Raw genomic sequence first — 57,671 nt, 5'->3', positions numbered from 1 at the left:
GCCGGGTGCGCAACGTGATGGCCGAGCTCAACGGTGAGAAGATCGACATCGTCGACTGGTCGGACGACCCGGCTGACATGGTCGGGAACGCGCTGTCACCGGCCCGGGTCTCCAAGGTCGAGGTCGTCGACCTCGCGGCCCGCTCCGCGCGGGTGACCGTCCCGGACTACCAGCTGTCGCTGGCCATCGGCAAGGAGGGCCAGAACGCCCGTCTCGCCGCCCGGCTGACCGGCTGGCGCATCGACATCCGCCCGGACACCGAGCAGCCGGACGAGAAGCGGGACTGACGCGGGCACCCGCACGGCCGGGGGACGGATCCCGGCCGTGTGACGCTTCGATCACGACAGTTTTACGCACGGCAACTGTTCGATTCTTGCCCCAAAGGGGTGAGGTCCGTGCGGGGAGGTAGACTTAAGAGTGTCTGGCCGGACGCGAGACCGCGCATGCCCCGAACGCACCTGTGTGGGGTGCCGGGATCGAGCGGCCAAGACCGATCTGCTGCGCATCGTGGCGATCGAGGACGCATGCGTCCCCGATCTTCGCGGTACGCTGCCCGGCCGGGGTGCATACGTGCATCCCACCGTGGCCTGTCTCGACCTGGCGGTCCGCCGCCGGGCGATCCCACGGGCGCTGCGTGCCCAGGGAGTGCTCGACATGTCGGCCTTGCGCCGAGCGGTCGAGGAGACGGTTGCCGAGCAGGCAACACCGTAAGACATGTGTCGCACGGAACCCCGTGCGGCCCCTGGTACCCCGCGAGTTGGAAGTAGGTCGAGATTGCGATGAGCACTCGATGAGCACGCGATGAGTACGCCCATGAAGTAGCGACGGTCCGGACGCAACCCGGACCTAAAAGGAGCGATGTGGCTAAGGTCCGGGTATACGAACTCGCCAAGGAGTTCGGAGTTGAGAGCAAGGCCGTCATGGCCAAGCTCCAGGAACTCGGTGAATTCGTCCGTTCGGCGTCCTCGACGATCGAGGCGCCCGTTGTACGCAAGCTGACCGATGCTTTCCAGCAGGGCAGCAACGGCGGCGGCAAGTCCGCCCCGCGCAAGTCTTCGCCGGCTCGTCCGGCAGCCCCCTCTCCGGCGCAGGCGGCCCGTCCGGCCGCCCCGCGCCCGCCGGCCCCGAAGCCGGCCGCGGCCGAGAAGCCCGCGGCGCCTGCCGCCCCGGCCGCTCCGGTCACCCCGGCGGCAGCGGGCCCGCGCCCGGGTCCCAAGCCCGCGCCGAAGCCCGCTCCGGCGGCTCCGGCTCCGGCCGCGCCCGAGTTCACCGCGCCGCCCTCGGCGCCGGCGGCCCCGTCGGCTCCGTCGGCTCCCTCCGCCCCCGCCGCGGGTGCCCGTCCGGGCGCTCCGCGTCCCGGCGGCCAGGCCCCGCGTCCCGGTGCCCGTCCCGCCGGTGGTCCCGGCCAGGGCGGCCAGGGCCGTGGTGACCGTCCCGAGCGCGGCGACCGCGGTGACCGTCAGGGCGCCGCGCGTCCCGGCGGTCAGGCCCCGCGTCCGGGCGCCCGTCCGGCCGGTCCCCGTCCGGGCAACAACCCCTTCACCTCTGGTGGCTCCACCGGTATGGCGCGCCCGCAGGCGCCCCGTCCGGGCGGCGCTCCGCGTCCCGGCGGCCCCGGTGCCCCGGGCGCCCCGCGCCCGCAGGGTGCCGGCCAGGGTGGTCCCCGTCCGCAGGGTGGTCCCGGTGGCGCTCCGCGTCCGCAAGGCCAGGGCGGTGCCCGTCCGGCTCCGGGCGGCATGCCCCGCCCGCAGGGCGGCGCTCCGCGTCCCGGCGGCGCCCCCGGCGGCAACCGTCCGAACCCCGGCATGATGCCGCAGCGTCCCGCTGCGGGCCCGCGTCCCGGTGGTGGCCCCGGCGGTGGCCGCGGTCCCGGTGGCGGCGGTCGTCCCGGCGGTGCCGGTGGCGGCGGTCGTCCGGGTGGCGGCGGCGGTTTCGCCGGTCGTCCCGCTGGTCCCGGTGGCGGTTTCGCCGGTCGTCCGGGTGGTCCCGGTGGCGGTGGCGGCGGTTTCGCCGGCCGTCCGGGTGGTCCCGGTGGCGGCGGTGGCCGTCCCGGCTTCGGCGGTCGTCCGGGTGGTCCCGGTGCCCGTGGAGGCACGCAGGGTGCGTTCGGCCGTCCCGGCGGGCCCGCCCGTCGTGGCCGCAAGTCGAAGCGGCAGAGGCGCCAGGAGTACGAGGCCATGCAGGCCCCGTCGGTCGGCGGCGTCATGCTGCCTCGCGGCAACGGACAGTCCGTCCGCCTGTCGCGCGGTGCGTCCCTCACCGACTTCGCCGAGAAGATCGGCGCGAACCCGGCGTCGCTCGTCGGCGTGATGATGAACCTCGGCGAGATGGTCACTGCCACGCAGTCCGTCTCCGACGAGACGCTGAAGCTCCTCGCGGACGAGATGAACTTCGTCCTCGAGATCGTCAGCCCCGAGGAGGAGGACCGCGAGCTGCTCGAGTCCTTCGACATCGAGTTCGGCGAGGACGAGGGTGGCGAGGAGTTCCTCGTCGCGCGTCCGCCGGTCGTGACCGTCATGGGTCACGTCGACCACGGTAAGACCCGCCTCCTCGACACCATCCGCAAGACGAACGTCGTCGCGGGCGAGGCCGGCGGTATCACGCAGCACATCGGTGCGTACCAGGTCACGACTCAGGTCAACGACGAAGAGCGCAAGATCACCTTCATCGACACCCCGGGTCACGAGGCGTTCACCGCCATGCGTGCCCGTGGTGCCAAGTCGACCGACATCGCGATCCTCGTGGTGGCGGCCAACGACGGTGTGATGCCCCAGACGATCGAGGCGCTGAACCACGCCAAGGCGGCCGACGTGCCGATCGTGGTCGCGGTCAACAAGATCGACGTCGAGGGCGCGGACCCGACCAAGGTGCGCGGCCAGCTCACCGAGTTCGGGCTGGTGGCCGAGGAGTACGGCGGCGACACGATGTTCGTCGACATCTCCGCCAAGCAGGGCCTCAACATCGAGAGCCTGCTGGAGGCCGTGGTCCTCACCGCGGACGCCTCGCTCGACCTGCGGGCCAACCCGGAGCAGGACGCGCAGGGTATTGCGATCGAGTCCCACCTCGACCGCGGCCGCGGTGCCGTCGCGACCGTCCTGGTCCAGCGAGGCACCCTGCGGGTCGGCGACACCATGGTGGTCGGCGACGCGTACGGCCGTGTCCGCGCGATGCTCGACGACAAGGGCGAGAACGTGGAAGAGGCGGGTCCCTCGACCCCGGTCCTCGTCCTCGGTCTCACCAACGTCCCGGGCGCCGGCGACAACTTCCTCGTCGTCGACGAGGACCGCACGGCCCGCCAGATCGCCGAGAAGCGCGCGGCGCGTGAGCGCAACGCCAACTTCGCCCGGCGCGGAGTCCGGTTCTCCCTGGAGAACCTGGACGAGGCCCTCAAGGCCGGTCTGGTGCAGGAACTCAACCTCATCATCAAGGGCGACGCGTCCGGTTCGGTGGAGGCTCTCGAGTCCTCGCTGCTCCAGCTCGACGTCGGCGAAGAGGTCGACATCCGCATCCTGCACCGCGGTGTGGGTGCGGTCACCGAGTCGGACATTAACCTGGCGACCGGCTCCGACGCGATCGTCATCGGCTTCAACGTCCGCGCTGCGGGCCGCGCGGCGCAGATGGCCGAGCGCGAGGGCGTCGACGTCCGGTACTACTCGGTGATCTACCAGGCCATCGAGGAGATCGAGGCGGCCCTGAAGGGCATGCTGAAGCCGGAGTACGAGGAGGTCGAGCTCGGCACGGCGGAGATCCGCGAGGTCTTCAAGTCGTCCAAGCTGGGCAACATCGCCGGTGTCCTGGTCCGCTCGGGCGAGGTCAAGCGCAACACCAAGGCGCGCCTCATCCGCGACGGCAAGGTCATCGCGGAGAGCCTCAACATCTCCGGGCTGCGTCGCTTCAAGGACGACGTCACCGAGATCCGCGAAGGCTTCGAGGGTGGTATCAACCTCGGAAACTTCAACGACATCAAGGTCGACGACGTCATCGCGACGTACGAGATGCGCGAGAAGCCGCGCTCGTAAAGCGGTTGTGTGAGCTGGCCGGCGGTGACAAGTCACCGCCGGCCAGCTTGCCGTTTGCGGGGCAGCGCCCCGGAAACCCTGTCGAGGACCCCGGCCCTTCGTTGTACGGTTCTGGTGTCCCGCCAAACATTTGGCTGGGCCATCTACCCCGTACCGGCGGGACATCCGGACACACATGTACGTGGGGACACTGTCCTTCGATCTGCTTCTCGGCGACGTCCACTCGCTGAAGGAGAAGCGCTCCCTCGTCCGGCCGATCGTCGCCGAGCTTCAGCGGAAGTACCCGGTGAGCGTGGCGGAGACGGGCAACCAGGACCTCCACCGCAGGGCCGAGATCGGTCTGGCGGTGGTCTCCGGGGACACCGAGCACCTCACCGACGTCCTGGACCGGTGCGAACGGCTCGTCGCGGCGCGACCGGAGGTGGATCTGCTGTCGGTTCGGCGCAGACTCCACAAAGACGAAGACTGACGGAACAAGCAAGGCGAAGAAGGAGACGGACCAGTGGCCGACAACGCGCGGGCTAAGAGGCTGGCGGACCTCATCCGAGAGGTGGTGGCCCAGAAGCTGCAGCGCGGGATCAAGGACCCGCGGCTCGGTTCGCATGTGACCATCACGGACACCCGGGTCACCGGGGACCTCCGGGAGGCGACCGTCTTCTACACGGTGTACGGGGACGACGAGGAGCGGGCGGCCGCGGCCGCGGGCCTGGAGAGCGCCAAGGGCGTGCTCCGTTCCGCGGTGGGTGCGGCGGCCGGTGTGAAGTTCACGCCCTCCCTCACCTTCGTGGCGGACGCCCTGCCCGACACCGCCAAGACCATCGAGGACCTCCTTGACAAGGCGCGGGCCTCCGACGCGAAGGTCCGCGAGGTCTCGGCGGGCGCCGCCTTCGCGGGCGACGCCGACCCGTACAAGAAGCCGGGCGAGGACGACGACGAGGACGACGCCGCCGAATGACGGAGAAGCACAGGACGCCCGACGGGCTTGTCGTCGTCGACAAGCCGTCGGGCTTCACTTCGCACGACGTGGTCGCCAAGATGCGCGGGATCGCCAGAACCCGCCGCGTCGGCCACGCCGGCACTCTCGACCCCATGGCGACGGGCGTGCTCGTCCTCGGCGTCGAGAAGGCGACCAAGCTGCTCGGACACCTCGCGCTCACCGAGAAGGAGTACCTCGGCACGATCCGGCTCGGCCAGAACACGCTGACGGACGACGCCGAGGGCGACATCATCTCCTCGGCCGACGCCTCCGGCATCGGGCGCGACGCCATCGACGCCGGGATCGCCAAGCTGAGCGGCGACATCATGCAGGTGCCGTCCAAGGTCAGCGCCATCAAGATCGACGGGGTGCGCTCGTACAAGCGGGCGCGTGAGGGCGAGGACTTCGAGATCCCGGCCCGGCCGGTGACCATCTCGTCGTTCGCGGTGTACGACGTCCGGGACGCGGTCGCGCAGGACGGCACGCCCGTGCTCGACCTGATCGTGTCCGTGGTGTGCTCCTCGGGCACCTACATCCGGGCGCTCGCCCGCGACCTCGGCGCGGACCTCGGGGTGGGGGGCCACCTGACCGCTCTGCGCCGTACCCGCGTCGGCCCGTACAAGCTGGACACGGCGAGGACTCTGGACCAGCTCCAGCAGGAGCTGACCGTGATGCCCATCGCCGACGCCGCCGCCGCCGCGTTCCCCCGCTGGGACGTGGACGACCGGCGGGCCCGGCTGCTCCTCAACGGCGTGCGCCTCGACATGCCCGAGGAGTACACGGGAGCGGGCGCCGTGGCCGTCTACGACCCGACGGGGCGCTTCCTCGCGTTGGTGGAGGCACAGAAGGGCAAGGCGAAGAGCCTGGCGGTGTTCGGCTGAGCACCGCGCCGGGCGGTCCCGTCCGGCCGGCTCGTCCGGTGTCCGTGGAGCGACGGTCACGCTGTCGTTCCTGATCGCCGCTCCACGGTCCCCCCTCGGTTCCCCCCTCCAAGGGTGTATCCATCCGCGCCCGTCCGTTCACCCCTTCGGACGGGCGCTCGGAGTGAACCGAGGGTGTGCGAGGGGGCGCGTTCATCACGCGATCCGTCCCGCTGATCAACCCCTGTCTACCGTCGGAACCAGGCGCACGGCAGGGAGGTTCGACCATGGCGGGACGTGGCCCTCGGACCGGGGGCCGGCGGACACCGGACGTCGCCCCGGTGGCGGCCCCGGACGCGGCCCTGGTGCAGGTCAGCGATCTGGCGGGCCGCCCGCGCGGCACGGGCTTCGCCGCCGACCACCATGGCACCGTCGTCACCAGCCACGAGGCGGTGGACGGCCTGGCCCGGCTGGTCCTGCGCAGCCCCGACGGCCGCGTCCGCGTGGTGGGCGCCGACTCCGTGACCGCACTGCCCGAGGCGGACCTGGCTCTCGTGCGCACCGACGACCTCGGCCTCTGCCCGTTGCCCGTCACCGTGCGGAACGGGGTCCAGACCGGCGCGTACGTCAGGATCGCCGCGGGCGGCTGGCGGGAGGCGCGCGTGCTGGGCGTGACGGCCGCGACGTATCCGGCGACGGACCGTCCCCACCGGCTCGACTCCGCCCTGGAGCTGGCGATCGGCACGGCGGGCACCGACGCGCTCCGGCCGGGCGGCGGAGCGGCCGGGGGCCCCGTGCTCGACGCGGCGACCGGCGCGGTCGTCGCGGTACTCGGCACCGCCCTGCACACCGGGCACCGGACGGCGGGCCTGGCGGTGCCCCTGCGCCGGACCGTCCTGCCGCCCGTGCTCGCGGACCTGCTGGCGCGCAACGCGTCGACGGTGCCCGCGTACGGGGCCGATCTGAATTTGGCGGGGGTGCTGGAGCTCACGGCCACGTCGCTGGGGTCGGACGGGCCGGGGACCGTGTTCGGTGCGGGTGCGGGTGCGGGTGCGGGTGCGGGTGCGGGTGCGGGTGCCGGTGTCGCCTTCTCCAGGGGCGGGGCCGCCGGGCGTTCCGGCGCGGGCGGGCGGGCCCGTACGGGCTCCTCGGCCGCCTGTCCGCCCGCGGACCCGGGGGTGGCGGCGGGCCCGGGGGAGGGCCGGCGGACGGGCTTCGGCACGGGGAGTTTCGCCGGGGCGCCGGAGACCGCCGAACGGCCCGACGTCATCAGGGAGTTCGCGGCGTTCACGACCGGCAGGCCGGTGGTGCTCGCACTGGTCGGCCGGCCGGGCAGCGGCCGTACGACGGAACTGGCGGCGCTGGCCGCACGAAGGGCCCAGGGCCCGGAACCGGCGCCCACGCTGTGGCTGCGCGGCGCGGACCTGCGCGCCGCGGACACCTCGGTGGCCGACGCGGCGGCGCGGGCGCTCGAGCGGGCGGGGCGGATCGTGGCGGCCTCGCGGTCCGGGGAGCCGGGGTCTCCCGGGGCCGGTGCCGGTACGGACGGCGACGCCGCAGGTGGGCTGCCGCCCGCCGGCCGCGCGGGCGAGCTGGGCGACATCGGCCCCGGGCGCCTGGCCCGGCTCGCGCGGACCGCCGGCCGTCCGCTGCTGCTGCTTCTCGACAGCCCCGAGGAGATGCCGCCCGGGCCGGCCCACCGGCTCGCCGAGTGGGCGGCGGGGACGGTTGCGTGGCTGCGGGACAGCGGTGCGCGGCTGGTCGTCGCGTGCCGGGAGGAGTACTGGGAACAGGCGGGGGAGCAGTTCCCGCGGGAGCTGCTGCACGGGGCGGGCGGGGGTGCCGGCGGCTGTGAACCGCCGCGGGGGCGGGACGGGCGGGTGCTGGTCGGCGGGGGCACGGATCGGGCGTCGGGCCCCGCGAGCGCGGGCCCCGCGGGTGACGGGACGGGTCCGGTCGGAGGTGGTGGTGCGGGGGTGCGCCCGGGTGAGGGGCGTGAGTGTGATGGGCGGGAAGTGCGTGGGCCGAGGTGCGGGGCGCCACGGATCGAGGGCCCGGGGTGTGGGGAGCGCGAGGACCTGGGCCCGGGGTGTGATGGGCGGGAAGTGCGTGGGCCGGGGGGCGGGGGGTGTGAGGGCGGGGGGTCCGTGCCGGCCGACGGTGATCGTCTGCCGCCCTGCGTGTGGCTCGGCGACCTGGGCGAGGAGGCGGCCCGGCGGGCCCGCGCACGCCACGGGATCCCCGACGGCGTCCTCCGGGACGCCGACGCCCGCCACCCCCTGACCCTGCGGCTGCTCGCGGAGGTGCGTGCGGCCCTGCCCGCCGGGGCCGACTGGACGCCGGGGGGTCCCGTCGGCCGGGACGAGGTCTTCGCGGCCCACCTGGACCTGATGTGCCTGCGCGTCGCGGTCCGGCTCGCGGCGGCGAACGGGCTGCGGGGCACCGCCGTGCGCCGGCTCGCGGCGCGGGTCTCCGGGCAGCTGCACGAGGCCGCACGGCGCTGTCTCGGCCCCGGGCAGGGGGAGTTGGACCGCGCGGCCTTCGAGTCCGTCTTCCCGTGGGGCACGGCTCCCGCGAGCCGGCTCGGCGCCGCCACGGGATGGGCCTCGGCCGTCCTCGCCGAGGGCCTCGTCGTGCCCGCGGGCACCGGTTACCGCTTCGCCCACGAGGAACTCGCCGACTGGATCCAGGGCATGCATCTCGACCTGGACGCGGCCCTGCACGCGCTCGTCCACCGGGCCCGGGAGATCCCGTCCGGGGCGGGCGACGACCGGCTTCCGTCCCGTCCCGCGGAGCCCGCCCCGCCCGGCCTTTCCCGGGCAGGAGGGGAGGCCGCCGCGGACGCGTACCGCCGTACGCCTCCCGTGCCGCGGCACCGTATCGGCCCGGTCGTCGAGGCGTTCCTCCTGCCGGCCGGGCAGCACGGCGGCGCCCAACCCGCCGCCGCTCGCCTCGAGGACCTGGTCGACGCCGTGGACGCCCTGCTGCCCACGGCGCCCGAGCCGTCCGGCGACGCCGTCTGGTGGGCCGCCCGTCTGCTGCGCGAGGTCCTGGTGCGCGTACCCGACGCGACCCCGTACACCGGGGTACTGCGGCAGCTCGCCGAGCGGATCGTCATGTGGCGGGCGCAGGGGCGGCGGGTGCCGGGGGAGTTCGGGCCGTGGTTCTGGGAGGCGGTGCGGCTGCCGGCGTCGGAACGGTTCGAGCTGTTGCGGCGACTGGTGGTCGCGGACGACGCACCGCACCCGGCGGCCCCGGGCCGGCGGACCTCCGCCCGGCAGCCCTGGCGGAATCAGGGTGAGGCCGCGGACCGTTCCACCGACGCCCGCGCTGTCGGTCCCCACGCGCGCCGGCGGGATCATGGCGAGGTCGGGGGCGCTCGCAGGGACGCTCCCGGCGCGTCCGGGGTCGCGGGCGCTCACACGGACGCTTCCGGTGCGTGCCCGAGCGACCACGGCGAGGCCGCGGACGATTCCGCGGCCGGCCCCGGCGCGCGGGCGGAACCTCCCGTGCCCAAAGACTCCCGCCCGTCGACGCCCCGCTATCTGGACGCCGTCGCCCGGCTCCTCGCCGCCGACCCCGCCGCCGTACCACCGCACCTGACCCGCTGGTTCGACGACGAGCGTCCGCTGCCCGCGACGCCGGACGCCACCGTGGCGAGAGCCGCCCAGGCCCTGCTGTACGCCCACCGCAGGCGGGCACCCGACGACCTCACGGAGGCCCTCGCCGGGTGCGCCCATCCGCGCGGGGACGAACTGCTCGCCGCCCTCGCGGAGGAGGAACCGTCGGCCATGTGCCGGGCGGTCGACCGCTGGGCCCACGACGAGCGGCCCGCCCGGCGCGCGGCCGCGATGACGTACGGGCTGCGCACCGCGCCGCACGTGCGCACCGAGGCCGACCGTGACCTGCTGCGCCACGCGGCGTTCGCACTGCTGGTCCGCCCCGCCGACGGCGCCGCCCACGGTGCGGCGCTCGCCCTCCTCGTCCACGACCCGGCGACCCGGGACCGGTATCTGCCCGCGACGCTGGAGCGTTTCGCCGCCGGTGGCCCGCAGCTTCCCGCGAGCGCCCTCGTCCCCGCTCTCACCACGGATCCGACGCCGGTGCTCGACGCCTTCCGGACGCGGCTGCGGCAACCCGCCTCCGACACGGGCGACGTGCTGCGCACCCTCGCCGACGCCACCACGCCCGCGCTCGCCCACCGCGTCGCCGCTCTCGTACGGGAGGCCGTCGAGCTGTGTCCCGGTACCGCCCGGCACGTGGCCGCCTGCGTCGAACGCCGGCTCGAACACGGCGGCGACGCACGTGCGGTGCTCCTGCCCCTCGTCACGGGTCTGCTGGACGGCGGACCGCCCGCGGTGCGGGCCCGGCTCGCGTCCGTCCTGGCAGCCCCGGGCAGCCCGCGCTCGCGGGCACTGAGGCACGAGTTGCTGGAACTGCTGCTCGCCGGTGAGCGGGACCTCGGCGTCCTCGACGCCCTGCTGCGTGCCGCTGCGGCCGGTGCGGCACGCGGCGACGGACGACACGCCCGTGAGCTGGTGCGCCGTACGGGTCTCCTGCTGGTCCGCACCCCGGACGGCGCGACCCTTCTCGACTGCGGGCTGGTCGACCTGGCCAGGGAAGTGCCGGGCTTCGCGGCCCTGGCCGCGGGCTGGCTCACCGACGCTCCGCAGGACTGGTCCGCGGTGGTGGGACCCAGCGCCCGGCGCCTGATCGAGAAACTGGCGGGGGTACGGGTCCCCGTCTGAGCCCGGCGGGGAGGGTGCGCCCCGTCACAGCGTCCATGCCGATGCGAGCCGAATCACCTCGGCATGGCACCCTTAGTCCTGCGTATGAGGCAACCACGGACACAGGTTCGACAAGGAGCGGTCACAGTGCAGCGCTGGCGTGGCTTGGAGGACATCCCCGAGGACTGGGGGCGCAGCGTCGTCACCATCGGTTCCTACGACGGGGTGCACCGCGGGCACCAGCTGATCATCCGGCATGCCGTGGACCGCGCCCGCGAGCTGGGCGTTCCCTCCGTCGTCGTCACCTTCGACCCGCACCCCAGCGAGGTGGTGCGCCCCGGCAGCCATCCGCCGCTGCTCGCGCCGCACCACCGGCGGGCCGAGCTGATGGCCGAGCTGGGTGTGGACGCCCTGCTCATCCTTCCCTTCACCACCGAGTTCTCGAAGCTGTCGCCCGCCGACTTCGTCGCCAAGGTCCTCGTCGACAAGCTGCGTGCGAAGGCCGTCGTGGAGGGGCCCAACTTCCGCTTCGGTCACCGGGCCGCGGGCAACGTCGACTTCCTGCGCGAGCAGGGGCGGACGTACGACTTCGAGGTCGAGGTCGTGGACCTGTACGTGACCGGTGAGGCCGGTGCCGGGGAGCCCTTCTCCTCGACCCTCACCCGCCGACTGGTCGCCGAGGGCGACATCCAGGGCGCACGCGAGATCCTCGGCCGTCCGCACCGCGTCGAGGGCGTCGTCGTGCGCGGTGCCCAGCGGGGCCGTGAGCTGGGCTTCCCCACCGCCAACGTGGAGACGCTGCCGCACACCGCGATCCCCGCCGACGGCGTCTACGCCGGCTGGCTGCACGCCCAGGGCGAGGCGATGCCGGCCGCCATCTCCGTCGGCACGAACCCGCAGTTCGACGGCACCGAGCGGACCGTCGAGGCGTACGCCATCGACCGGGTCGGCCTGGACCTGTACGGCCTGCACGTCGCCGTCGACTTCCTCGCCTTCGTCCGCGGCCAGGCCAGGTTCGACTCCATCGACGAGCTGCTGGTGGCCATCGCGGACGACGTGAAGCGGTCGCGGGAGCTGATCGAGGCGTACGAGGGCGAGTAGTCGGGCGTTCGTCCACGGAGAGGGGGCCGGTGCACTGCACCGGCCCCCTCTCCGTCGGCAGCGGGCGTTCTACGCGGTCACGCGGGTCCTGGCCCAGTGGCAGGCGACCTGCGCCTCGCCGCCCCCGCCGAGCACGTCCAGGTCCTGGCCGCGGCACGCGTCCGCGACCCCGGCCCGCTCGGCCTCCCCGCTCGCCAGGATCTGGCAGCGGACGTGGAAGCGGCAGCCGGACGGGATGCGGGAGGGGTCCGGTGGCTCGCCGGTCAGGACGACCGGCTCGCCCGGCGCTTCCGGCAGAACTGACAACAGGGCCTGGGTGTAAGGGTGCTGAGGTGCCGTCAGTACGTGCTCGACCTCGCCCGTCTCCACGATGCGGCCGAGATACATGACGGCGACCCGGTCGGCGATGTTCCAGGCCAGGCCCAGGTCATGGGTCACCACCAGGGCGGCGAGGCCCAGTTCGGTGCGCAGCCGCAGGAGCAGGGACAGGATCTCGCCGCGTACCGAGGCGTCCAGGGAGGCCACCGGCTCGTCGGCGACGAGGAGTTCGGGTTCCAGGACCAGTGCGCCCGCGATCACCACGCGCTGGCGCTGGCCGCCGGAGAGCTCGTGCGGGTAGCGGAGGAAGAAGCGTTCGGGGGGCCGGAGCCCGGCCCGGGAGAGCGCCTCCGCCACGGCCGCGCGTTCGTCGCCGCCGTAGCGGTGGACGCGCAGTCCCTCCGCCACCGCGTCGTACACGGTGTGCCGCGGGTTGAGCGAACCGCTCGGATCCTGGAGGACCAGCTGGACGCGCTTGCGGTACGCCTTCAGGGCGCGCGAGGTGTAGTCGAGCGGCTTCCCGTCGAAGGTGACCCGGCCGCCGGTCGGCGGGACGAGGCCGAGCAGGGACCGGGCCAGCGTCGTCTTGCCGCAGCCCGACTCCCCGACCAGGGCCACGACCTCGCCGGGCCGGATGTCCAGGTCGACGCCGTCGACGGCGCGGGCCCGCTCGGCCCCGTGCCGCCCGGGGAAGGAGACGCGCAGTCCCTCGGCACTCAACAGCGGCTGCGTGGGCGGGCGTTCGCGACCGGCGCCGGGGGAGGTGGTCACGCGGTACTCCTCGCGTCGTCGTCCGTGGTGCCCGGGCGGGCGGTTGTCCCGCCGGGGGCGGGGGGTGAGGTGTCCGGGTGTGCGGTGGGAGTGCCGGGGGCGGGGGGTGAGGTGTCCGGGCCGGCCGCGGGGGTGCCCGGTCCCGGGTGTGCGGCGGCGGGCCGGTGGCCGGTCGTGCCGTCGGGGCCGGCGGGTGCGGCGCCCGAGGGGGCGGCGGAGGTGCCGGGACCGGGGGTGGTGCGGGTGGGTGCCGGGGCGTCCTGCCCGGGTGTGGTGCCGATGTGCACGCAGGCCGCCCGGCGCCGCGGGCCCGCCGTACGCAGCGGCTGGTCCTGCGTGGCGCAGCCGTCCAGTGCCACCGCGCACCGGGGATGGAACGTGCAGCCGGCCGGCAGGTCGGCGGGGTCCGGCGGGTCGCCCGGCAGGCCGCGCGGCGCGAACCGGGACGCGGCGTCACCGATCCGCGGGAACGCCGCCGACAGGGCTTTGCCGTACGGGTGCAGCGCGTCCTCGTACACCTGCCGGGCGGGGCCCTCCTCGACCACGCGGCCCGCGTACATCACCGCCAGCCGGTCGCACGTGTCGGCCAGCACCGCGAGGTCGTGGCTGATCATGACGAGGCCCAGGTCCTGGTCCGCGACGAGCTGTTCGATCAGGCGCAGGATCTGCGCCTGGATCATCACGTCGAGCGCGGTGGTCGGTTCGTCGGCGACGACCAGCCGCGGGTCGCAGGCCAGCGCCATGGCGATCATGACGCGCTGGCGCTGTCCGCCGGACAGCTCGTGGGGGTACGCCTCCGCGCGGGCGGCGGGGAGTCCGACCTGCTCCAGCAGCTCGCCCGTCTTCTTCCTCGCGCCCGCGGGGGTGGCCCTGCGGTGCAGCAGGATCGGCTCGGCGATCTGGTCGCCGACGCGGTGCACGGCGTTCAGCGAGTGCATCGCGCCCTGGAAGACGATCGAGGCGCCCGCCCAGCGGACCGCCCGCACCCGGCCCCACTTCATCGTCAGGACGTCCTCGCCGTCCAGCAGGATCCGTCCGCTCGTGCGCGTGCCCGCGGGGAGCAGCCGCAGCAGCGCGAGCGCCAGCGTGGACTTGCCGCAGCCGGACTCGCCGGCGATGCCGAGCTTCCGCCCCGCTTCCAGGGAGAGGCTCACCCCGCGTACGGCGGCCGCCCCGCCGGCGTAGGTCACTTCGAGGTCGCGGATGTCGAGCAGGCTCAACGGGACACCCCCAGCCTGGGGTTGAGGACGGACTCCACGGCGCGGCCGCACAGCGTGAAGGCGAGGGCCACGACGGCGATCGCCACGCCCGGCGGCACGAGGTACCACCAGTCGCCGGAGCTGACCGCGCCCGCCTCACGCGCGTCCTGGAGCAGCCCGCCCCAGGACACGACCGTCGGATCGCCGAGGCCGAGGAAGGCGAGCGTCGCCTCGGCGAGGATCGCCGAGGAGATGATGAGGGTCGTCTGGGCCAGCACCAGCGGCATCACGTTGGGCAGCACATGGCGGGACATCACGTGCCAGTGGCCGCCGCCGAGCGCCTTGGCGCGTTCGATGTACGGCCGGGACTCCACCGCCAGCGTCTGGGCGCGCACCAGGCGGGCCGTCGTGGGCCAGGTGGTGACGCCGATCGCCAGGATGATGGTGCCGAGGGAGCGGGACAGGACGGTCGCGAGGGCGATCGCGAGGACGAGCGTCGGCATCACCAGGAACCAGTCCGTGATCCGCATGATCACCGTCGCGTACCAGCCGCGGAAGTGCCCGGCGGTGATGCCGATGAGCGCGCCGATCGCGACGGACAGGACGGCGGCGAGCAGCCCCACGAGCAGCGAGACGCGGGACCCCCACACCACCAGGCCCAGCAGGTTACGGCCGAACTGGTCGGTGCCCAGCGGGAATCGGGCGCTGGGGCTCTCCATGGGGCCGCCCGGCGCGTCCGTCACGTTCTGCACGCCCGCGCCCACGGTCAGCGGCGCGGTCAGTGCGACCAGCGCGAACAGCGCGAGCGCGGCGAGACCGACGACACCGGCCCGGTGGGCGCGGTACTGCCGCCAGAAGCGCGCGGCGGAACGGCGGCGGCGCTGCCGGGCGAGGGCGCGCGGTCCGGCCGTGGACACGCGGGGCACTGCGTCGGGCGTCAGCGGCCCGTCCGACTCGGTCGTGGTCATCGGCCCACCCGGGGGTCCAGAAGCGGATAGATCAGGTCGGCCAGTGTGTTCATCACGATCACCGCCGCCGCGAAGATGAAGAACAGCCCCTGCACCAACGGCAGATCGGGCACGCTCAGCGCCTGGTAGAACAGGCCGCCGAGCCCCGGCCAGGAGAACACGGTCTCCACGAGGATGACACCCGCGACCGTGCGGCCGAGATTGACGAAGATCAGCGTGACCGTCGGCAGCAGCGCGTTGGGCACCGCGTGACGGCGGCGGACCCGGTCGTCCCGCAGGCCCTTGGCACGTGCGGTGGTGAGGTAGTCGCTGCCCATCTCGTCCAGCAGCGCGGAACGGGTGACCAGCAGGGTCTGCCCGTACTCGACGGCGACGAGTGTGACCACCGGCAGGACCAGGTGGTGGGCGACGTCGAGGACGTACGCGAAGCCCTGCTCGCCGCCCGACTCCATGCCGCCGGTCGGGAAGAGTCCGGGAACCGGCCCGATGCCCACCGAGAAGACGATGATGAGCAGCAGCCCGAGCCAGAACGACGGGATCGAGTAGAGGGTCAGTGCCAGACCGGTGTTGAGCCGGTCGCCGAGCCCGCCGTTGCGCCAGGCGGAGCGGGTGCCGAGGAAGATGCCGAGCGCGGTGTACAGGACGAACGCCGTGCCGGTCAGCAGCAGGGTGTTCGGCAGCGCCTCGGTGACCTTGTCCATGACGGGCGCCCGGAACTGGTACGACGTTCCGAGGTCACCGGTCAGCGCCTTGCCGCAGTAGTCCGTGAACTGCTGCCACATCGGCAGATCGAGCCCGAACTCGCGCCGGTAGTTGGCGAGTTGCTCGGCCGACACCTGGCGGCCACCCGTCATGTACTTCACCGGGTCGCCCGGGATCAGCCGGAAGAGGAAGAAACTGGTGACGAGAACGGCGAGCAGCGAGACGGCCGCGCCGCCCAACTTGCCCGCCACATAACGCAGATACGCGGTGGTGGTGCGCGCCCTCGGGCCGCGGGCCGACGGCCCGGCCGTAGCCGGACCGCCGGTCTCCTCGACCAGCGCTGGTGTTGCCTCAGCGGTCATCAGTGGCTCTTACTACTCGCTGTTCGCGGTCTTCTCGTCGATCGCGGTCCGGCTCCCTACTCGCGGTCCTCGGCGGTGGAGCGGCGCCGCATCGCGAAGAACACCCCGGCACCCGCCACCACGACGACCCCGGCGACGATGCCGATGATGACGCCCGTCGAACTCGAATCGTCGGAGGACTCACCGGAAGAGGCGGCGGGAACCGCCGACCACCAGCTCCAGTAGCCGTCCTGCCCGAAGATGTTGCCCGCGGCCTCGGGCATGGTGGTGATCGACTTGATCTGGTCGGTGCGATAGGCCTCGACCGCGTTCGGATAGGCCATCACGTTCATGTAGCCGGAGTCGTACAGCCGCGACTGCATCTGCTTGACCAGGTCCGCCCGCTTCGCCGTGTCGTACTCGGCGAGCTGCCGCGCGTACAGGTCGTCGTACTTCTTGTCGCAGATGAAGTTGTCGGTCGCGCCGGTGTCCTTGGGGGTGGCGGGCAGCGCCGCGCAGGTGTGGATGGAGAGGACGAAGTCCGGGTCCGGGTTGACGGACCAGCCGTCGAACGCGAGGTCGTACTCGCCCGCCAGCCACGGATCGGTCACGTTGTCCAGGCAGTTGAGCGTGACGCCGATGCCGAGTTTGCCGAACCACTCCTTGAGGTACTTGCCGACCGCCTTGTCGTTCGGGTCGGTGGCGTGACACAGGACGCGGTAGTTGATCGGCTTGCCGTTCTTCTCGACGCGCTTGCCGTCGCCGTTCTTCTTGTAGCCGGCCTCGTCGAGGAGCCGGGCCGCCTCGGCAGGGTCGTACGCGAGTTCCTGCCCGGCCGACGGCTTCCAGTAGTACGTCGAGAAACGCGGCGGGATGTACCCCTCGCCCTCGACGGCGTGGCCCTGGAACACCTTGTCGATGAGGGCCTTGCGGTCGATCGCCCGGAACAGCGCCTGGCGGACCTTCTGGTCGAGCAGCGACCTGGCCCCGTCGCCGAAGTGCTTGCCGTTCCTGGCCTGGGCGCCCGGGTTGGTGGCCAGGGCGTAGAAGCGGCGGCCGGGGGCGTCGTTGACCTTGATGTCGGACTGGCTCCTGAGTGCCGACGCCTGAGCCGGCGCAAGTCCGGAGACGAACGACACCTCACCCTTCTGCAGGGCCGCGACGGCCGCGTCACCGTCCTTGTAGTACTTGAAGACCAGCTCGTCGAACTTGGGCGCGCCGCGCCAGAAGCTCTTGTTGGGCTCGAGCCGGACGTAGCTGTCGGCCTTGTAGTCGGTGAGGACGAACGGTCCGTTGCCGACGACCGGGAAGTTCTTGTCGTTGTTGAACTTGGAGAAGTCGTCGACCTTCTCCCACACGTGCCGGGGCACGATCGGCACGTCGAGCGCCGCCATCGTGGCCTGCGGCTTCTTGAGCTCGATGACCAGCTCGGTGGGGCTCGGGGCGGTGACCTTCCTGAAGTTGGCGACGAAACTGCCGTTGGCCGTCGCCGCGCCCTCGTCGGTCATCATCTTGTTGAACGTCCACGCCGCGTCCTCGGCGGTGGCCTGCTCGCCGTCCGACCACTTGGAGTTGGAGCGGATCGTGTAGGTCCAGGTGAGCTTGTCCGCGGAGGGCGACCACTTGGTGGCGAGGCCCGGGATCGCGTGGTTGTCCTTCGGGTCGTAGTTGGTCAGGTACTCGTACATGAGCCGGTGGATGCTCGTACTGACCAGGCGCGACGCCAGGAACGGGCTCAGCGAGTCGACGCTCTGCGCGACCGCCACGGTGAGGACCCGCTTGCCCTCCTTGGCCTGGGCCGGCTGCGGGGCCGGGTTGAGCGGGGTCGCGAGACCGGCGGTGAGAGTGAGTGCTGCGGCGCCTGCGAGGGCGACGAGCCGGGGCAGGCGGATCCGTGGGCGCAACGGCACTCTGCCGTGCTGATCGGGTGTGTTCATGGGTCGGTGACCTCGCGTCATCGCTCGCACAGGGATGGCTTGTCGAACTGCTGGACCAGACTTGATCGGGTGACGCCGGCGGGGTTGATGTGTGTGTCTATCAGCGGCGGTCTCCGCACGTCAACGGCGCGTGCACCCCATGTGGCCTGCGGAAATAACGAGTTGATGCGGATTTCGCGCTCATTGGTCCAGACCCCTGAAGCCGCCCAGGTGGGGGCCTGACGCCTCGTATCGTCCATGCGTGCGCGAGGCAGGGGTGAGAGCGGATCCGGCTGACATGCGAAGGGCCCGCACCGTCCTCGACGGTGCGGGCCCGAGCGGCGACCGGCCCCCGGGAGGGACCGATCGGGTTACTGCTGAGGGGGCGGGGGCGGGGTCTGCCCCGGGTGCGGCGGGTAACCGGGCTGGGGGGCGCCCTGGTGGGGGACATCCGGCTGGGGGGCGCCCTGGTGGGGCACGTCCGGCTGGGGAGCAGCCTGGTGCGGGATTCCGGGCTGCGGGGCACCTTGCTGCGGCGCACCCTGGTGCGGGTGGGCCTGCTGGGGCGGGTAGGGCTGGCCGGGATGCGGCGGGTACACCGGCCCGGGCTGTGCCTGCGGCTGCGGCTGCGGCTGTTGAGGCACCTGGCCCGGCATCGGCTGTCCGGTTGCGTACTGGCCCGGCATCGGCTGCCCCGGCGCCTGGCCCGGTGTCGGCTGTCCGGTTGCGTACTGGCCCGGAACCGGCTGCCCCGGTGCGTACTGGCCCGGGATCTGCCCGGGGAACGGTCCGCCCGGTGCCTGTCCGGGCAGGGGCTGCCCCGGCATCGGCTGCGGCGGCACCGCCTGGCCCGGCAGCGGCGGCGCCGCCACGGGCGGCGGATTGCCGTCGGACGTCCACAGGCCGTGCGACTGCTGGTGGCGCGCGATGTCCTCGGCCACCATCGCCGAAAGGTTGAAGTACGCCTCGCGCACCTTCGGCCGCATCATGTCGAGATCGACCTCGGCACCGGCCGCGAGGTGCTCGTCGAACGGTACGACGACGACACCCCGGCAACGCGTCTCGAAGTGCGCGACGATGTCGTCCACCTTGATCATCTTGCCGGTCTCACGCACTCCGGAGATGACCGTGACGGACCTTGAGACGAGATCCGCGTACCCGTGCGCCGACAGCCAGTCCAGCGTCGTACTCGCGCTGCTCGCACCGTCGACGGACGGCGTCGAGACGATGATGAGCTGGTCGGCGAGGTCGAGCACGCCGCGCATGGCGCTGTAGAGCAGACCGGTGCCCGAGTCGGTGAGGATGATCGGGTACTGCTTGCCGAGCACGTCTATCGCCCGGCGGTAGTCCTCGTCGTTGAAGGCCGTCGACACCGCGGGGTCGACGTCGTTGGCGATGATCTCCAGCCCGGAGGACGCCTGCGAGGTGAACCGCCGGATGTCCATGTACGAGTTGAGGTGCGGGATCGCCTGCACCAGGTCGCGGATCGTCGCGCCGGTCTCCCGGCGGACCCGGCGGCCGAGCGTACCGGCGTCCGGGTTGGCGTCGATCGCGAGGATCTTGTCCTGCCGCTCGCTGGCGAGCGTCGAGCCGAGCGCGGTGGTCGTGGTCGTCTTGCCCACGCCACCCTTCAGGCTGATGACCGCGATCCGGTAGCAGGACAGCACCGGGGTACGGATCAGCTCCAACTTCCGCTGGCGCTCCGCCTCTTCCTTCTTGCCGCCGAGCTTGAACCGCGAAGCGCCCGCGGCCGGACGACCGCTCTTCGGCTTCTGCTTCTTGTTGTTGAGCAGCCGGTCGGAGGACAGCTCCACCGCGGCGGTGTAACCGAGGGGTGCGGCACCCGGGTTGGTCGGCTGCCGCTGATCGTGCCGGATGGGCTGCGGCCAGGCGGCACCGGCGCGCGGATCCACGGGCGCGGCCGGGGGCTGAGCCTGCTGCGGGTGCCCTTGGTACGGAGGGTCCTGCTGCGCGGGGCCCTGCTGGACGGGCGGCTGCGGGAAGCCGTAACCGGGCTGCTGCGCCGGGGTGTTGGGCGCGGCCGGCGGAGCGGTGTGCGGGAATCCGTACCCGGACCGGGCGGCCGGGGGCTGGGGCGCGGGTGCCTGCGGGGAGGGTGCCTGCGGGGCCGGCGCGTTGGGTGCGGGGGTGCCGGGCTGGGGGAAACCGTAACCACCCTGCGGCGGGACCGGTGCGCCGGTCTGCGGGAAGCCGTAACCGGACTGCGGTGCCGGGGCCTGCGGGGCGGAGGCCTGGGGAGCGGGCGCGTGCGGGGACGGGACGCCCGGCTGCGGGAAGCCGTAACCGGCCTGGGGGGCCTGCGGGGCGTCGGCGGGCGCAGGCTGCGCCTGGGCGGCGTGGGGCGGCTGCGGCGCGGGAGCCGTGGTCCAGGCGGCCGGGGCCGGTTGCGGGGCCTGCGGCGGGAAGGGCTGCGGCGCCTCGGGCCGGGACGGCTGCTGGGGCTGGAAGGACGGCGGCTGCGGCGCGGGTGCCTGGGGCGGCAGGGGTGCCTGTGCGGGGGCCTCGGCCTGCTGTACCTGCACGGCCTGCGGCTGGGCCGGGGGCACCGGAGCCTGGGGCGCCGTCGGCTCGGCGGGCTGCGTCGACGCGGGCCACGGAACCGCCGGGTCGGGCGCCGCGGGCTGGAACGCGGGCGGCAGCGGCGGAAGCCCGCTCTGCGGCACCGGCGGTGGAGTCCAGGCCGGGGAAGCCGCCGGTACGTCACCGGAGGTGCCTGCGGAGACGTGCGCGCCCACGTCGGGCCGGGCGTCGGGCTGCGCCGGTGTTTCCGAAGCCTCGGGGGCGGGGGTGCCCTCCGGGACGTCGGTGTCCTGCGCGGCGGCGGTCCGGACGGAGCCGGATTCGGCGGCGTCGTCATCGGGTGCGGCGTCCGGCGTCGCGGAACGGGCCTCGCCCTCGGCGCCGGCAACGGGGTCCGGGGCGGCATCGGCCGTCTCCGCGGCGCCTGCGCCCTCACCGCCCACGGGCGGCTGCTCGGAGTCCTGAACCGGCTCGGGGGAGCCGTCGTCCGGGCCGCCGTGCGGATGGGTCACGCCGGGGGCGTCGGCGACACCGGGGGCGGCCGGGGCCGCGGCTTCGGGGGCGGACGCGGCGGGTGCCACGTCGACGGAAGAGGTGCCGTCGGGCGAGGTGCCGTCGGAGGCGGGGGTGCCGGAGGGTGCGTGCGCGGGCGCGTCGGAGGAAGCGACCTCGGCTCCGGTGCTGTTCCCGGCCTGCTGGCCGGACGCAGAACTGTCGGATCCGGATCCGGGGCCGTCGGATGGGGACCCGCCTGAACCTGAACCGGACTCGGAGCCAGCCGCGTCAGAACCGGACCCGGAGGAGCCAGCCGCGTCGGAGCCAGCCGCGTCAGAACCGGACCCGGAGGACCGTGACTCGTCGGAACCGGCGTTCACCCCGCCCGTTCCCGCCGTCCCGTCGGCAACCGCCGACCCGGCGGCCCGCGACGCGATCTCACGCCTCAGCGCCGCGGAGGAGAAGCGCATGGTCGCGCCGCTCTCCAGGTCCCCGTTCCCGGGATCCGCCTCGGCGGTCGGCGCGGTCGGCGCGGTAGGTGCGGTCGGAGGAGCCGGAGGAGCCGGTGGCGTCCAACTCTGCTGCTGGAAGGCGTCCGGAGGCGGGGGAGGAAGGTCGACGGGTACGCCGACCGGCGGAGCGGGCGTCGGCACCGCGCCGACGGGATGGGCCGGACCAACCGGGCCGACGGGGCCGACGGGGCCGACAGGAGGGGCAGGAGGCGCCGGGGGAGCCGCCGGTGACGGGGCCTGCGGCTCCGGAACCGGTGCCGTCTCCGCCGAACCGCCCGAGGCGTTCTGCGTGTACCAGGCAGGCGGCGCGTAGTCGATGGTGAACTCGCCCGTCGTCTCGATGGCGGACTCGGCGTCGGACTGGTCATCGCCGGGCGTGGCCCAGCCCCCGCGGATCCCGTCCCGATCGCTGTTCACAATTCCTCCTGGTGTGGTCGAGCACCCTCATGCCGTGCTGGGGCGACCGTTCTCGTTGTCCGAAGTCGTCCGAATCCGCCCGGCTGTCCCCTGGGGTGCCGACGGCCCCTCTCACGGGTCTCGATGTCGCGCCCGGTCCCAGCCTAATCACCACAAGCGCCCCCGGGGCAGGCCCGTCCGCCCCTCCGCGCCCGCCCGCTCCGTCGCCCGTCACCCGGAGACCGTGCACGCACCTCGCCCACGCACGAACAAAACGGGTGATTGCGGTGAACGAGCCGAGCGGAAAGCGGGGCCGAATCGGTCGCAACCTCCCGATACCGGCGAGCTGTTGGGCGGGATCAGTCCATCCGGCGAGGCGTACCCAACAATCCGGTCTCGGCGTCCGTCGGCTGAGTCATCACGTACTGCCGGTCGCGGTCGGCGCACCAGAGTGTGACGCCGTCGGCCAGCGTCGGCAGGGAGTCCATGTCCCCCCGGGGCAGCGCCAGCGTGCGGCTTATCTCCGCGGCCTCGTCCGGGGAGACGCGCTGCACTCCGACGAGCCGCGCCTGCCACATCAACCGCGGGGCCACCGGGCTGAGATACGGCAGCAGCGTCAACACCGCCTGCCAGGGGCCCGAGACGACCCGCCCGCGCGGCGGCCGCATCCCGCAGTCCCGCACCACGAGCACCGGGTTCCCGGCCGACGCACCCTGCGGCGGTACCCGCCCCACGTCGTACACGGTCATCCCGGTCTGCCCGCCACCGACGGCCTGCACCATCTGCGCCCAGGCCTGCGCCCGACCCGTCTCCACCGCGACACGCGTCCCCGTGGCCGCCGCCCGCAGGGCCAGCACCTGCGCGGTCCACAGTCCACCGATCAGGACGACGTCGTACGGAGTCGGCCTGTTGAGACCCAGCACCGCGGGCTGTCCCTCCGCGTCCACACCGATGACGACCCCGTCGTCCCCGATGGGCAGCGCGAGGGAGTCCAACTGGTCCGCGGGCAGGGTGTGGCGGCCGTGCCGCGGGCCGAGCAGCCCGAACCCGCTGCGCACCCGGCCGCGGAGCCGGTCCGCGGCCGACGGTTCCGGAGCGCCACCGGACCCCGGGCCCCCGCCGGGCGCGAAGCCTCCCGCGCCCGCGCCCGGCACGTGCTGTCCGGGGGGATACGCGCCCGAACCACCCGCCGGCTGCGACGTCATGGCCGTCATCGAGCACCTCCGAGAGGCAGAGTGGCGAGCACGCCGGGCAGTTGCTGACGGTCGAGCCGGGCGAGACCCACCCCGGCCTGCCGCGCGGCGCCCTCCAACGCGTGCCGTGCGGCGACCAGTTCGTCGTCGGAGCGCCCCGTCACCCGCAGATGCCCCGTGAGCGACACCTCCTGCCGCTCACCGCGCGCCATCGTGAGACTGAACGTCGTGGCCAGCGCCGGAACGGCCGTGAGCAGCGCCACGAGCTGCGGCAGCGCGGGCCCCCGCCCGCCCAACTGGGGCCAGCGGCGCACCCAGTACGTCGTATGCCTGCGGTTGTCGCAACGCCAGCTCCGGCCGGACTCCTCGGTCCGCCGCTCCGGCACGTCGGTCCGCCCGGCCTCCGCGGTCACCAGCGGGTTCGCGCACGCCGACGTGGCGACGGCCGCGGTCAGCTCCTCCTCGTCGAGGACCGTCGTCCGGAAACCGGCCCCCGTCAGCCTGCTGGCGAGATGGTCGGCGGCCCGCACGACACACTTCTGCGCCCCGACGAGCCCGCCCCCGCGCGCGGCCACGGCCTCCGGGCACAGCTCCGGGTCCAGCTTCAGCGCGATCCAGGTGATGCGCACCGCGGGGGCACCGGTCTGTGCCTGCAACGGCGCGTAGTTGCTCACCGCGACGGACTGCTGGGGGAGATGCAGCGCGGGCGCGGGCTGCGTGTGCAGCACGATCTGCGCCGACTCCAGCCGGATCCCGTCCACGTGCAGAGCGTCCGCCACCAGGCCGAGCGGCAGCGGCTGCCGGCTCCGCTCGGCCCGCAACGCCGTGGCGTCGGCCTCCACCTGGAGAACCGCGGTCACGAACGTGCCGTCCCCGATCATCCCCACGGACCGCCGGTCCCGGCCGCCGTACGCGTACGTGCGCAGGCTCGGGTCGCACTCCACGGCGGGGGCGAGCCCGGGCTCCGTGCCCGGCTGTATCGGCGTACCCGCCGCCTGGCGCAGACGGGTGCGCAGGGCCCTGGCCGTACCGAGCCATTCGGGCAGGGAGCGGCCGCGGCGGCGTACGAAGGCGAGGAGTACGAGGACCAGCGCCACCACGCCGGCCACGGCCAGCGCCAGCGGGCCGATGACCCAGCCGGTCAGCAGCACGGCGGCGGCGAGCTCCAGCAGAACGACCCGTTGCAACCGGAACGACCCGAACTGCCCGGGCCGCGTCCGCAGTTGCAGCGCGTCCGATTCCCGCGGCTGCGTGCGCGACGCCGACGGCTGCCCCGCGTGCGGCGGCCGGGGCTCCGCGGCACCGCGCGCACGCGACCGCTCGCGCATCCGGGCACGCGTTCCGGAAGCCATCACTCCATCCCCCCGCTTTGCTCACAACTCGCTGGAATTCCGCCACCACAAAGGGCCCTTGAAGGTCCAGGTACCCTACCCGCTCCACGAGACCGTCCTCTTACCAGGCATAGTAGGGGGCCGGTCCGACAACGGAGGGCGGGGGGACGGTGACCCCCGAGCGCCGACCAGGCGAAACACGGGGAGAAGCAGGCACACATGGCATCTCGGCGGGACCAGCTCAACGCCTACACCTTCGCGAAGCGCCGCATGCTGGCATCCTTCGTCCAGTCGTCCCCCGACGGCTCCGAGGAAGGGGCGCCGCGCCCGCTGCGCGCCGTGGTCCCGGGCCTCGTCGTCGGAGTGATCGTGATGGCCGCCTTCGGGGCGTGGGGCATGTTCAAGCCGACCGCCCCGAAGGGCTGGGACGCTCCCGGCGAGAAGGTGATCGTCGCCAGCGAGTCCACCACCCGCTACGTGGTCCTGAAGACCAGGGGCAAGACCCGGCTGCACCCCGTGCTCAACATGGCGTCCGCGAAGCTCCTCCTCAAAACGGGTGAGGGTGAGGTCGTCACCGTGGACGAGTCGGTCCTGGACAAGGGCGACATCCCCCGCGGCGTCACGATCGGCATCCCGTACGCCCCCGACCGCCTGCCGTCCGAGAAGGAGGCCGGCTCCGCGAAGCGCTGGGCCGTCTGCGAGCGCCCCAGCGCCGGCGGCCGGTCCATCCAGAAGGCCGCGTTCGTCCTCGCCTCCCGCGACCTGAACAGGACCGAGGGCACGAACAAGCTGCGCGGCGGCGAGCTCATGTACGTCGTCGGTCCGGACAGGACCCGCTACATCGTGGACGCGCACGGCACCGCGTACGAGGTCGGAAAGGACGAGCTGCTGCTGCGGACCCTGGTCGGCTCCGGGCGGGAACCGCAGCGGGTGTCCGACCCCTGGCTGAAGACCCTGCACCGGGGCGACGCCGTCACCTTCCCCGAGGTGCAGGGACGGATCGGCGCCGCGGCGGACGTCGAGGGCAGCCTGCCGGCCGAGGCGAACAAGGTCGGCATGGTCCTCAAGGCACCCGACGGCGACACCGACCGGTACTACGTCGTCCAGCCGGGCAAGGTCGCCCCCGTCTCCGACTTCACCGCCCAGCTGCTGCTCAACAGCCGGGCCCTGGTGGACCTCGGCCAGGCCGGCCGGGCGCTCGACGTCAGCGCGGGTGCCTTCGTCCCCACCACGGACGAGTTCGCCGCGGACCGCGACTGGCCGACCCACGAACCCAAGGCCGTCAACGACGCGGGCACCGCCGAAGGCAGCCGCAACACCGTCTGCAACGTCCTGCGCGACGTCGACGAGGAGAACAAGGGCGCCACCACGCTGAGCACGTGGGCGGGCACCACGTTCCCTGCCGTCCTGCCGACCGGCTCCGACAGCGCGTACGTCACGCCCGGGTCCGGCCAGCTGTACCGCCAGTTCAAGGGCGAGGAGATCAAGGCGGGCGGCGTCTTCCTCGTCACCGACACCGGCCTGCGCTACGCCATCCAGTCCAACGACGACGGCGACACCGGCGATTCGGGCATCGGCATCACGGCCAAGGAGCGCAAGCAGCTCCAGCAGGAGGCCAAGCAGGCCCAGATCCGCCTGGGTTACGCCGACGTGGACCCGGCGCCCGTCCCCGCCGAATGGTCCGGGTTCCTGTCCACGGGCCCCCGCCTGTCGACGTCGGCGGCACGCCAGCCGCAGGGCTCGTAGGACGGGGGAGACCAATGCCGTACGCATCCTCCGGCACCCCGGGCCCCGTCCGTACGGGCGCCGCCGCGGCCGCGGCGCTGATCCTCGCCGCCCTCGCCCTCGCGCCCCCGGCGACCGCCGACTCCTCCACCGACCAGTGCACCTTCCCCAACAAGAAGTACGCGGGCCGCCCTTGGTCCCTGCAGCGCGTCCTCCTGGACGAACTGTGGAGCCAGTCCCGGGGCAAGGGCGTACGGGTGGCGGTGATCGACACGGGCGTCGACGTCAAGAACCCCCAGCTCACGCACGCGGTGGACGCGTCGGCCGGCGCCAACTTCCTGCCGGCGAAGGACGACAAGGGCGAGAAGATCGACCGCGGCAACGGCCAGGGCACCACGGACACCGTGGGCCACGGCACGCGCGTGGCGGGCATCATCGCGGCCCGCCCCACCGCGGGGACGGGCTTCGTGGGCCTCGCCCCGGCGGCCACCGTCATCCCCGTCAAGCAGAACGACGCGGAGGGGCACGGCACGGCGGACTCCCTCGCCCGTGCCATCCGCCACGCGGTCAAGGCCGACGCCGACGTCATCAACATCTCCCAGGACACCGCGAACGCCGTCGAGCCCGACCCCGCCCTGAAGCAGGCGGTGGACGCGGCCCTGGCGCAGCAGATCGTGGTGGTCGCCTCCGCGGGCAACGACGGCCTCGGCGGCAACGTCAAGCGGACCTACCCGGCGTCGTACCCCGGCGTGCTCGCCGTGGCGTCCTCCGACCGCAACAACGAACGCGCCCCGTTCTCCCAGTCGGGCGACTTCGTCGGCGTGGCCGCCCCCGGCGTCGACATGATCTCCACCGTCCCCGGGGGCGGCCACTGCACCGACAACGGCACCAGTTTCTCCGCCCCTTACGTGGCCGGAGTCGCCGCGCTCATCAAGGCGAAGCACCGCGACTGGACCCAGCGCCAGATCGTCGCCCAGATCGAACAGACCGCGGAGCGTTCCGTCGCCGGTCACGACCGTTACGTCGGCTGGGGCGTGGTGGACCCGGTCCGCGCCCTGACGGAGGACGACCGGCCCGTCGAGACGCCCACCCCCCACGAGGGCGTCACCAAGGCCGAGGCCCCCACCCCCGCCGAGCTCCGGCTCGGCGAATCCCCGGACGAGCGCAACGCCCGCCTCGGCACGTACGTGGCGGTGGGCGCGGCGGTCCTGGTCGCCGCGCTGGGCGGAACGGCCGTGGCCCTCCGCGACGCCCGGCGACGGGCCCGCCGCGTGACGGGCAGCGGGCCCGGCCCTACCCCTTGAGGCAGCCGAGCGTCCTCACGGTCGCCGGCATGTACGCCCGCATGAACCTCTCGATGGCGACCCTGCGGTCCGCGTCGAACTTCCCCCGAGTGACCTTGAGCGCGAGGGTGAAGTGATCGGCCCCGCTCCCGTCCCGGCAACGGGTGGTGGCGATGGCCCCGTCATCCCCGGCAACGGCACCGTCGGCGAGACGGAGGGGACGGGGGTTCTGGAGCCCGGTGACTGCGTCGTCCGGTGAAGCCGCAGTCATGGGGTTCATGGGGCCAGAGTGGGAAGCGAAATTGACCTGAAGTGCCTCAGCTTTCCCAACGTATACGACACACCACGACGACTCTCCTGGCGTACGGAAGCCGGCGCTGGTCCATTCCCTGAGCTTCCCGTCAGGTTGTAGAAGGCGCCCAGTCAACTTCTTGCTGACAGGTGTCCCACACAGTGCTTCTGGGATGCTGTGATCAAAGCGCTCCCTAGTGCAAGACACGAGCAATAGGCAAGCCAGGAAAGTGAGGAAGAGGAATCCTTTTCGTAGCCGCAAGGCCGCGTTCACTTGCCCTCTCCTGAAATCTCGCCTGCACGAGTAATACCAGCCTCCGCAGCCAGATCAGTCGTATGGCGAAGTGTGAACGGCGTGGTTCCACCCGACCCGTGCACTCCCCACCATTCGTTGGTCAGTGCCGTCAGCTGTCGATTCCTGTTCTGATACTTCGCGACTCTGTCGTCGGCAGCCTCCTCGTCGAAGCGCCTCTGTTCGTCGGCGAGCCACCGCTCAGTCACGTAGTCCACTCCCGCCTGGACCTCTCCGCTGCCCACCGGCAGGTGACCGATGGCCTGGTCCACCACCCACTTGCCCGGCAGCTCGGCCGTCTTGGGCTCCGAGACGGTCTGCGCGCGGGCCCCCTCCAGGAAGCCCACCGTGCGCCCCGCGCGGAGAAGCGACTCCTCGGGCTCCCGCTGACCCGGCTCGTGGATGTCGGAGACCAGCGCGTGGTTGATCCCGCGGTTCAGGGTCCCGTACGCGCCCTGGTCCTTGGAGACCTGCTTCATGACCTCGAGAAGCTGCTCCTGCTTCAGCGGGGACGCGGACATGTCGACACTGCTGGCCGAGGCGTGCACGGCGTCACCGTGATTGGCGAGGATCCCGGCGACGGGCTCCCGCAGGGAGGGTGGGAAGTCGTCCCCGCTGTCGGCCAGGTACCGCAGCGACGACCGGAGGACGGCGTCGTTGTCCTTGGTGTGCCGCACGTACTCCGCGTCCTTGTCGGAGGGATCGATCCCGGTCGTCGCGGCCTGGAGTGCGGCACCGAACCCGGCACGATCGTCCCCGTCCAGGACGGCGCCGTAGGCCGGAGCCTTGGCACCCTCCTGAATCTGCTGTACCACCTTCCAGTCACGTTCCTCCATCAGGTACTTCATCCGGTCGTCCGATTTCAGATAGGACGCGGCGGTGTCCGGGTCGTGACTCATGACACCGAGAAGCCCGTCCAGTGGATCGTTGGCGAACCAGCCGTCCCGCTTGCCGGCGTACTCGCCCTTCAGATCCCAGATGCCGGGGTCGTTCTTCTCCGCCCGGATGATGTCGTCGCCCATGTCCGTGAGGAACTGGGGCGCGTAGCCGTCCCCCTTCTCCATGAGCGTGACCAGTGACTGGTACCCGCGGGCCTGGTCGAGACGGGCCCCCTGGTAGTCCGTCTCGTAGCGCTCCACACCCGCTTTCCGCAGGTCGGCCCGCCAGCCCTCGTACCACTGGGACTTCGTGTCTCTGGTGGCGGTGGCGAGCGTGCGCGCCAGCCCGGACTCGATGGCGGAGAAATCGCCGGCGCCCCTGCCGCCCCGGACGTGGATGAGGTCGTTCAGCCGGTTCGTCATCCTGATCGTCCCGCGGGCACCGAGCCCGTCGAGGAACGTGCGGCTGAACGCCTGGTCGCGGTCGTTGTCGCGGAAGGTGCGCCGCAGCTCCGCGATGTCGCGGTCGGACAGGTCCGCGCCGCTGTTGAGCCGCAGGGTGATGGCGTCCGCGGCCTCGGCTTCGTACTTCTCGATGTCGCCGCGGGCACGGGAGTTGAAGCCGTTGAAGGTGCCGTCAGAGACGTCCGAGTCGACCGTGACGGCCTTCAGGGCGATTTCGACTCCCCGGTCGGCGTCGTCGACGGCCCGGACCGCACGGTCGAGACTGTCCTGCCAGGAGGACGTCGACGTACAGGCCTTCTGCGCACCACCTGCCTTGTCGTGGCCCTCGTACGAGACGACTCCCCGCTCGGAGACCCGCATCCCCGCCGCGACGGCGTCCTTCCGCACGGCCCGGACCTTGGCGCGCAGCTCGACGAACTGGGTGTGGGCGTCCCGCAGCAGCGACGCGACCGCTCTGGCCTCGGTCTGTGCGGCCCGGAACTCCTTGAGGGTGATGTCGAAACGGGCGTGGGCGGCATGCGCGCTCTGCCCCTTCCAGGAGTGCCCCGTGGAAACGCCGTGCACGTCCCGCTCGTACTGGGCCTCCCGTTTCTCGAATTCCGCGGCCATGGCGTCCCAGCGTTGGGCGGCGGTGGTGAGGGCCGAGAGGTCGGTGGTCATGATCTCGTGGTACGTCGGCATGGCTTCCCGGGATGAGAGGTCTTCGTGGGTGCGGACAGCGCAACGGGCCTGTCACGTCCGGGCGTTGGCAGGGCGGCCCGGGTCAGAGCAGGTCGAGGCCCGAGGGTTGTCGCACCTGCGCACCGACCCCTGCGTCCGTCCTCTGGAAGAGCACAGAGGTGCTCCGCAACGCGTCCTTCTCCGAACCGAGCCGGTCCATGAGGGCCTTGACCTGGTCGCTCCAGGCTTTGTGCGCCCGCTTGAGGGCCCCGGACGTCACCCATCCGTGCCCGTCCCGGCCCGCGAACTCCTTGACCGCGGTGCCGGTTTCCTCGTCGGCCCAGGCTCCGGCTTTCCGCGTGTCGGGCTCGAGGTGCTCCTCGATCGCCCGCGCGGCGGCCTTCTTCTCGGCCGGACGCGACGCCAGATCGGGCCCACCGCCACCGGATGTACCCCGCTGAGCAGGCAGCTGATCCAGCCGCACCCCGGCGCCCTGCCCCGCGACCCGCCCCCGCGCCTGCTCCCACTCGTCCCACGTCACGACAAGTCTCCTTCCCAAGCCGCACCCTGAGTTGCTGTCAGTGACGCAGAGTAGCGTCGAGGGAGGCTGGTGGCCGAGCGCGGAAGAGAGGTGGAAGGTCCTGTGGGGCGGGTGAGTGCCGTAGGCGGGTTACCGCGACTCGTTGGGGGGACAGGGGTGGTGCCTCTTGACCGTCCCGGCCGGACGGAGCGGACGACGTCAACGCCGCGCAGGGCGGTGCACCCGCAGGTTTTGTAGTTGCAAAGATCCGCTCGGATCGACGGCGAAGGCCGGGGAGGGTGAGAGTCACCACTCGACCACGGAGGAGATGCGTGATTTGGCGCTCTATCTGGACATTTGAGATCGCCTGCCGGTCAACACCGGGCGACGACCCGGCGTTTTGTAACTGACGCAGCACAAAGTTCAGTTGGCCGGGATTTACACAGTGACTACAGTGGTCAACGAGTGTGTCGCATGCGGCTGGGCCGCCGCGGTCACTCGGTGGCTGTGCAAACGGGGAACGGGGAAGGGGACTGATCGTGCTTCCTGCGGACATGGGCGGCGGGGGCGTTGGCCTCAAGCGGGGCCTGGAGGCGCTCAAGGACTTCAAAAAGCGCGTGGACACACTGCTGACGGAGTTCGAGGGATCGGCGGCCAGCTCGTCCAAGGTCGCCGCGCACACGATCCCGCAGCACGCCTTCAGTGGGACAGGCAACTTCCCCGAGGCCGCCGGTCTGTACACCCAGTACCACCGAGTGCACGAGCGCCTCACCTCTCTCTCCAGGACGCTGGGCCTGCAGATCGAGGCCATGGGCATCGCCGTGCACGGTGCGGACATCACGTTCGACAACCTCGAAGAGGACCTGCGGCACCGCTTCTGGGCCATCAAGGCCAAGGTGGACCACGAACACGAGGCAGCGCAGCGGGCCAAGGACGGCAAGGCGCAGCCTGAGCGCAACAACGACAAGAAGGTCGACGGCGGGTGGGCGTATGACCGATAAAGAGCAGCCCAAGAACGTACACGAGGCCGCCGCCGTTCAGGTGGGCGTCACCGACATGCCCAACCGGGTGTCGGAGATCATGCACGACGCCTTCGGGTTCGGGCGCATGAATGTCTTCGGCAGTACGAACTTCGAGGGACACACCCTCAACGCCATGATCGACCTCGTCGAGAACACACAGCCCGAGGAACTCGAACGCGCCGGCGAGGCCCTGTGGAAGGCGCGCGACGCCATCAGCGCCGCGGCGAAGGAGCTCAGCGAGCACATCGACCGTGTCGAATGGGAGGGCGAAGCGGCCGACGCCTTCCGTACCTGGGGGAAGAACCTCGCCAAGGACTCGACGCTCCTCGCGGACTACGCGGAGGTCGCGGGCGTGCAGATCACCGCCGCGGGGACGGGCCTGGCCTCGGTGCGCAAGGCGATGCCGCCTCGCGACAACAGGGCCGACAAGAAGACCGTCGACGACATCCCCACCCCGGGCAGGGTCGAGGGGAACAAGGACTACGCCGCGGCCCTGAAGGTCGAGAAGGACCGCCAAGAGGCGATCAACCAGATGAACCGCCTCGCGTCCTTCTACTCGGTCTCGGAACAGACCCTGGCGGCGAGCGAGCCACCTACGTTCTCGACGATGCCGGATCTGGGGGTTCCGAAGCCTGTCGCGCGTGAGACAAGCCCCATCAAGATTTCGGGTCCCATCGGTTCGGAGGCGGTTGCCGAACGCCATGCGAGCGACCCGGGGACGGCAGTCGGGCACGTGAGCACTGTTTCTGAGAACCACTCAGGGGTGGCAGACCTGAGGGAAGCGGCTCCCCCTGTCACCTCGTCTGTCGGCACGCAGATCGACACCGTCGACGCACCGCCGACGGTCAACACGCCCGTAACCACCGGCACACCCGTGTCCACCACAGGTGCAACGCCGCCCTCCAACAATGGCCCTGTGCAGTTCGCTCAAGGGTTCGTGAAAACGGGCACGACGGGTCCGTCGAAGCCGATCCGCGCCTCGGGTGTTCTCAGAGCTTCTGCTCAGGCGCAGGGGGTCGCGCGGCAAGGTGCGGCAAGAGCCGGAAATCCGGCCGTCGCCGGACGCACCGGGAACCCGACTGCCGCCGGGCGGGCCGGGACCCCTGCTGCCGCCGGGCGCGCGGCCGCGAACGCGACGAACCGCACTGGCAATGCAATGGGACGTGCCGGAGCGGCCGGTCAGGTTGGGGCCGGGGGACGGTCACCGATGGGCCGGGCGGTAACCGGAGGCACGCCGAAGGTCACCGGGGCCAACGGCACACCACGAAGTGGTGCCACGGGCGCAGGACGTGCCAACGGAGTTGTGGGAGGGCGTCCGACAGGGACTGTCCAAAGTGGGCCGGGATCGCGAGTGCCCCGGGGCACGGTCATCGGCGGCGAGGCCCAGACTGCCGCCCGGAACACCGGCACCGGATCAAGAGTTGGACAGCGTGGCGTGATCGGAAACCCGCCCGCAACGAGCGGCCAGGGTCGCCCGGCAGGTCAGTCGGCAGCCAATCCCGATGGGGTCGTTGGCGCCCCCCAGGGACGTTCATCGGGAGCTCGGAACGCGCGCGGAGGCCTTACCTCCGGGGGTGCGGGTCTCGTGCGTAACCCTCCGGGTGACAGCCGGTCCGCTGCAGAGGCTGAGCGAAACGCCTCGCGGAAATCGCGCCGGCGCATGACACAAGAAGAAGCCACCCCGCCGGGCGGGCAGAGCTCTGCATCACCAGTGACCGACAGGCGCGAGCAGGGACGTTCAGAGGAATGAAGCCAGTGATCAGCCGACTCGGCACCGGATCTGCGACGCTCCGGGGCAGGGCATGGAGACGCGCTGCGTCGACTGCTGCTGCGTTCGGGGTCTGCGTCGCTACGTCAGCAGGCCTTGCTCCACACGCCCACGCCGACGACGCCTCTCCGAAACAGTGGTACCTGGATGCCATGTCCGCTCAGCAGATGTGGAAAGTCAGCACGGGCAAAGGCATCAAGGTCGCCGTCCTGGACACCGGCATCGAAGCTTCGACATCCGCGTTGAAGGGGCAACTGCTGACCGAGGACGTCCCTCGGGAAGTGGCTTACGGGGCGACCAAGGACTACGACAGTCACGGCACGAGCATGGCCGAGTTGATCGCTGGCACGGGTCGTGGAGGGGGCATTCAGGGCCTGGCTCCCGATGCGAAGATCATTCCGATCAGGGTCGCCCTGTCCACGCTGAAGGACAAAGCGGAGCAGAAGCGAACGGCCACTACCGCAGAAGCCATTCGCGCGGCAGCGGACTCCGACGCGCAGATCATCAACATGTCCTTCGGTTCGGACTACCCGGAGGACGAAGAAAAGGCCGCCGTTAAATATGCGGCGTCGAAGGGAAAGCTGCTCATCGCTGGTGCCGGGAACGGTGGCAGCGGCGATAAGAAGGACTTCCTCGGTTTCCCGGCGGCTTACCCGGAAGTGGTCGGAGTGGGAGCAGCAGACAAGACCGGCGCCGTAGGGGAGTTCTCGCAGTCGGGTGACTTCATCAGTCTGGCGGCCCCCGGCCTCGACGTACCCGTCTGGTGCGACAACACCTTCCAGCGGTACTGCATGGGCAAGGGAACGAGTCAGGGTTCCGCAATCGCGTCCGCCGCCGCCGCCCTCATCTGGTCCGCTCACCCCACCTGGACCGCGAACCAGGTGCTCCGCGTCCTAATTGACACGGCAGCGCGTGACTGGCCCAAGAACACGCCGAGCAAGTACCTGGGCTACGGCCTGATCCGCCCCGGATCCAATCTGATCAAGGGCAAGGGCGACCCCGGTCCCGCAGACGTCAATCCGATCACCAACGAGAAGACGCCGGCGGGTGAGGCGGGCGCCACTCCGTCCGCATCCGTCCCAGCCTCGTCACAGCCCCCGAAAAGCACTTCAAGCGGCCGGACTTCAACGGCAGGATCAAGCTCGGAGCCGTCCGACGGCAACACGCTGTGGGTGGTCCTGGGTGCCGTCGCCGCGGCGGCGGTGATCGGGGGAGGCGGCTTCGCCGTGCTGCGTGCGCGCCGCAACGGGTGAGCACGTCCTGCCCTCCGGCCCAACTTTCCAGGCCGGGCCGCGCATTCGCCGACCGGTGACCCGCGCCCCCGGCACGTTCGTACGGCAATCCAGGAAGGAAGCCCATTCATGGCAGACGGCCAGCGGCTATCAGATGCCCAAGTAATCAAGCTCGAGCAGGACATCGCGACGAAGTTCGAGTCGATCAAGGGGCAGGTCCACCGACTTCAGGGGACCATCGACAGCCTCGAGAGCGGTCAGTGGAAGGGCATCGGTGCCGGTGCCTTCAACACCAAGCAGTACGAGATCAACACGTCCCTGGTGCGGATCGGCAACATCCTCACCAAGTTCCTCGAGGCCATGACGGCCACCAGGAAGATCAAGGACGGGACCGAGGACGACGTCCGCCAGGCCGTCAACAGCATCAATGTGCACGACGGAGCCCCGAAGTCGAGCCTCGCCGGGTTCTGAGCGAGTGCCGCCTCGGACACCCGGGGCCGGATCCGTCGATGCACAACATGAAGGAGTGGAGTGAGTATGGCCGGCAACAGCCACGATGAACTCGTAGTCAAGTACGGGGCGCTTGACGCAGCCGCGACCGAGATCGGTAACCAGGCCAAGCAGCTCGAGCAGGACCTGGAAGAGATCAAGAAGATGGTCGCCAGTGTCGCCTCGGGCTGGGAGGGCGACGCGCACGACATGTACAAGCAGCAGCAGGCCCTGTGGGACAAGGAAGCCCGGGACATCCACCAGGCTCTGGTCTCCATCGCGCAGGTCGTCGGCCGCGCCGGCGGTGACTACATGGGTGGCGACAAGAAGGCCGCCAGCTACTACGCGTAGCGCTGATGCGCACAGGTCACCGGGGTGGGCGCGCGCGGGAGGCGCCCACCCCGAACCGTGCCCGAGCGCTCTGCCCGCGCTCTGGTCCTCAGGGGAGGGGACGGATGTCTCCCCCGGTCACGCAAGCGGTCAAGCACCGCTCATACGTGCCGACGCCGTCCCGCCATCCTGAACCTGGCGCGCGTCTCGCGAACGCGGTGACGGCCTCGGTCACCAGCTCATTGCCCACGTCGACGCCGGCGACTGCCTCCCCCGTGGTCAACAGGAGTGCGCTACCGACGCTTTCTGAGCAGCGGCTGCAGCGGCTGCAGCGGTTGCGGCGGCAAAGGCGGTCCGTCACGTCCTCGCTCAAGTGCAGACGTCGGATGCTCGCACCGCCTTGGTATAACTCGCGATGAATTTCTTCATAGCGGCTTTGCCTTGCCGATCCGAGTCATACACCTGCGCCGCGGTGTACAAGACGTGCCCAGGGTGTTCGGGACTGACGCAGGACTTCACCTTACCTACGCCACCAGTACCTGAGTAGAAGTACAGGCCGTCGTCCGTGGACTCGGCAGACTCGAGTTGCGGGTGGGCATCGGCAACAACGGCAATGCTGTCCCGTTTCTCCCACCATTCCTGGCTCACCATCAACGCGACCTCGCCATCGATGTTGACCTGGCAACGCTTCCTGCTCGGCACCGGGTTCTTCTCCCGGACGGTGATCTTCTTTCCGGGCGGGAGGAAGGTCGAGACCAGATTCTGGTCGACCGAGACACCGCACAGCGCCTTCGGTACGTCGTACTCCTTATTCTCCTCGGCCCCCGAGCAGCCGACCAGGAGGCCGATTGTCGCAAGCGCAGCCGAGGTTGCCGCGACTCGTTGAGCAGACAATTGAGAGCCTTTCTTCTTTTCGGGCGTGAGGGACCGGACTGCGCTGATCAGATGTCCGTCACAAGTTCCGGTGCCATCCGGTCCGGGTAGGAACCGGCTTCCAGGAATCCCCCGACGCCTGCCCCTACCACAGGGCTCGCAATGAAGGACGTACCGACATCCGTACCGACACCGACTCCCGTACCTACGGTTCCTGCGATGACGTTCTTCCACGGGGACACCGAGTGGTCATAGTCGTCGTCTGATGCCGCGGCAGGGCCGGCGATGGCTTCGTTGCGTCCCATGGCCGGCGTCCCCGAGACCTGGCCGGAGTGGCGTGCGATGTCCCGAACGGTGAGTTCCAGATAGTGGTTGGGGCGCTGGCTCTCCGGCAGGCCCGGGCGTCGACCAGCGTGAAGTCGGCGAAGCGGAGCGCGTCGAGGTCCATCAGTCGCCCTTCTCGTCCTGCTTCTCGGCTACTTCATCCGGCAACCGGGCCTCTTTTCCGCACTTCAACTGCGCGGCTACGTGACGAGCAACAGAGTTGAGGATGTTCATGCGGTCACTGCTGACGAAGTTTCCCTTCAGCTTGCTTTCCGAACTGAACATACCGGCATTTATGTATTCCGTTGGCCTTCCTCCTTCGCTCGACTTGCAGCGGAAGTAGAGAGAGGTCGAGTCCTTCCCTTTTGTGTTTGCGTAAACTCCGATGTCATACCAAGTCGTGTTGCGCGCCTGGTTCTGATCCGTCCTTTCGGGTCGAGGGTATTGGTGGGCCGCCTTGAAATCTACCTGAATCAGCGGAATTCCGCTGTCGTCATCGGCTTTGTATACTGTGCATCTGCTGCGTTTATTCATTCCGTCGTGGAGATGCGAGGCGGCCCGCTTGAGGCTGAATTTATTGGGCTCGCCTGCATCGGTTTTTCCTGTGAGTTCAGTGAACCTATCAACTCCTGCGAGTCTGCGCAGAGAGTCGGCGGCTGACTTGCTGAGCGTTCCGTCGCAGATCTGGCCGGCTGGATGTCCGGGGACATTAGTTCCGGTCCCCTCTGAGCATCCGGAAAGAGCCAACGCGGATGTCATCCCTACGGTAAGCCATCGACGTTGCGCAGCAAATGCTTTTTTGGGCGCGCCTACAGGGCCGTGAAATCGCTTCATCGATCAGTCCTTGTACGGGGGAAGGCCACGCAAGTCATCCTCATCGGAACCCGTCGAAAGGTACGCGGTTCTCAATTGTTGGGCGACATCATCAGAATCGGCTCTTCTGCTGTACTTTGCGAAGTCTTCAAAGTAGGCTTCATAGCTCTTGCCCAGAGTGTCCGCGCCCTTATTGTAGAACTGCTGACTCGTCAGTTGAGATTGTTCGATGTGGTCCTGTTCAGCGTCGTCAACCGCCTTGTCGGTCTCCTGGCCAATAAAAGTGCTCAACGCTTCTCCCGTCAGGTCGGCTGCGATGGGGGCGATCGCGACGCCGGCGTACTGAGCTCCGGGCAGGGGGAGAAAGGCGATTCCCGTTCCGATGGCGGCGCCCGCCAAGTACTTTCCCCACTCGGCTGATCTGCCGAGCGACTTGTTTGCGTCCTCCGAGCCTTGTTTGAAGTCGGACTCGGCTTGTTGCACTCGCGAGTGGTCCAGGATTCCACGCGCTTCCGCCTCCATGAACAGGGCATCCTTGCCATGCTCGTAGTTCGACTGATTGGTGGGCGGATTGGAATCGAGCAGACTCAGTGTGTACAGGTGCTGGCCTGCTGCCACGATGCCGTGAGAGGTCTCGTTCTGCCCCAGCACGCTGAGAAAGTTGATGGCGCCCTGGTTTCCGAAGTCAGCCCGACCGTGATACATGGCGTGGAAGTCGTCGGCACTTCTGCCGTGATCACCGATTCCCGACAGGCTGTAATTGATGTCGTCGATGTAGGCAGACGCCATCTTGCCGAGACTGTCAGCCAACTCAGGCTGCTCGTGCAGTTTCTGCGAGCCGTCCTCATCGCTGAAGAGATAGGCAACTTGTTCCATGACGCGTGCAGTCGCGGCGGTACGGCGGTCTCCGCTTCCGGAAGCCAGCGGATCCGCACCGGTCGACGCGTCGTAGGCGTAGCCAGTCGTTGCGGATTCGAGGGCATGACCCAGAGCATTCCGTCCCGCTACGACGTTGCTATCTCCGCCGTCCTGTGCAAGGTCATGGGACCAATGACGGTCGAGCAAGTATTCAAGATTATCGTTTACTTCGGAGTGGCTGCCAATTCTGCCGCTCGATCCATCAGGCGCAGCGAAGAACTCCGTGGAGGCGCCAGGGTTATGTCCGAGGGCCTCCAGAAATCCAGTCATGGGGTCCCAGCTGCCATCAGACTTCGTGCGGTTGAGGAAGGGGGCAGCGCCCGGATGCTGCCATGCTCCGTGTTTCCCGTCCCCGGTGAATTTTTCATCCGTTTCAATGAGCTTGCGGCCATAGTCATTCAGGAACTGGTCGTCATAGTCGCCCCACCGCATAAGGTTGCTCATGACCTGAACACCCAAGGGAAATCCGCCATTCCGGGAGAGCGGCTTATCCCCGAGGTCCACCACTTGGTTCTTCCACTCCGTCATGGCAGCGGTGTCGCTGTGGCTTGCCGTGGCGAGAGTAAGGGAGAGGTGCCTCTGCAGACTGTCGAGCTGTTCGCGCCTTGCGCGATACACTTCAGGATTGGTTCCTGGTTCACTGAGGTTCGTCCAGAACTGAAGTGTTCCCTGGGCCCCGAGCTTCGTGGCGAACTCCTCGGCGAACAGGCTGTCGTTCGCGTACTTCTTCAGGCCGGCGTTGAGCCGGTCGAAATCGGCGACACTGAGATCCTCGGGCTTCTTCTTCACCAGCTGGGCGAGCTCGTCGGCTTCCTTGATGGCGTCGGCGGCGGCGTCGCGGTTTGCGTAGCTCGCGTCGGAGAAGCCGAGTCGGCTCTGGTCGGCCAGTGCTTGCAGGACCTTGCTGGCGGAGTTGTCGCTCTCCGTCGCGTCGTCGAGGATCTTCTGGATCTCATCGCGCAGGCTCGTGACATCGCCGGCGTCGTGTTCGGGCGTTTTTGCGCGATCAGGATGGACGTGCGTGGCCACCGTGAACCCGCCGGCCGCGGTAGTCGTGACCGTCAGGTTCTTCTTCTGGCCGCGTGCGATGGCATCTTCGAGCTTGCCCTTGTGGTTCTTCAGTTCGCCGAGGGTGTCCCGGAGGATGTTCCTGATCGACGTCGCCTGGGTGTGGGCGTCCTTGAACTCGCCGGCTGTCCTGGCGACGAACTCCTTGGAGACGGTGGCGTTCTCGCCGGTCCAGTCGGCCTTGTTGGCGGCGCCTCTGAGGCCCTTGTCGGCGGACTCCTTGAGTTCGTCGAGGTCACCGATCATCGTGGTCCAGTCGGTGACCGCCTCTTCGAGCAGCTTGAAGTCGGCGAAGCGGAGCGCGTCGAGATCCATCAGTCGCCCTTCTCGTCCTGCTTGTCCTTCTTCTCGTCCTTGTCGGCGTAGGCGGGGTTCTTGTCGCCCGGAGCACCGACGCGTTCGTCGAAGCCCTGGTCCAGGACGTCGATGCTGCTCATCTGGCGCCGGATGTAGTGGTCGTCGCCGCTGTGGAGTTTCTTGGTGACCTGCATGTGGTTCGAGATGTGGGCGCATGCGTCCCGCAGGGACGAGAGCTGCTCGTCCCAGCGAGCGGAGACGTGCTGGAGTCCGCCACCGAGGGCGAAACCCTGCTTGGTCAGGTCACCGGCTGCCTTGTCGCTGCTCGGGACGGCTCTGCGGCCCTTGTTCCACAGGTCGTTGTACAGCGTGAACGCCTGCTCGCCGATCTTCGCCAGGTCGCCCTGATGCACGGTGAGATCGCCGTACCGGCCGGGATCCGTGACACGGCCGCCACCACCGCCCGGCTCCAGCTGATTGAGCTGCGTGTGGGCCGACTGACGCTCGGCCGCCTGCGACTTCAGCTGTTCCCACTCGTCCCACGCCATGCGCGAACCCTTCCCCGTGTCCCCGTCGGGCCCACCTCACGGACAGGCCCGTACCGCCAACGACCGACTGGTCACATCCGCACGCCCGACGCGAGGGCCTCCACGGCCCCGACCACCCGTCCACAACGCCCCGAGCGGCCCGAGCGCCCCCAGGCCCCGTCAGTACTCGCCCCCGACCAACCCCGTCTGCACCAACGGCTTCCCGCGTCGGCGGGAGACGAAGACCCCCCGGCCCACCGGCATCGGCCGGGGACGCACCCCGCCGAGGATGTCCCCCTCACCCGGGTCACCGGCCATCACGACACCCTGCGCCCCCAGTTCCTTCATGCGCTGCATGAACGGCTCGTACGCCGCGCGCCCCGCGCCCGCCGTCGACCGCGCGATGATGAAGCGCACGCCGACGTCCCGGGCGAAGGGGAGGAGTTCCGTCAGGCCGCCCAGCGGGTTCCCGCTCGACGTGGACACCAGGTCGTAGTCGTCCACGATCACGTACACCGTCGGCCCCTGCCACCAGCTCCGGTCCCGCAACTGCTGCGCGGTCACGTCGGCCGTGGGCGTCCGGCGCTGCATCAGGTCGGCGAGCGCGGTCATGTGGTGGTCCATGGCATTGGACATCGGGATGTACTCCGCCAGGTGCGAGGACGGGGTGACGCCCAGCAGGGACCGCCGGTTGTCGACGACGAACAGCTTGCACTCGTCGCCGGAGTAGCGCGCGGTCAGCTGCCTGATGAGCAGCCGCAGCAGGTTCGACTTGCCGGTCTCGCTCTCGCCGAAGACCAGGAAGAACGGGTCCTGCTCGAAGTCGACGAAGACGGGTTCGAGGTTGTCCTCGTCGAGGGCGAAGGCCACCCCGCGCCGGGGGAACCGGTCACCCGGAGGCAGCTGCTCCGCCGGGAACTCACGCGGCAGCAGACGCACTACGGGCGCACCCGGCCCCTGCCAGTGACGGGCGACCTCCGTCGTCAGCGCCGCCGTGGCGTCGGCGAGGTCCGTGTCCGAGGTGAGACCGTCGATCCGCGGAACGGCGGCCATGAAGTGCAGCTTCTGCGGCGACTGGCCGCGTCCCGGCACACCCGTCGGGACGTTCGCCGCCACCTTGCGGTCCAGCTCCGAGTCCATCGTGTCGCCGAGCCGCAGCTCCAGGCGGTTCATCAGGTGGTCCTTCAGGTTGGACCTGACCTCCATGGACCGGGACGCGGACAGCACCACGTGGATGCCGTAACCGAGGCCCCGCGCGGCCATGTCCAGGACGACCTGCTCCAGACCCTCGTAGTCGGTGCGGAAGTTCCCCCAGCCGTCGATGACGAGGAAGACGTCGCCCCACGGCTGCTCGGTCAGCGAGATCTCGCCGCGGCCGCGCTTGGTGCGGAACTCCGCGATGGAGGAGATGCCGGACGAGCGGAAGTACTCCTCGCGGCGCGTCATGACGCCGTACACCTCGGCGACCGTGCGGCGCACCCGCTCGGGGTCCAGCCGGGACGCGACACCGCCGACGTGCGGCAGCCCGGCGATCGCCGACAGCCCGCCACCGCCGAAGTCCAGTCCGTAGAACTGCACCTCGGCCGGGGTGTGGGTCAGGGCGAACGACGCGATCAGCGTGCGCAGCAGCGTCGACTTGCCGGACTGCGGGCCGCCGACGATCTGCATGTGGCCGGCCGCGCCGGAGAAGTCGACCCACAACGGGTCGCGGCGCTGCTCGTACGGCTTGTCGACGAGTCCGACGGGTACCACGAGGCGTCCCGCCCCCTCGTACCCGGGCTGGGTGAGCCCCCGGCCCTCGACCGCGGTCAGACCGGGCAGCAGCCCGTCCAGCGACGGCGGGCTGTCCAGCGGCGGCAGCCACACCTGGTGCGCCGCCGGCCCCTGCGCCTCCAGCCGGCGCACGATCACGTCGAGGACGGTGTCCGCCAGCGCGTCGTCCGTGTCGGACGCCTCCGGACGCTGCTGGGGCACGGTCACGTACTGCACGGGCACCTCGGCCGCGGTGAACACCACCGGCCGCCGGTCCAGCGGCAGCGCCCCGCCGAGCGCGGCGGCCCGCGCCGAACCCGAGCGGTACACCCCGGACACGTACGCCGCCTTGAACCGCACCATCTCGTCCGTGCCGTACTTCAGGAAACCCGAACCGGGCACGTTCGGCAGCTCGTAGGCGTCCGGCACGCCCAGAGCCGCACGCGACTCGGCGGCGGAGAACGTGCGCAGACCGACGCGGTACGACAGGTACGTCTCCAGGCCGCGCAGCCGCCCCTCCTCCAGCCGCTGGGACGCCAGCAGCAGGTGCACGCCCAGCGAACGGCCGATACGGCCGATCTGCACGAACATCTCGATGAAGTCCGGCTTCGCGGTGAGCAGTTCGCTGAACTCGTCGATCACCAGGACGAGGGACGGGATCGGCTGGAGCGGGGCGCCGGCCGCGCGCGCCTTCTCGTAGTCGTGGATGTTGGCGTAGTTGCCCGCGTCGCGCAGCATCTCCTGGCGGCGGTTGAGCTCACCGCGGATGGAGTCACCCATGCGGTCGACCAGCGTCAGATCGTCCGCGAGGTTGGTGATGACGGCCGCCACGTGCGGCATCTGCGCCATGCCGGCGAAGGTGGCACCGCCCTTGAAGTCCGCGAGGACGAAGTTCAGGGTCTCCGAGGAGTGGGTGACAGCGAGGCCGAGCACCAGGGTGCGCAGCAGCTCCGACTTGCCGGAACCGGTCGCACCCACACACAGGCCGTGCGGGCCCATGCCCTCCTGGGCGGCCTCCTTGAGGTCCAGCATCACCGGACGGCCGTCCTCGCCGACGCCGATCGGCACCCGCAACCGCTCGGCCAGTGAACGCGGCCGCCAGGTGCGCTTGGTGTCCACCGACGCGGCGTCGCCGAGACTCAGCAGGTCGGTGAACTCCAGGTTGGCGAGCAGCGGTTCGTCGTCGTCCCCGCCGGACGCCATGCGCAGCGGCGCGAGTTGGCGTGCCAGCGCCTCGGCCGACTCGTAGGAGAGAGCGTCGGGGATCCCCTCGTAGACGACGCCGTGCCCGGACTCCAGGTGCAGCTCCTGCGGGTGTACGACGATGGACAAGTCGCCCTGCGTGCCCGCTGGTTCACCGGGCACGACCTCGAGAACCGTGACGCCCTGGAGGCCTTCGGGCGAGGCGAGGACGGAGTCGGGCAGCAGCGACAGGCCGTCGAGTACGACGACGATGTGCGGTTCGTCGGTGAGCGGGGCGGCGTTCGGGTGGAAACGGGGGCGGCCGGTCAGGCGGGTGGCGAGCAGGTCCTCCAGTTCGCGGGTGTCGCTGCCGATCAGGCGGCGGCTGCCCGCGCCGTCCACCGCGCCGGGCGCCTGCACATGGGGCAGCCACTTGGCCCACTCCCAGTGCGGCAGGGCATCCCGCCCGGCCGCGACCACGATGATCAGGTCCTCGGGGGAGTGCAGGGCGGCCAGCGAAGCGGTCAGGGCGCGCGCCGAGGCACGTACGGACTGCGGCTCACCGCTGATGCCGACGTGGTAGAAGGCGCGCAGCGAGACCGCCATCGGCAGGTCGTCCAGTGTGCTGTGGGTGGCGACGAACCGCTGCATCGCACCCGCGGTCAGCGGTTCCAGCTGGTCCACGGGGCCGGTCTCGGGGGTGAGCAGGGGGGTGGCGAGGGACTGCGGGCCGAGACCGACGCGGACCTGCGCGAAGTCCTCGTCGCCCGGGCGCCGCTCCCACAGCCGGCTGCCCTCGGCGACCAGTGCCCACAGCTGCTCGGGCGAGGGGTGCAGGTAGTACTGGGCGTCGCGCTGCGCCTTCGCGGTGCCCACGGCGGCGCGCCGGGTCTGCGACAGGTAGCTCAGATAGTCGCGCCGCATGTCGGCGAGCTGGCCCTGGGAACCGCGCCGGAAGCGCACCACCATCGCGATGGACATGGCCACCGTCGAGGCGATCATCACCATGCCCATGATCTTCATGAACGGCTGCCCGCTCGTGAAGAAGAACACCACCGAGCCGCCCATGCCGAGCGTCGGCAGCAACTGCATGAGGACGCCCTCCTGATGCCCCCGCGGCAGCTCGGGCGGAGGCTGCAGGACGACTTCGTCCGTGGGCACTTCGGACGGCAGCGCCCGCGGCGGGCGCTTCACGACGATGTGGCTCACTGCTCACCAATTCCCTTGCCGGCCCCAGGGTCTTCCGCCCGCCGCCCCGTGTCAGGCGGACGCAGGCCGCCGCGTGATCCTACTGACTTCACGCGGGACCGGTGGGCGGTAGGGTGCCGGATGTTCGCGTGAGCACACACGAACCAGGCTGGAGAATCAGGGCATTTCGCGCCATGTGGAGATGCGTGAGGCCCGCCGGCCGGCCGGACGGCCCAGGACCGGCGCCTCGCCGGGCGATCGGCGGAGCAGCCCGCGGAAACGGGCGCAGGACCTTCACAGCCCAGTTCCACAACCATCACTGAGGGGGAGCAGCAGGTGAGCATGACGGCCTCCGCGACGACCACCGGAGCCGGCGGTCCCGGTCCCGCAGCCCCTTCCGGGGCGGGCGCGGGTCTCGGTTTCTGCCGGGTCACCATCGTCGCGCCGGACAGCCGGATCGACGTGGCGCTGCCCGACGACATCCCGGTCGCGGACATCTATCCGGAGATCCTGCGGCTCTCCCGCCAGAGCCCCGCCGAGGGCGCCCCGGTCGGCTACCACCTGGTACGCCGCGACGGCACGGTCCTCGACAGCTCCCGCTCCTTCGCCGCCCAGCGCATTCTCGACGGCGAACTCCTCACGCTGCGCCCCTTCTCCGAGTCGCTGCCGCCAGCCGTCTTCGACGACGTGTCCGAGGCCGTGGCCTCCGCGGTCACCCGCGAGCGCACCCTGTGGAACGGCGACCTGACGCGCACCGCGGGCCTCGTCGGCGGCGGTGTCCTGCCGGCGCTGCTCGCCTTCGTCGCGTGGACCGCCGACCCACTGCACGACATGCACAGCCTGCCCGGCATCCTGGCGGCGGTCGCCGGCGTCCTCCTGGTGGTCTTCGCCGCCGTGCGCGCTCGGGTCTACGACGACCGGGCCTCCGCGATCGCGCTCGGGCTCGGCGCCCTGCCGAACACGGCGGTGGCGGGCTCCGGACTGCTGGCCCTCGCCGCCGGCCAGGGCATCGGCAAGCTCCAGTTCCTCCTCGGCTGCGCCGCGGTCCTGGTGGCCTCGGTGGTCCTCACCTTGTGCTCCCCGCGCGGCGACGGCCCGTTCGTGGCGTTCGTGTGCGCCTCGGCCATCGGCCTGATCGCCGTGTTCGTGGCGCTCCTCGCGCACTGGACGCCCACGGAGACGGCGGCGCTGTGCGCGCCCGTAGCCGTGGGCGCGCTGGCCTTCCTGCCCGGCCTGTCCATGCGCTTCGCCCGCCTGCCGATCGGCTTCGACCCGCCGAACAACGCCCGGCGCAGCGCGTACGGCACCGATCCCGTGCCGCCCGAGCCGGTCGACGCCGAACGCATCCAGGCGCAGGCCCGCCGCGGCCACGAACTGCTCGTCGGCCTGGTGGGCGGCTGCGCGCTCGTGGCCGTCGCGGCCTGCGCGGTGCTCGGTTTCTCCGACGACGTGTGGGGCCGGCTGCTCGCCCTCGCGACCGGCGTCGCGCTGCTGATGCGCGCCCACCTCTTCCGCTACACCGCCCAGGTGGCGCCCATCCTCGCCGCGGGCCTCGCCGCCCTCGTCCTGCTCGGCCTCGGCCTGGCGCTGAATCCGCCGTCCGCCCTGATGCGCGACGCCCTCGCCGGGGACCGCGCGGCCCTGGACCTCCGTACGATCTGGCTTGTCGCCGTGATCGCGGCGGCGGCGGCCCTGGTCACCGCGCTCGGTCTGATCCTCCCGCGGGGCGGTCTCACCCCGTTCTGGGGCCGCTTCCTGGAGATCGCCGAGGGCTTCGTCCTGCTGACGCTGGTACCGCTGGCGCTCGCCGTCTTCGACGTGTACGCGACCGCCCGCGCCATGACCAGCTGAGGGGTCGGCCGGGTGCGCGGACAGTGAGAAGGGGGGGGGGGGGGGGGGGGGGCCCCCCCGCCCCCCCCCCCCCCCCCGCCCCCCCCCCCGGGGCCCCCCCCCCCCCCCCCCCCCGGCGCCCGGCCCCCCCCGCCCCCCCCCGCCGCGGGCGCCCCGGGGGGGGGGGGGGGGGGGGGGGTGTTTGTGGGGGGGGGGGGGGGGGGCCCCCCCCCCCCCCCCCCCCCCTTCTCCCGTGCCGTCACATCGGCGACCGACGCCGCCGTCCAGCCGGAGAGCCGGAACCGGACGGCCACGGCGGGCCGAGGGCGACCGGCACGGGCGTCCGTACGGAACGGCACGGTCAGGACGCCGGCTCCGCGCCCGCTCCGCCGCCCGGCGCCGGCTCCAGGTCGAACTCCCCGTCCCGCGCCCCCAGCACGAACGCGGTCCACTCCGCCTCCGTGTACCGCAGGACCGTGTCCGGGTCCAGCGAGGACCGCATGGCCACGGCGCCCGCCGGCAGGTACGCGATCTCGACCCGCTCCTCGTGCTCCTCCGTACCCGGCGCGCTGTGCCACTCGACGCCCGAGATGTCGAGGGCGTAGAGCTCGTCCCTCTCGCGCTCCTTGCGGGCCCTGACGTCCTTGTCCTGTGCCTCGGCCATGGCGAAGCGACCCCTTCCCGTACGAAACGATCCGAGCGTTCACCCTAGTGGCCGCCCCCTCCGCGCCAGAGGTCCTTCCGGGACCCTGGCGAGCGCGTCCTGCCAGGCTGGTACGCTGTGTAACGGCCGTTTGTGTACGCACCCCCGGAGCCATGTGTTCTGGAGGTCGCGCCCAGCGGATCCCCGCCTCCCGAGTTACGGAAGCTCCCCTGAGATGTGGACCAGGGGCACTCGGTGGCCATCACAAAGACTACGAGGAGTACGCGTGCCGCTCGACGCCGCTACGAAGAAGCAGCTCATCAGCGAGTTCGGTCAGAAGGAGGGCGACACCGGCTCCCCCGAGGTCCAGGTCGCCATGCTGTCCCGCCGGATCTCGGACCTGACCGAGCACCTGAAGACGCACAAGCACGACCACCACTCCCGTCGTGGTCTGCTGATCCTGGTCGGTCAGCGCCGCCGTCTGCTGCAGTACCTGGCCAAGAAGGACATCCAGCGCTTCCGTGCGCTGGTCGACCGCCTGGGCATCCGCCGCGGTGCGGCGGGCGCCAAGTAACACGCCGTGAAGGGAGCGGTTCCCACCTCAGGAGGGAACCGCTCCCTTTGCCGTACGTGCGGAACATCGCCGCCTCTTTGTAATGTGGTAGCACGACGCAGGACGTACGACACCACGTGACAGCGCCTGCCCGCACCGGGCGGGCCGAGGTCACACACTGAACGAGGAGAAGCGCGCCTCGCCGCCGCCGGTCCTCGGTAGTGGCCCCCGGGGAAGCAAGCCCGGGTGCTTCGATCGAAGACCGGCCCGCACCAGACGGAGCGCTTCTCCGCCACCGTCCCCCTGTCACACGGACAGGACGGACGAAAGACGAAAAGTATCGGAGAAATTGCTAGTGGAGAACGAGACCCACTACGCCGAGGCCGTTATCGACAACGGTTCCTTCGGCACCCGCACCATCCGTTTCGAGACGGGCCGCCTGGCCAAGCAGGCCGCCGGCTCCGCCGTGGCGTACCTGGACGACGACACCATGGTGCTGTCGGCCACGACCGCCTCGAAGAACCCCAAGGACCAGCTCGACTTCTTCCCCCTCACGGTGGACGTCGAGGAGCGGATGTACGCCGCCGGCAAGATCCCCGGCAGCTTCTTCCGCCGTGAGGGCCGGCCCTCCGAGGACGCCATCCTCACCTGCCGCCTCATCGACCGTCCGCTGCGCCCGTCCTTCAAGAAGGGCCTGCGCAACGAGATCCAGGTCGTCGCGACGATCATGGCGCTCAACCCCGACCACCTGTACGACGTCGTGGCGATCAACGCCGCGTCCGCGTCCACGCAGCTGGCCGGTCTGCCCTTCTCCGGCCCGATCGGCGGCGTCCGCGTCGCGCTGATCAACGGCCAGTGGGTCGCGTTCCCGACGCACACCGAACTCGAGAACGCCGTCTTCGACATGGTCGTCGCCGGTCGCACCCTCGAGGACGGCGACGTCGCGATCATGATGGTCGAGGCCGAGGCCACCGAGAAGACGATCCAGCTCGTGCAGGGCGGCGCCGAGGCGCCGACCGAGGAGGTCGTCGCCGCCGGTCTGGACGCCGCTAAGCCCTTCATCCGGGTGCTCTGCAAGGCCCAGGCCGACCTCGCCGCCAAGGCCGCGAAGCCGACCGGCGAGTTCCCCGTCTTCCTCGACTACCAGGACGACGTCCTGGAGGCGCTCACCGCCGCCGTCAAGGGCGAGCTCTCGCAGGCCCTCACCATCGCGGGCAAGCAGGAGCGCGAGGCCGAGCTGGACCGCGTCAAGGGTCTCGCCGCCGAGAAGCTGCTCCCGCAGTTCGAGGGCCGCGAGAAGGAGATCTCCGCCGCGTACCGCTCGCTGACCAAGTCCCTCGTGCGTGAGCGCGTCATCAAGGACAAGAAGCGCATCGACGGCCGCGGTGTCACCGACATCCGCACGCTGGCCGCCGAGGTCGAGGCCATCCCGCGGGTGCACGGCTCCGCGCTGTTCGAGCGTGGCGAGACCCAGATCCTGGGCGTCACCACCCTCAACATGCTCCGTATGGAGCAGCAGCTGGACACCCTCTCCCCGGTGACCCGCAAGCGCTACATGCACAACTACAACTTCCCGCCGTACTCCGTCGGCGAGACGGGCCGCGTCGGTTCGCCGAAGCGCCGCGAGATCGGCCACGGCGCCCTCGCCGAGCGCGCGATCGTGCCGGTCCTGCCGACGCGCGAGGAGTTCCCCTACGCGATCCGTCAGGTGTCCGAGGCCCTCGGCTCCAACGGCTCGACGTCCATGGGCTCCGTCTGCGCCTCCACCATGTCGCTGCTGAACGCCGGTGTGCCGCTGAAGGCCCCCGTCGCGGGTATCGCCATGGGTCTGATCTCCCAGGAGATCAACGGCGAGACGCACTACGTCGCCCTCACCGACATCCTCGGTGCGGAGGACGCCTTCGGCGACATGGACTTCAAGGTCGCCGGCACCAAGGAGTTCGTGACCGCCCTCCAGCTCGACACGAAGCTGGACGGCATCCCCGCCTCCGTCCTGGCCGCGGCCCTCAAGCAGGCCCGTGACGCCCGCCTCCACATCCTCGACGTGATGATGGAAGCGATCGACACGCCGGACGAGATGTCCCCGAACGCCCCGCGGATCATCACCGTCAAGATCCCGGTGGACAAGATCGGTGAGGTCATCGGCCCGAAGGGCAAGATGATCAACCAGATCCAGGAGGACACCGGCGCCGACATCACGATCGAGGACGACGGCACCATCTACATCGGTGCCGCCCAGGGCTCGCAGGCCGAGGCCGCTCGCGCAGTGATCAACGGCATCGCCAACCCGACCATGCCGGAGGTCGGCGAGCGCTACCTGGGCACGGTCGTCAAGACGACCACCTTCGGTGCGTTCGTGTCGCTGCTCCCGGGCAAGGACGGTCTGCTGCACATCTCGCAGATCCGCAAGCTCGCCGGTGGCAAGCGCGTGGAGAACGTCGAGGACGTCGTCGGCGTGGGCCAGAAGGTCCAGGTCGAGATCGCCGAGATCGACTCCCGCGGAAAGCTCTCCCTCATCCCCGTGGTCGAGGGCGAAGAGGGCGACGACCAGAAGGACGACACCGACAAGTGACGTCGAGCAGCTCCACGGCGACGGCCCGCACCTCCTCGGAGGCGCGGGCCGTCGCCCGTACCCAAACCCTCGTCAAGGGCCGCAACGGCATCGGCACGGTCCGTAAGACGACGCTCCCCGGTGGCCTGCGCATCGTCACCGAGACCCTGCCCTCCGTACGCTCCGCCACCTTCGGCATCTGGGCGCACGTCGGCTCTCGCGACGAGACGCCCGCGCTGAACGGTGCCACGCACTACCTGGAGCACCTCCTCTTCAAAGGCACGCGGCGCCGGTCCGCCCTGGACATCTCCTCCGCCGTCGACGCGGTCGGCGGCGAGATGAACGCGTTCACGGCGAAGGAGTACACGTGCTACTACGCACGCGTGCTCGACACGGACCTGCCGCTCGCCATCGACGTCGTGTGCGACATGCTCACCGGCTCACTGATCGAGCAGGCCGACGTCGACGCCGAGCGCGGCGTGATCCTCGAAGAGATCGCCATGACCGAGGACGACCCGGGCGACTGCGTGCACGACCTGTTCGCGCACACGATGCTCGGCGACACCCCCCTCGGCCGCCCGGTCCTCGGCACGGTCGACACGGTCAACGCCCTCAGCGCCGACCGCATCCGCCGCTTCTACCGCAAGCACTACGACCCGACGCACCTCGTCGTGGCCTGCGCCGGCAACGTCGACCACAACAAGGTGGTACGCCAGGTCCGTGCCGCCTTCGAGAAGGCCGGCGCCCTCCAGGGTCCCGAGGCCACCCCGGTCGCCCCGCGCGACGGCCGGCGCACCATCCGCACCGCGGGCCGCGTCGGCCTGCTCGGCCGCAAGACCGAGCAGGCGCACGTCGTCCTCGGCATGCCGGGCCTGGCCCGTACCGACGACCGCCGCTGGGCGCTGGGCGTCCTGAACACCGCTCTGGGCGGAGGCATGTCGTCCCGCCTCTTCCAGGAGATCCGCGAGAAGCGCGGCCTGGCCTACAGCGTGTACTCGTACACCACGGGCTTCGCCGACTGCGGTCTCTTCGGCGTGTACGCGGGCTGCCGCCCGAGCCAGGTGCACGACGTCCTCAGGATCTGCCGCGACGAGCTCGACCACGTCGCCGAGCACGGCCTCTCGGACGACGAGATCGGCCGGGCCGTCGGCCAGCTCCAGGGCTCCACGGTCCTCGGCCTGGAGGACACCGGCGCGCTGATGAACCGCATCGGCAAGAGCGAGCTGTGCTGGGGCGACCAGATGTCCGTCGACGACATGCTGGCCCGGATAGCGGCGGTCACCCCGGACGAGGTCCGTTCGGTCGCCCACGAGATCCTGGGTCAGCGGCCCTCGTTGTCGGTCATCGGCCCGCTCAGGGACAAGCAGGCGTCCCGGCTGCACGACGCGGTCGCGTAACCCCCGTCTCAGACAAGGAAGCAAGCATGAGCAAGCTGCGCGTGGCGGTCCTGGGTGCCAAGGGCCGCATCGGGGCCGAGGCGGTACGAGCCGTCGAGGCCGCGGAGGACATGGAGCTGGTGGCCGCGCTGGGCCGGGGCGACACGCTGGAGACGCTGACCGCGTCGGGCGCGCAGGTCGCGGTGGAGCTGACCACACCGGACTCGGTGATGGACAACCTCGACTTCTGCGTGCGCAACGGCATCCACGCCGTGGTCGGCACGACGGGCTGGACCGGGGAGCGGCTCGCGCAGCTCCGGACCTGGCTGGAGGGCTCGCCGGAGACGGGCGTGCTCATCGCGCCCAACTTCTCCATCGGTGCCGTACTGACCATGAAGTTCGCGGAGGCCGCCGCACCGTACTTCGAGTCCGTCGAGGTCGTCGAGCTGCACCACCCGAACAAGGTGGACGCCCCCAGCGGCACCGCCACGCGCACGGCGCAGCTCATCGCCGCGGCCCGTGAGCGGGCCGGCAGCGCCGCGCAGCCGGACGCCACGGCGACCGCCCTGGACGGCGCCCGCGGCGCGAACGTCGACGGGGTCCCGGTGCACGCGGTCCGCCTGCGCGGCCTGCTGGCCCACCAGGAGGTCCTGCTGGGCGCGGAGGGCGAGACCCTGACCATCCGCCACGACTCGCTGCATCACAGCAGCTTCATGCCGGGCATCCTGCTCGGCGTGCGCCGCGTCGTGAGCAGCCCGGGCCTCACCTTCGGCCTGGAGCACTTCCTGAACCTCGGCTGAGCGGCCGCCGAAGACCGTCGACAGATAGCTGAGACATGCGCGCGAAGATCACCTACGCCATCACGGCGGCCGTCCTGGTCGCCTACTTCGTGCTGGTCGGCTGGCGCGGGGTCCTCCTGATCCGGACCGGTACGGTCCTCACGGTCACCTTCGGCGTCTCCGTGCTGATCCTGCCGGTCATCGGCGTCTGGTTCCTGTGGAAGAACACCCAGTTCGTCCGCAAGGCCAACCGGCTCGCCGCCGAGCTGGACGCCGAGGGCGGCCTGCCCGTGGACGAGCTGAAGCGCACGCCGGGCGGCCGCATCGACCGTGACTCGGCCGACGAGGTCTTCGCCCGGCGCAAGGCCGAGACCGAGGACACCCCGGACGACTGGCGCAGCTGGTTCCGCCTCGCCGTCGCCTATCACGACGCCCGTGACACCCCGCGTGCCCGCAAGGCGATGCAGCGCGCGATCGCCCTGCACGAGGGCCGCCCGGTCCGCGTCGAGCCGACCGCGTAGGAGTCCGGGCCGTGCGCCCGGGAGCACGACGAAGGGCCGGCCCGCATCGCGGGCCGGCCCTTCGTCGTGCGGTGGCTCAGCTCCTGCGGTACTCGTCGGCCCACACCTCGACGGCGTCCGCCGCCCGGTCGAAGGCCTCCATGCGCGCCAGGAAGTCCGCGCCGTGCGTGGTGAGCAGCGGCACCAGGGCGTCCGGCGCACGGTCCCTGCGGACAAGAACCAGGGCCTGCCCCTGCACCGTGCGCGGCAGCCCGAGCCAGCGCACCGGCTGCTGCACCGTCCGCACCGCGGCGACCTGCTCCCAGGGGGCGGTGCTCGTGCGGAGGAAGCTCACCCGGCGCAGGCCGGTCGCGCTGACCCAGACACCCACCCGCAGCAGCCGCAGCGCGCACAGTATGACCAGCAGCGCCCCGCCCAGACACACGGCGGCGGCCGCCATCGTCCCGGTGAACGCGATGATCACGGCGGCGAAGAGCACGTACGAGGCGAGCAGCAGGACGAGCGCCGCCGCGCCCACCCGCCAGGGCCCGGGCCGGTACGGACGCCGCCACTGGTCGCGGTCGTCGAACGGCAGTGCGCGATCGTCCGCCGCCTCGTCAAAAGCGCGGTCCGCCGTCAGGAAGGGCAGGGGCACGACTGGTCCTCACTCGATCCACACAGGGGCTATGCCCGGTGAGGCTATCGAGCCGGATCCCGGCTCACCACCCTTGGGGGGCCAAGGGGGTGCCTCGGGTGCCGTGCGGAACCGGGCGGGTCAGCGCCCGTCGGAGGCCTCGGAGTGCTGCGCCGTCGGTGCCGACCGGTCCGCCGAGAGCGCGGGCATCCCGATGAGCAGGGATCCGACGAGACCGGCGACCACGGTGAGCCCGATGAGCCAGCGGCCGGCCAGCTGCCCGGCGGAGGCGCGCTCACGGGGCGGGGGAGCGACATTGCTGCGGAACTTGTCGGCTTCTGCGACGAAGGCGAACGGGACGGGCTCGCGCCGACGGAACATGGGCGGTGCTTCTCCTCTGCGGACTCGAAGGGACCTGTGTCACTCCTACAGACGTGCGAACCTCCCGAAAGGTGCCCGCTTTCGCCGATTTCCTCCTTGGCGGGGCACGGAAATCCCCGGGCTCGGCGGGCCGTAGAGTGGCCGCGTTCAGAGCTGTGATGGAAGGACCCTTCGAATCGTGACCGACACCCCCGCCGACGATTTCAAGATCGACCTCAGGAACGACGTCGCCGTCGAGCTGGTGAAGTCCAGCGCCGCCGACTCGGACGTGTTGTTCGCCGCCCGTGTCTCGACCGTCGGGGAGCAGTCCCTGGACGAGCTGACCAAGGACCCGGAGCGCTCGAAGGGACTGATCAACTACCTCATGCGGGACCGGCACGGCAGTCCCTTCGAGCACAACTCGATGACGTTCTTCATCAGCGCCCCGATCTTCGTGTTCCGCGAGTTCATGCGGCACCGCGTGGGCTGGTCGTACAACGAGGAATCGGGCCGCTACCGGGAGCTCCAGCCGGTCTTCTACGTCCCGGACGCGTCCCGCAAGCTGGTCCAGGAGGGCCGCCCCGGGAAGTACGTCTTCGTGGACGGCTCGCAGGAGCAGCGCGACATCGCGGCGGACGCCATGCAGGAGTCGTACGCCGAGTCCTACCGGGCGTACCGGAGGATGCTCGCCGCCGGTGTGGCCCGTGAGGTGGCCCGCGCCGTCCTCCCGGTGGGCCTGTACTCGTCGATGTACGCCACGTGCAACGCACGCTCGCTGATGCACTTCCTCGGCCTGCGCACCCAGCACGAACTCGCCAAGGTGCCGTCCTTCCCGCAGCGGGAGATCGAGATGGTCGGCGAGCAGATGGAGGCGGAGTGGGCGAAGCTCATGCCGCTCACGTACGCGGCCTTCAACGCCAACGGACGCGTCGCGCCGTAGCGCGCTCCCGCACGCATCCGGCACAGATGTACGCATCAGCCGGACGAAGTGTCCGGATTGCGGCATTTCTAGAAGTTCATCTAGCCTGATCAAACGGACCCGGCACTGCTTGAACCCCCGAGCAGGCAGTGCCGGGCTCCGCATTTGTCCGGACTTGTCGTCTGCCCCGAGGGCAGACCCCGCGTTGAGCAGCGAGTAGCGTGTTACCCATGGCTCCGACCTCCACTCCGCAGACCCCCTTCGGGAGGGTCCTCACCGCCATGGTCACGCCCTTCACGGCGGACGGCGCACTCGACCTCGACGGCGCGCAGCGGCTCGCCGCCCACCTGGTGGACGCAGGCAACGACGGCCTGGTCATCAACGGCACCACCGGCGAGTCCCCGACCACGAGCAACGCGGAGAAAGCCCGGCTCGTACGCGCCGTGGCCGAAGCGGTCGGCGACCGGGCGCACGTGGTCGCGGGCGTCGGCACCAACGACACCAGCCACAGCATCGAGCTCGCCCGCGACGCCGAGAAGGCCGGCGCGAGTGGCCTCCTGACCGTCACGCCGTACTACAACAAGCCCCCGCAGGAGGGCCTGTACCGGAACTTCACGGCGATCGCCGACGCCACCGAGCTGCCCGTGATGCTCTACGACATCCCCGGCCGCAGCGGCGTCCCGATCAACACCGAGACGATCGTGCGCCTCGCCGAGCACCCCCGGATCGTCGCCAACAAGGACGCCAAGGGCGACCTCGGCCGCGCCAGCTGGGCCATCGCACGCTCCGGCCTCGCCTGGTACTCGGGCGACGACATGCTGAACCTGCCGCTGCTCTCCGTGGGCGCCGTCGGCTTCGTCTCCGTCGTCGGCCACGTCGTCACGCCGGAGCTGCGCGAGCTGCTCGACGCGTACGTCTCGGGCGACGTCCAGAAGGCGACCGAGATCCACCAGAAGCTGCTCCCCGTCTTCACCGGCATGTTCCGCACCCAGGGCGTCATGACGACCAAGGCCGCGCTCGCTCTCCAGGGCCTGCCCTCGGGACCGCTGCGCGCCCCCATGGTCGAGCTGTCCCCCGAGGAGACCGACCAGCTCAAGATCGATCTCGCCGCCGGCGGGGTACAGCTCTGACCACAGACTTCACAACTGAATACGTACGACCGCAGGCACCGGCCTGCGTCCCACACTGACAACTGCTATTGCACGAACGTCACGCGCGCCACGTGCCTTGCCGGGTACGTGGCGCGCGTGGTGAGGAGAGTCTTTTGAGTCATCCGCATCCTGAACTCGCGCCGCCGCCGAAGCTTGCCCAGGGCGGCCTGCGGGTCACCCCGCTCGGTGGTCTCGGCGAAATCGGCCGGAACATGACCGTCTTCGAGTACGACGGGCGCCTGCTGATCGTCGACTGCGGAGTGCTCTTCCCCGAGGAGGAGCAGCCCGGAATCGATTTGATCCTGCCGGACTTCACGTCCATCAGGGACCGCCTCGACGACATCGAGGGCATCGTCCTCACCCACGGCCACGAGGACCACATAGGCGGTGTCCCCTTCCTCCTGCGCGAGAAGCCGGACATCCCGCTGATCGGCTCCAAGCTGACCCTCGCCCTCATCGAGGCGAAGCTCCAGGAGCACCGCATCCGTCCGTACACGCTCGAGGTCGCCGAGGGGCACCGTGAGCGCATCGGCCCCTTCGACTGCGAGTTCGTGGCGGTCAACCACTCGATCCCGGACGCCCTCGCGGTGGCCATCCGCACCCCGGCGGGCATGGTCGTCCACACCGGCGACTTCAAGATGGACCAGCTCCCGCTGGACGGCCGCCTCACCGACCTGCACGCGTTCGCGCGGCTGAGCGAGGAAGGCATCGACCTTCTCCTCTCGGACTCGACGAACGCCGAGGTCCCGGGCTTCGTCCCGCCCGAGCGCGACATCTCGAACGTCCTGCGGCAGGTCTTCGCCGGCGCAAGCAAGCGGATCATCGTGGCGAGCTTCGCCAGTCACGTCCACCGCATCCAGCAGATCCTGGACGCGGCGCACGAGTACGGCCGCCGAGTCGCCTTCGTCGGCCGGTCGATGGTCCGCAACATGGGCATCGCCCGCGACCTGGGTTATCTGAAGGTCCCGCCGGGCCTGGTGGTCGACGTCAAGACGCTCGACGACCTCCCGGACCACCAGATCGTGCTCGTCTGCACGGGCTCGCAGGGCGAACCGATGGCCGCGCTGTCCCGCATGGCCAACCGCGACCACCAGATCCGCATCGTCCAGGGCGACACGGTGATCCTGGCGTCGTCGCTGATCCCGGGCAATGAGAACGCGGTCTACCGCGTCATCAACGGCCTGACCCGCTGGGGCGCCAACGTGGTCCACAAGGGCAACGCCAAGGTGCACGTCTCGGGCCACGCCTCCGCGGGCGAGCTGCTGTACTTCTACAACATCTGCAAGCCGCGGAACCTGATGCCGGTCCACGGCGAATGGCGCCACCTGCGCGCCAACGCCGAGCTCGGCGCCCTGACCGGAGTCCCGCACGACCGCATCGTCATCGCCGAGGACGGCGTCGTCGTCGACCTCGTCGGCGGCAAGGCCAGGATCGCTGGCAAGGTCCAGGCGGGATATGTGTACGTCGACGGCCTCTCGGTCGGCGACGTGGGCGAGACCGCGCTGAAGGACCGCCGGATCCTCGGCGACGAGGGCATCATCTCGGTCTTCATGGTGATCGACTCCAGCACGGGCAAGATCACCGCAGGCCCGCACATCCAGGCCCGCGGCTCAGGCATCGACGACAGCGCCTTCTCGGCCGTCGTCCCGAAGATCACGGAAGTCCTGGAGCGCTCGGCCCAGGACGGCGTCGTCGAGCCCCACCAGCTGCAGCAGCTCATCCGCCGCACGCTCGGCAAGTGGGTGTCGGACAACTACCGCCGGCGCCCGATGATCCTCCCGGTCGTCGTCGAGGTCTGACCTCGGCCACGTCCAACCTGGAGCGGGCGGCCCCGATTTGCATCGGGGCCGCCCGCTCCAGTACGTTTACGGCTCCGCCCGAGGGGGAACCCGACGCGACTGAGCGTTGGACCACCCCGCAGGGGCCGGAAATTTCGACTCAGAATCTCTGATAAAGTCGGAACCGCCGGAAAGGGAAACGCGAAAGCGGGAACCTGGAAAGCACCGAGGAAATCGGAACCGGAAACGGTCTGATAGAGTCGGAAACGCAAGACCGAAGGGAAGCGCCCGGAGGAAAGCCCGAGAGGGTGAGTACAAAGGAAGCGTCCGTTCC

The 57,671-nt window shown here is 70.7% G+C and carries 44 protein-coding genes (1 of these 44 running past the window's edge); 24 read left to right on the top strand and 20 right to left on the bottom strand.

The genetic code is table 11. The annotated features are described in order from the left end of the window. The 8 genes from nusA to ACFYP4_RS29760 form a co-directional block, all read left to right on the top strand. A protein-coding gene (nusA, locus tag ACFYP4_RS29795; RefSeq protein ID WP_358854836.1) for a transcription termination factor NusA crosses the window boundary here: on the top strand, nt 1-287 show its end. 709 nt of this gene lie to the left of the window's left edge; only the last 287 of its 996 coding nucleotides appear in the window; the start codon falls outside the window, past its left edge; it ends in the stop codon at nt 285-287. 130 nt (nt 288-417) lie between these two features. Then, nucleotides 418-711: a YlxR family protein gene (locus tag ACFYP4_RS29790; RefSeq protein ID WP_358854837.1), complete on the top strand. Its 294-nt coding sequence runs from the start codon at nt 418-420 to the stop codon at nt 709-711. A 149-nt stretch (nt 712-860) separates the two neighbouring features. Beyond that, nucleotides 861-4,019 (top strand): translation initiation factor IF-2, encoded by a 3,159-nt coding sequence (gene infB, locus ACFYP4_RS29785; RefSeq protein WP_388789590.1) that lies wholly within the window; start codon nt 861-863, stop codon nt 4,017-4,019. Nucleotides 4,020-4,194: 175 nt separating this feature from the next. Continuing rightward, nucleotides 4,195-4,488 (top strand): DUF503 domain-containing protein, encoded by a 294-nt coding sequence (locus tag ACFYP4_RS29780; RefSeq protein ID WP_355793302.1) that lies wholly within the window; start codon nt 4,195-4,197, stop codon nt 4,486-4,488. A gap of 33 nt (nt 4,489-4,521) precedes the next feature. After that, the gene (rbfA, locus tag ACFYP4_RS29775; protein ID WP_358855907.1) at nt 4,522-4,974 is read left to right on the top strand and encodes a 30S ribosome-binding factor RbfA; all 453 of its coding nucleotides are present in this window, start codon (nt 4,522-4,524) and stop codon (nt 4,972-4,974) included. Beyond that, complete coding sequence (gene truB / locus ACFYP4_RS29770; RefSeq protein WP_388789586.1) at nt 4,971-5,876, top strand: tRNA pseudouridine(55) synthase TruB; 906 nt, start codon at nt 4,971-4,973, stop codon at nt 5,874-5,876. The genes rbfA and truB overlap by 4 nt, the downstream gene beginning before the upstream one ends. 266 nt (nt 5,877-6,142) lie before the next feature. Continuing rightward, nucleotides 6,143-10,603, top strand: coding sequence for a serine protease (locus tag ACFYP4_RS29765; protein WP_388789583.1), 4,461 nt, complete (start codon nt 6,143-6,145; stop codon nt 10,601-10,603). Between the two features lie 126 nt (nt 10,604-10,729). After that, nucleotides 10,730-11,683 (top strand): bifunctional riboflavin kinase/FAD synthetase, encoded by a 954-nt coding sequence (locus ACFYP4_RS29760; protein WP_358855910.1) that lies wholly within the window; start codon nt 10,730-10,732, stop codon nt 11,681-11,683. A 69-nt stretch (nt 11,684-11,752) separates the two neighbouring features. Here ACFYP4_RS29760 and ACFYP4_RS29755 read toward each other — a convergent pair whose 3' ends face one another. The 8 genes from ACFYP4_RS29755 to eccE form a co-directional block, all read right to left on the bottom strand. Then, nucleotides 11,753-12,772 carry an ABC transporter ATP-binding protein gene (locus tag ACFYP4_RS29755; protein WP_358854420.1) on the bottom strand — a complete coding sequence of 340 codons (1,020 nt, stop codon included), beginning with the start codon at nt 12,770-12,772 and terminating at the stop codon, nt 11,753-11,755. Then, the gene (locus ACFYP4_RS29750) at nt 12,769-13,992 is read right to left on the bottom strand and encodes an oligopeptide/dipeptide ABC transporter ATP-binding protein (RefSeq protein WP_358854421.1); all 1,224 of its coding nucleotides are present in this window, start codon (nt 13,990-13,992) and stop codon (nt 12,769-12,771) included. Before ACFYP4_RS29750 ends, ACFYP4_RS29755 begins: the two co-directional genes overlap by 4 nt. Continuing rightward, a complete protein-coding gene (locus tag ACFYP4_RS29745; protein WP_388789578.1) occupies nt 13,989-14,939 on the bottom strand; it encodes an ABC transporter permease in 951 nt (316 codons plus the stop codon). Before ACFYP4_RS29745 ends, ACFYP4_RS29750 begins: the two co-directional genes overlap by 4 nt. Beyond that, nucleotides 14,936-16,003, bottom strand: coding sequence for an ABC transporter permease (locus ACFYP4_RS29740; protein WP_388789575.1), 1,068 nt, complete (start codon nt 16,001-16,003; stop codon nt 14,936-14,938). The genes ACFYP4_RS29745 and ACFYP4_RS29740 overlap by 4 nt, the downstream gene beginning before the upstream one ends. A gap of 56 nt (nt 16,004-16,059) precedes the next feature. After that, complete coding sequence (locus ACFYP4_RS29735) at nt 16,060-17,919, bottom strand: ABC transporter substrate-binding protein (protein WP_388789572.1); 1,860 nt, start codon at nt 17,917-17,919, stop codon at nt 16,060-16,062. A 350-nt stretch (nt 17,920-18,269) separates the two neighbouring features. Further along, entirely contained in the window at nt 18,270-21,863 is a 3,594-nt protein-coding gene (locus tag ACFYP4_RS29730; RefSeq protein ID WP_388789569.1) for an SCO5717 family growth-regulating ATPase, read from the bottom strand. Between the two features lie 338 nt (nt 21,864-22,201). Then, a complete protein-coding gene (locus ACFYP4_RS29725; protein WP_388789566.1) occupies nt 22,202-23,056 on the bottom strand; it encodes a hypothetical protein in 855 nt (284 codons plus the stop codon). Beyond that, nucleotides 23,053-24,387 carry a type VII secretion protein EccE gene (eccE, locus tag ACFYP4_RS29720; RefSeq protein WP_388789563.1) on the bottom strand — a complete coding sequence of 445 codons (1,335 nt, stop codon included), beginning with the start codon at nt 24,385-24,387 and terminating at the stop codon, nt 23,053-23,055. The genes ACFYP4_RS29725 and eccE overlap by 4 nt, the downstream gene beginning before the upstream one ends. Nucleotides 24,388-24,585: 198 nt before the next feature. On the opposite strand from eccE, the gene eccB reads away from it, so the two are divergent. Next, complete coding sequence (eccB, locus tag ACFYP4_RS29715; RefSeq protein ID WP_388789560.1) at nt 24,586-26,112, top strand: type VII secretion protein EccB; 1,527 nt, start codon at nt 24,586-24,588, stop codon at nt 26,110-26,112. 14 nt (nt 26,113-26,126) lie between these two features. Beyond that, a complete protein-coding gene (gene mycP / locus ACFYP4_RS29710) occupies nt 26,127-27,395 on the top strand; it encodes a type VII secretion-associated serine protease mycosin (RefSeq protein ID WP_388789557.1) in 1,269 nt (422 codons plus the stop codon). On the opposite strand, the gene ACFYP4_RS29705 is transcribed toward mycP, so the two are convergent. The 3 genes from ACFYP4_RS29705 to ACFYP4_RS29695 all read right to left on the bottom strand — a co-directional run bounded on the left by ACFYP4_RS29705 (nt 27,385) and on the right by ACFYP4_RS29695 (nt 30,501). Next, nucleotides 27,385-27,654: a hypothetical protein gene (locus ACFYP4_RS29705; RefSeq protein ID WP_388789554.1), complete on the bottom strand. Its 270-nt coding sequence runs from the start codon at nt 27,652-27,654 to the stop codon at nt 27,385-27,387. The genes mycP and ACFYP4_RS29705 overlap by 11 nt on opposite strands. A gap of 281 nt (nt 27,655-27,935) precedes the next feature. Next, complete coding sequence (locus ACFYP4_RS29700; RefSeq protein WP_388789551.1) at nt 27,936-29,960, bottom strand: DUF6571 family protein; 2,025 nt, start codon at nt 29,958-29,960, stop codon at nt 27,936-27,938. 103 nt (nt 29,961-30,063) lie between these two features. Further along, nucleotides 30,064-30,501 (bottom strand): hypothetical protein, encoded by a 438-nt coding sequence (locus ACFYP4_RS29695; protein WP_358854432.1) that lies wholly within the window; start codon nt 30,499-30,501, stop codon nt 30,064-30,066. A 518-nt stretch (nt 30,502-31,019) separates the two neighbouring features. On the opposite strand from ACFYP4_RS29695, the gene ACFYP4_RS29690 reads away from it, so the two are divergent. The 5 genes from ACFYP4_RS29690 to ACFYP4_RS29670 all read left to right on the top strand — a co-directional run bounded on the left by ACFYP4_RS29690 (nt 31,020) and on the right by ACFYP4_RS29670 (nt 35,342). Then, nucleotides 31,020-31,481 (top strand): hypothetical protein, encoded by a 462-nt coding sequence (locus ACFYP4_RS29690; RefSeq protein ID WP_358854433.1) that lies wholly within the window; start codon nt 31,020-31,022, stop codon nt 31,479-31,481. Beyond that, on the top strand, nt 31,471-33,252 hold the full coding sequence (locus ACFYP4_RS29685) for a hypothetical protein (protein ID WP_388789547.1): 1,782 nt from the start codon (nt 31,471-31,473) through the stop codon (nt 33,250-33,252). The genes ACFYP4_RS29690 and ACFYP4_RS29685 overlap by 11 nt, the downstream gene beginning before the upstream one ends. Nucleotides 33,253-33,422: 170 nt before the next feature. Continuing rightward, a complete protein-coding gene (locus ACFYP4_RS29680) occupies nt 33,423-34,523 on the top strand; it encodes a S8 family serine peptidase (RefSeq protein ID WP_388789544.1) in 1,101 nt (366 codons plus the stop codon). 108 nt (nt 34,524-34,631) lie between these two features. Then, complete coding sequence (locus ACFYP4_RS29675; protein WP_358854436.1) at nt 34,632-34,973, top strand: WXG100 family type VII secretion target; 342 nt, start codon at nt 34,632-34,634, stop codon at nt 34,971-34,973. A gap of 66 nt (nt 34,974-35,039) precedes the next feature. Further along, nucleotides 35,040-35,342, top strand: a complete 303-nt coding sequence (locus ACFYP4_RS29670) for a WXG100 family type VII secretion target (protein WP_358854447.1) — start codon at nt 35,040-35,042, stop codon at nt 35,340-35,342. Between the two features lie 348 nt (nt 35,343-35,690). Here the strand turns inward: ACFYP4_RS29670 and ACFYP4_RS29665 are convergent, their stop codons facing one another. The 6 genes from ACFYP4_RS29665 to eccCa all read right to left on the bottom strand — a co-directional run bounded on the left by ACFYP4_RS29665 (nt 35,691) and on the right by eccCa (nt 44,284). Next, on the bottom strand, nt 35,691-36,215 hold the full coding sequence (locus ACFYP4_RS29665) for a hypothetical protein (protein WP_388789540.1): 525 nt from the start codon (nt 36,213-36,215) through the stop codon (nt 35,691-35,693). 47 nt (nt 36,216-36,262) lie between these two features. Then, entirely contained in the window at nt 36,263-36,499 is a 237-nt protein-coding gene (locus ACFYP4_RS29660; RefSeq protein WP_388789538.1) for a hypothetical protein, read from the bottom strand. 142 nt (nt 36,500-36,641) lie between these two features. Further along, a complete protein-coding gene (locus tag ACFYP4_RS29655; RefSeq protein ID WP_358854440.1) occupies nt 36,642-37,352 on the bottom strand; it encodes a hypothetical protein in 711 nt (236 codons plus the stop codon). 3 nt (nt 37,353-37,355) lie between these two features. Next, nucleotides 37,356-39,632 (bottom strand): hypothetical protein, encoded by a 2,277-nt coding sequence (locus tag ACFYP4_RS29650; protein WP_388789535.1) that lies wholly within the window; start codon nt 39,630-39,632, stop codon nt 37,356-37,358. Beyond that, nucleotides 39,632-40,162, bottom strand: a complete 531-nt coding sequence (locus ACFYP4_RS29645) for a hypothetical protein (protein WP_358854442.1) — start codon at nt 40,160-40,162, stop codon at nt 39,632-39,634. The genes ACFYP4_RS29650 and ACFYP4_RS29645 overlap by 1 nt, the downstream gene beginning before the upstream one ends. A gap of 159 nt (nt 40,163-40,321) precedes the next feature. Then, the gene (gene eccCa, locus ACFYP4_RS29640) at nt 40,322-44,284 is read right to left on the bottom strand and encodes a type VII secretion protein EccCa (protein ID WP_388789531.1); all 3,963 of its coding nucleotides are present in this window, start codon (nt 44,282-44,284) and stop codon (nt 40,322-40,324) included. Nucleotides 44,285-44,605: 321 nt separating this feature from the next. Between eccCa and eccD the strand changes: the two genes are divergently transcribed. Further along, nucleotides 44,606-46,114 (top strand): type VII secretion integral membrane protein EccD, encoded by a 1,509-nt coding sequence (gene eccD, locus ACFYP4_RS29635; protein ID WP_388789726.1) that lies wholly within the window; start codon nt 44,606-44,608, stop codon nt 46,112-46,114. Between the two features lie 340 nt (nt 46,115-46,454). Here eccD and ACFYP4_RS29630 read toward each other — a convergent pair whose 3' ends face one another. After that, a complete protein-coding gene (locus tag ACFYP4_RS29630) occupies nt 46,455-46,757 on the bottom strand; it encodes a DUF397 domain-containing protein (RefSeq protein WP_358854445.1) in 303 nt (100 codons plus the stop codon). 265 nt (nt 46,758-47,022) lie between these two features. Here ACFYP4_RS29630 and rpsO point away from each other — a divergent pair, with 265 nt between their 5' ends. From rpsO to ACFYP4_RS29605, 5 genes are all read left to right on the top strand, one after another. Next, nucleotides 47,023-47,310, top strand: coding sequence for a 30S ribosomal protein S15 (rpsO, locus tag ACFYP4_RS29625; RefSeq protein ID WP_057579463.1), 288 nt, complete (start codon nt 47,023-47,025; stop codon nt 47,308-47,310). A gap of 334 nt (nt 47,311-47,644) precedes the next feature. After that, nucleotides 47,645-49,861: a polyribonucleotide nucleotidyltransferase gene (locus ACFYP4_RS29620; protein ID WP_358854446.1), complete on the top strand. Its 2,217-nt coding sequence runs from the start codon at nt 47,645-47,647 to the stop codon at nt 49,859-49,861. Next, the gene (locus ACFYP4_RS29615) at nt 49,858-51,237 is read left to right on the top strand and encodes a M16 family metallopeptidase (protein WP_388789527.1); all 1,380 of its coding nucleotides are present in this window, start codon (nt 49,858-49,860) and stop codon (nt 51,235-51,237) included. Before ACFYP4_RS29620 ends, ACFYP4_RS29615 begins: the two co-directional genes overlap by 4 nt. 26 nt (nt 51,238-51,263) lie before the next feature. Continuing rightward, nucleotides 51,264-52,016: a 4-hydroxy-tetrahydrodipicolinate reductase gene (dapB, locus tag ACFYP4_RS29610; protein ID WP_388789523.1), complete on the top strand. Its 753-nt coding sequence runs from the start codon at nt 51,264-51,266 to the stop codon at nt 52,014-52,016. 35 nt (nt 52,017-52,051) lie between these two features. After that, on the top strand, nt 52,052-52,516 hold the full coding sequence (locus ACFYP4_RS29605) for a tetratricopeptide repeat protein (RefSeq protein WP_358855969.1): 465 nt from the start codon (nt 52,052-52,054) through the stop codon (nt 52,514-52,516). Between the two features lie 76 nt (nt 52,517-52,592). Here the strand turns inward: ACFYP4_RS29605 and ACFYP4_RS29600 are convergent, their stop codons facing one another. Further along, on the bottom strand, nt 52,593-53,150 hold the full coding sequence (locus tag ACFYP4_RS29600; RefSeq protein WP_388789520.1) for a PH domain-containing protein: 558 nt from the start codon (nt 53,148-53,150) through the stop codon (nt 52,593-52,595). A gap of 120 nt (nt 53,151-53,270) precedes the next feature. Next, nucleotides 53,271-53,510: a hypothetical protein gene (locus tag ACFYP4_RS29595; RefSeq protein WP_358855967.1), complete on the bottom strand. Its 240-nt coding sequence runs from the start codon at nt 53,508-53,510 to the stop codon at nt 53,271-53,273. Between the two features lie 178 nt (nt 53,511-53,688). On the opposite strand from ACFYP4_RS29595, the gene thyX reads away from it, so the two are divergent. From thyX to ACFYP4_RS29580, 3 genes are all read left to right on the top strand, one after another. Beyond that, nucleotides 53,689-54,429 carry an FAD-dependent thymidylate synthase gene (gene thyX / locus ACFYP4_RS29590; RefSeq protein ID WP_358855966.1) on the top strand — a complete coding sequence of 247 codons (741 nt, stop codon included), beginning with the start codon at nt 53,689-53,691 and terminating at the stop codon, nt 54,427-54,429. A 209-nt stretch (nt 54,430-54,638) separates the two neighbouring features. After that, complete coding sequence (dapA, locus tag ACFYP4_RS29585; protein ID WP_358855965.1) at nt 54,639-55,538, top strand: 4-hydroxy-tetrahydrodipicolinate synthase; 900 nt, start codon at nt 54,639-54,641, stop codon at nt 55,536-55,538. A gap of 134 nt (nt 55,539-55,672) precedes the next feature. Beyond that, nucleotides 55,673-57,358, top strand: coding sequence for a ribonuclease J (locus ACFYP4_RS29580; RefSeq protein ID WP_358855964.1), 1,686 nt, complete (start codon nt 55,673-55,675; stop codon nt 57,356-57,358). The last annotated feature ends 313 nt before the right edge of the window (nt 57,359-57,671 follow it).

Source organism: Streptomyces sp. NPDC005551 (assembly GCF_042871785.1).
Lineage (GTDB): Bacteria > Actinomycetota > Actinomycetes > Streptomycetales > Streptomycetaceae > Streptomyces.
The sequence above is the reverse complement of the archived record's forward strand: the minus strand, read 5'-3'. Positions and strand labels throughout refer to the sequence as shown.

Coding starts and splice junctions, on each gene's coding strand:
- dapB (WP_388789523.1), top strand. CDS start 51,264: ATGAGCAAGCTGCGCGTGGCGGTCCTGGGTGCCAAGGGCCGCATCGGG.
- ACFYP4_RS29670 (WP_358854447.1), top strand. CDS start 35,040: ATGGCCGGCAACAGCCACGATGAACTCGTAGTCAAGTACGGGGCGCTT.
- eccB (WP_388789560.1), top strand. CDS start 24,586: ATGGCATCTCGGCGGGACCAGCTCAACGCCTACACCTTCGCGAAGCGC.
- eccE (WP_388789563.1), bottom strand. CDS start 24,387: ATGGCTTCCGGAACGCGTGCCCGGATGCGCGAGCGGTCGCGTGCGCGC.
- ACFYP4_RS29765 (WP_388789583.1), top strand. CDS start 6,143: ATGGCGGGACGTGGCCCTCGGACCGGGGGCCGGCGGACACCGGACGTC.
- ACFYP4_RS29675 (WP_358854436.1), top strand. CDS start 34,632: ATGGCAGACGGCCAGCGGCTATCAGATGCCCAAGTAATCAAGCTCGAG.
- truB (WP_388789586.1), top strand. CDS start 4,971: ATGACGGAGAAGCACAGGACGCCCGACGGGCTTGTCGTCGTCGACAAG.
- ACFYP4_RS29740 (WP_388789575.1), bottom strand. CDS start 16,003: ATGACCGCTGAGGCAACACCAGCGCTGGTCGAGGAGACCGGCGGTCCG.
- ACFYP4_RS29705 (WP_388789554.1), bottom strand. CDS start 27,654: ATGAACCCCATGACTGCGGCTTCACCGGACGACGCAGTCACCGGGCTC.
- ACFYP4_RS29700 (WP_388789551.1), bottom strand. CDS start 29,960: ATGACCACCGACCTCTCGGCCCTCACCACCGCCGCCCAACGCTGGGAC.
- ACFYP4_RS29645 (WP_358854442.1), bottom strand. CDS start 40,162: ATGGCGTGGGACGAGTGGGAACAGCTGAAGTCGCAGGCGGCCGAGCGT.
- mycP (WP_388789557.1), top strand. CDS start 26,127: ATGCCGTACGCATCCTCCGGCACCCCGGGCCCCGTCCGTACGGGCGCC.
- eccD (WP_388789726.1), top strand. CDS start 44,606: ATGACGGCCTCCGCGACGACCACCGGAGCCGGCGGTCCCGGTCCCGCA.
- ACFYP4_RS29680 (WP_388789544.1), top strand. CDS start 33,423: ATGTCCGCTCAGCAGATGTGGAAAGTCAGCACGGGCAAAGGCATCAAG.
- ACFYP4_RS29595 (WP_358855967.1), bottom strand. CDS start 53,510: ATGTTCCGTCGGCGCGAGCCCGTCCCGTTCGCCTTCGTCGCAGAAGCC.
- dapA (WP_358855965.1), top strand. CDS start 54,639: ATGGCTCCGACCTCCACTCCGCAGACCCCCTTCGGGAGGGTCCTCACC.
- ACFYP4_RS29660 (WP_388789538.1), bottom strand. CDS start 36,499: ATGGGACGCAACGAAGCCATCGCCGGCCCTGCCGCGGCATCAGACGAC.
- ACFYP4_RS29780 (WP_355793302.1), top strand. CDS start 4,195: ATGTACGTGGGGACACTGTCCTTCGATCTGCTTCTCGGCGACGTCCAC.
- ACFYP4_RS29745 (WP_388789578.1), bottom strand. CDS start 14,939: ATGACCACGACCGAGTCGGACGGGCCGCTGACGCCCGACGCAGTGCCC.
- ACFYP4_RS29685 (WP_388789547.1), top strand. CDS start 31,471: ATGACCGATAAAGAGCAGCCCAAGAACGTACACGAGGCCGCCGCCGTT.
- ACFYP4_RS29630 (WP_358854445.1), bottom strand. CDS start 46,757: ATGGCCGAGGCACAGGACAAGGACGTCAGGGCCCGCAAGGAGCGCGAG.
- ACFYP4_RS29605 (WP_358855969.1), top strand. CDS start 52,052: ATGCGCGCGAAGATCACCTACGCCATCACGGCGGCCGTCCTGGTCGCC.
- ACFYP4_RS29650 (WP_388789535.1), bottom strand. CDS start 39,632: ATGGATCTCGACGCGCTCCGCTTCGCCGACTTCAAGCTGCTCGAAGAG.
- ACFYP4_RS29655 (WP_358854440.1), bottom strand. CDS start 37,352: ATGAAGCGATTTCACGGCCCTGTAGGCGCGCCCAAAAAAGCATTTGCT.
- ACFYP4_RS29725 (WP_388789566.1), bottom strand. CDS start 23,056: ATGACGGCCATGACGTCGCAGCCGGCGGGTGGTTCGGGCGCGTATCCC.
- ACFYP4_RS29735 (WP_388789572.1), bottom strand. CDS start 17,919: ATGAACACACCCGATCAGCACGGCAGAGTGCCGTTGCGCCCACGGATC.